Annotated in this window: 60 protein-coding genes and 1 tRNA gene; 35 read left to right on the forward strand and 26 right to left on the reverse strand. The window is 70.8% G+C overall.

Features of this window, described 5'->3' with window-relative positions; genetic code table 11:
* From ACIBVP_RS36975 to recN, 6 genes are all read left to right on the forward strand, one after another.
* A partial coding sequence (locus ACIBVP_RS36975) for a hypothetical protein (RefSeq protein ID WP_396111132.1) occupies window positions 1-1,935 on the forward strand: 1,935 nt, incomplete at its 5' end.
* Window positions 1,932-2,801: an HAD-IIA family hydrolase gene (locus ACIBVP_RS36980; protein WP_396111133.1), complete on the forward strand. Its 870-nt coding sequence runs from the start codon at window positions 1,932-1,934 to the stop codon at window positions 2,799-2,801. The genes ACIBVP_RS36975 and ACIBVP_RS36980, both read left to right, overlap by 4 nt.
* Before the next feature lie 4 nt (window positions 2,802-2,805).
* Complete coding sequence (locus ACIBVP_RS36985) at window positions 2,806-2,982, forward strand: hypothetical protein (RefSeq protein ID WP_396111134.1); 177 nt, start codon at window positions 2,806-2,808, stop codon at window positions 2,980-2,982.
* Window positions 2,983-2,985: 3 nt separating this feature from the next.
* The gene (locus ACIBVP_RS36990; RefSeq protein WP_396111135.1) at window positions 2,986-3,792 is read left to right on the forward strand and encodes a TlyA family RNA methyltransferase; all 807 of its coding nucleotides are present in this window, start codon (window positions 2,986-2,988) and stop codon (window positions 3,790-3,792) included.
* Window positions 3,789-4,682, forward strand: a complete 894-nt coding sequence (locus tag ACIBVP_RS36995; protein WP_396111136.1) for an NAD kinase — start codon at window positions 3,789-3,791, stop codon at window positions 4,680-4,682. Before ACIBVP_RS36990 ends, ACIBVP_RS36995 begins: the two co-directional genes overlap by 4 nt.
* Before the next feature lie 112 nt (window positions 4,683-4,794).
* Window positions 4,795-6,594, forward strand: coding sequence for a DNA repair protein RecN (recN, locus tag ACIBVP_RS37000; RefSeq protein WP_396111137.1), 1,800 nt, complete (start codon window positions 4,795-4,797; stop codon window positions 6,592-6,594).
* A gap of 10 nt (window positions 6,595-6,604) precedes the next feature.
* Here recN and ACIBVP_RS37005 read toward each other — a convergent pair whose 3' ends face one another.
* On the reverse strand, window positions 6,605-7,027 hold the full coding sequence (locus ACIBVP_RS37005; protein ID WP_396111138.1) for a hypothetical protein: 423 nt from the start codon (window positions 7,025-7,027) through the stop codon (window positions 6,605-6,607).
* A gap of 66 nt (window positions 7,028-7,093) precedes the next feature.
* On the opposite strand from ACIBVP_RS37005, the gene ACIBVP_RS37010 reads away from it, so the two are divergent.
* The 5 genes from ACIBVP_RS37010 (at window position 7,094) to ACIBVP_RS37030 (ending at window position 12,511) form a co-directional block, all read left to right on the forward strand.
* Complete coding sequence (locus ACIBVP_RS37010; protein ID WP_396111139.1) at window positions 7,094-7,699, forward strand: TetR/AcrR family transcriptional regulator; 606 nt, start codon at window positions 7,094-7,096, stop codon at window positions 7,697-7,699.
* 90 nt (window positions 7,700-7,789) lie between these two features.
* Complete coding sequence (steA, locus tag ACIBVP_RS37015; protein WP_396111140.1) at window positions 7,790-8,974, forward strand: putative cytokinetic ring protein SteA; 1,185 nt, start codon at window positions 7,790-7,792, stop codon at window positions 8,972-8,974.
* On the forward strand, window positions 8,971-9,912 hold the full coding sequence (locus tag ACIBVP_RS37020) for a copper transporter (RefSeq protein WP_396111141.1): 942 nt from the start codon (window positions 8,971-8,973) through the stop codon (window positions 9,910-9,912). Before steA ends, ACIBVP_RS37020 begins: the two co-directional genes overlap by 4 nt.
* A gap of 272 nt (window positions 9,913-10,184) precedes the next feature.
* Entirely contained in the window at window positions 10,185-11,888 is a 1,704-nt protein-coding gene (locus ACIBVP_RS37025; protein ID WP_396111142.1) for a CTP synthase, read from the forward strand.
* Entirely contained in the window at window positions 11,885-12,511 is a 627-nt protein-coding gene (locus ACIBVP_RS37030; RefSeq protein WP_396111143.1) for an NUDIX domain-containing protein, read from the forward strand. Before ACIBVP_RS37025 ends, ACIBVP_RS37030 begins: the two co-directional genes overlap by 4 nt.
* A gap of 41 nt (window positions 12,512-12,552) precedes the next feature.
* Here ACIBVP_RS37030 and ACIBVP_RS37035 read toward each other — a convergent pair whose 3' ends face one another.
* The 5 genes from ACIBVP_RS37035 to eat all read right to left on the reverse strand — a co-directional run bounded on the left by ACIBVP_RS37035 (window position 12,553) and on the right by eat (window position 16,400).
* A complete protein-coding gene (locus tag ACIBVP_RS37035; RefSeq protein ID WP_396111144.1) occupies window positions 12,553-12,789 on the reverse strand; it encodes a hypothetical protein in 237 nt (78 codons plus the stop codon).
* A complete protein-coding gene (locus ACIBVP_RS37040) occupies window positions 12,786-13,136 on the reverse strand; it encodes a hypothetical protein (RefSeq protein WP_396111145.1) in 351 nt (116 codons plus the stop codon). Before ACIBVP_RS37040 ends, ACIBVP_RS37035 begins: the two co-directional genes overlap by 4 nt.
* Entirely contained in the window at window positions 13,133-13,936 is an 804-nt protein-coding gene (locus tag ACIBVP_RS37045; protein WP_396111343.1) for a DUF692 domain-containing protein, read from the reverse strand. The genes ACIBVP_RS37040 and ACIBVP_RS37045 overlap by 4 nt, the downstream gene beginning before the upstream one ends.
* Complete coding sequence (locus ACIBVP_RS37050; RefSeq protein WP_396111146.1) at window positions 13,933-14,862, reverse strand: TIGR04222 domain-containing membrane protein; 930 nt, start codon at window positions 14,860-14,862, stop codon at window positions 13,933-13,935. The genes ACIBVP_RS37045 and ACIBVP_RS37050 overlap by 4 nt, the downstream gene beginning before the upstream one ends.
* Before the next feature lie 86 nt (window positions 14,863-14,948).
* Window positions 14,949-16,400: an ethanolamine permease gene (gene eat, locus ACIBVP_RS37055; RefSeq protein ID WP_396111147.1), complete on the reverse strand. Its 1,452-nt coding sequence runs from the start codon at window positions 16,398-16,400 to the stop codon at window positions 14,949-14,951.
* Between the two features lie 127 nt (window positions 16,401-16,527).
* On the opposite strand from eat, the gene ACIBVP_RS37060 reads away from it, so the two are divergent.
* From ACIBVP_RS37060 to ACIBVP_RS37080, 5 genes are read left to right on the forward strand one after another with little or no spacing between them, the layout of a single operon-like run.
* Entirely contained in the window at window positions 16,528-17,892 is a 1,365-nt protein-coding gene (locus ACIBVP_RS37060; RefSeq protein WP_396111148.1) for a glutamine synthetase family protein, read from the forward strand.
* On the forward strand, window positions 17,873-18,592 hold the full coding sequence (locus tag ACIBVP_RS37065) for a gamma-glutamyl-gamma-aminobutyrate hydrolase family protein (protein ID WP_396111149.1): 720 nt from the start codon (window positions 17,873-17,875) through the stop codon (window positions 18,590-18,592). Before ACIBVP_RS37060 ends, ACIBVP_RS37065 begins: the two co-directional genes overlap by 20 nt.
* Window positions 18,589-19,956: an aldehyde dehydrogenase family protein gene (locus ACIBVP_RS37070; protein ID WP_396111150.1), complete on the forward strand. Its 1,368-nt coding sequence runs from the start codon at window positions 18,589-18,591 to the stop codon at window positions 19,954-19,956. The genes ACIBVP_RS37065 and ACIBVP_RS37070 overlap by 4 nt, the downstream gene beginning before the upstream one ends.
* Window positions 19,957-20,721, forward strand: coding sequence for a 3-oxoacyl-ACP reductase (locus ACIBVP_RS37075; protein ID WP_396111151.1), 765 nt, complete (start codon window positions 19,957-19,959; stop codon window positions 20,719-20,721).
* Between the two features lie 9 nt (window positions 20,722-20,730).
* Complete coding sequence (locus tag ACIBVP_RS37080) at window positions 20,731-21,447, forward strand: FadR/GntR family transcriptional regulator (RefSeq protein ID WP_396111152.1); 717 nt, start codon at window positions 20,731-20,733, stop codon at window positions 21,445-21,447.
* A 16-nt stretch (window positions 21,448-21,463) separates the two neighbouring features.
* Here ACIBVP_RS37080 and ACIBVP_RS37085 read toward each other — a convergent pair whose 3' ends face one another.
* A complete protein-coding gene (locus ACIBVP_RS37085) occupies window positions 21,464-21,943 on the reverse strand; it encodes a DUF1707 domain-containing protein (protein WP_396111153.1) in 480 nt (159 codons plus the stop codon).
* A 115-nt stretch (window positions 21,944-22,058) separates the two neighbouring features.
* On the opposite strand from ACIBVP_RS37085, the gene ald reads away from it, so the two are divergent.
* Both ald and xerD read left to right on the forward strand, forming a co-directional pair.
* Window positions 22,059-23,153 carry an alanine dehydrogenase gene (gene ald / locus ACIBVP_RS37090; protein WP_396111344.1) on the forward strand — a complete coding sequence of 365 codons (1,095 nt, stop codon included), beginning with the start codon at window positions 22,059-22,061 and terminating at the stop codon, window positions 23,151-23,153.
* The gene (gene xerD, locus ACIBVP_RS37095; protein ID WP_396111345.1) at window positions 23,150-24,064 is read left to right on the forward strand and encodes a site-specific tyrosine recombinase XerD; all 915 of its coding nucleotides are present in this window, start codon (window positions 23,150-23,152) and stop codon (window positions 24,062-24,064) included. Before ald ends, xerD begins: the two co-directional genes overlap by 4 nt.
* Here xerD and ACIBVP_RS37100 read toward each other — a convergent pair.
* The 4 genes from ACIBVP_RS37100 to ACIBVP_RS37115 all read right to left on the reverse strand — a co-directional run bounded on the left by ACIBVP_RS37100 (window position 24,061) and on the right by ACIBVP_RS37115 (window position 26,156).
* The gene (locus ACIBVP_RS37100) at window positions 24,061-24,648 is read right to left on the reverse strand and encodes a GrpB family protein (RefSeq protein WP_396111154.1); all 588 of its coding nucleotides are present in this window, start codon (window positions 24,646-24,648) and stop codon (window positions 24,061-24,063) included. The two genes, xerD and ACIBVP_RS37100, sit on opposite strands and share 4 nt — an antisense overlap.
* Before the next feature lie 10 nt (window positions 24,649-24,658).
* Window positions 24,659-25,219 (reverse strand): YdcF family protein, encoded by a 561-nt coding sequence (locus ACIBVP_RS37105; RefSeq protein ID WP_396111155.1) that lies wholly within the window; start codon window positions 25,217-25,219, stop codon window positions 24,659-24,661.
* Window positions 25,220-25,317: 98 nt separating this feature from the next.
* Window positions 25,318-25,731, reverse strand: coding sequence for a hypothetical protein (locus tag ACIBVP_RS37110; RefSeq protein WP_396111156.1), 414 nt, complete (start codon window positions 25,729-25,731; stop codon window positions 25,318-25,320).
* Window positions 25,732-25,766: 35 nt separating this feature from the next.
* Window positions 25,767-26,156 (reverse strand): VOC family protein, encoded by a 390-nt coding sequence (locus ACIBVP_RS37115; RefSeq protein WP_396111157.1) that lies wholly within the window; start codon window positions 26,154-26,156, stop codon window positions 25,767-25,769.
* A 155-nt stretch (window positions 26,157-26,311) separates the two neighbouring features.
* Between ACIBVP_RS37115 and ACIBVP_RS37120 the strand changes: the two genes are divergently transcribed.
* The 6 genes from ACIBVP_RS37120 (at window position 26,312) to ACIBVP_RS37145 (ending at window position 31,116) form a co-directional block, all read left to right on the forward strand.
* On the forward strand, window positions 26,312-27,229 hold the full coding sequence (locus ACIBVP_RS37120; protein WP_396111158.1) for a ParA family protein: 918 nt from the start codon (window positions 26,312-26,314) through the stop codon (window positions 27,227-27,229).
* The gene (locus tag ACIBVP_RS37125; RefSeq protein ID WP_396111159.1) at window positions 27,226-27,576 is read left to right on the forward strand and encodes a hypothetical protein; all 351 of its coding nucleotides are present in this window, start codon (window positions 27,226-27,228) and stop codon (window positions 27,574-27,576) included. The genes ACIBVP_RS37120 and ACIBVP_RS37125 overlap by 4 nt, the downstream gene beginning before the upstream one ends.
* The gene (locus tag ACIBVP_RS37130; protein WP_396111160.1) at window positions 27,566-28,378 is read left to right on the forward strand and encodes a segregation and condensation protein A; all 813 of its coding nucleotides are present in this window, start codon (window positions 27,566-27,568) and stop codon (window positions 28,376-28,378) included. Before ACIBVP_RS37125 ends, ACIBVP_RS37130 begins: the two co-directional genes overlap by 11 nt.
* A gap of 125 nt (window positions 28,379-28,503) precedes the next feature.
* Window positions 28,504-29,271: an SMC-Scp complex subunit ScpB gene (scpB, locus tag ACIBVP_RS37135; RefSeq protein ID WP_396111161.1), complete on the forward strand. Its 768-nt coding sequence runs from the start codon at window positions 28,504-28,506 to the stop codon at window positions 29,269-29,271.
* Complete coding sequence (locus ACIBVP_RS37140; protein ID WP_396111162.1) at window positions 29,261-29,998, forward strand: pseudouridine synthase; 738 nt, start codon at window positions 29,261-29,263, stop codon at window positions 29,996-29,998. The genes scpB and ACIBVP_RS37140 overlap by 11 nt, the downstream gene beginning before the upstream one ends.
* Window positions 29,995-31,116, forward strand: a complete 1,122-nt coding sequence (locus ACIBVP_RS37145; protein ID WP_396111163.1) for a DUF1015 family protein — start codon at window positions 29,995-29,997, stop codon at window positions 31,114-31,116. The genes ACIBVP_RS37140 and ACIBVP_RS37145 overlap by 4 nt, the downstream gene beginning before the upstream one ends.
* A gap of 499 nt (window positions 31,117-31,615) precedes the next feature.
* On the opposite strand, the gene ACIBVP_RS37150 is transcribed toward ACIBVP_RS37145, so the two are convergent.
* On the reverse strand, window positions 31,616-32,794 hold the full coding sequence (locus ACIBVP_RS37150) for a cation:proton antiporter (protein WP_396111164.1): 1,179 nt from the start codon (window positions 32,792-32,794) through the stop codon (window positions 31,616-31,618).
* A 5-nt stretch (window positions 32,795-32,799) separates the two neighbouring features.
* Window positions 32,800-33,273, reverse strand: coding sequence for a cation:proton antiporter regulatory subunit (locus tag ACIBVP_RS37155; protein ID WP_396111165.1), 474 nt, complete (start codon window positions 33,271-33,273; stop codon window positions 32,800-32,802).
* A 96-nt stretch (window positions 33,274-33,369) separates the two neighbouring features.
* Here ACIBVP_RS37155 and ACIBVP_RS37160 point away from each other — a divergent pair, with 96 nt between their 5' ends.
* Window positions 33,370-34,728: a TrpB-like pyridoxal phosphate-dependent enzyme gene (locus ACIBVP_RS37160; protein WP_396111166.1), complete on the forward strand. Its 1,359-nt coding sequence runs from the start codon at window positions 33,370-33,372 to the stop codon at window positions 34,726-34,728.
* Window positions 34,729-34,779: 51 nt separating this feature from the next.
* On the opposite strand, the gene ACIBVP_RS37165 is transcribed toward ACIBVP_RS37160, so the two are convergent.
* From ACIBVP_RS37165 to ACIBVP_RS37205, 9 genes are all read right to left on the reverse strand, one after another.
* The gene (locus ACIBVP_RS37165) at window positions 34,780-35,265 is read right to left on the reverse strand and encodes a hypothetical protein (RefSeq protein WP_396111167.1); all 486 of its coding nucleotides are present in this window, start codon (window positions 35,263-35,265) and stop codon (window positions 34,780-34,782) included.
* Window positions 35,266-35,358: 93 nt separating this feature from the next.
* On the reverse strand, window positions 35,359-36,456 hold the full coding sequence (locus ACIBVP_RS37170; RefSeq protein WP_396111168.1) for an acyl-CoA dehydrogenase family protein: 1,098 nt from the start codon (window positions 36,454-36,456) through the stop codon (window positions 35,359-35,361).
* Complete coding sequence (locus tag ACIBVP_RS37175; protein ID WP_396111169.1) at window positions 36,453-36,854, reverse strand: RidA family protein; 402 nt, start codon at window positions 36,852-36,854, stop codon at window positions 36,453-36,455. The genes ACIBVP_RS37170 and ACIBVP_RS37175 overlap by 4 nt, the downstream gene beginning before the upstream one ends.
* Window positions 36,851-37,678 carry an enoyl-CoA hydratase family protein gene (locus ACIBVP_RS37180; protein ID WP_396111170.1) on the reverse strand — a complete coding sequence of 276 codons (828 nt, stop codon included), beginning with the start codon at window positions 37,676-37,678 and terminating at the stop codon, window positions 36,851-36,853. Before ACIBVP_RS37180 ends, ACIBVP_RS37175 begins: the two co-directional genes overlap by 4 nt.
* The gene (locus ACIBVP_RS37185; protein ID WP_396111171.1) at window positions 37,675-38,364 is read right to left on the reverse strand and encodes an SDR family NAD(P)-dependent oxidoreductase; all 690 of its coding nucleotides are present in this window, start codon (window positions 38,362-38,364) and stop codon (window positions 37,675-37,677) included. Before ACIBVP_RS37185 ends, ACIBVP_RS37180 begins: the two co-directional genes overlap by 4 nt.
* The gene (locus ACIBVP_RS37190; protein ID WP_396111172.1) at window positions 38,361-39,878 is read right to left on the reverse strand and encodes a benzoate-CoA ligase family protein; all 1,518 of its coding nucleotides are present in this window, start codon (window positions 39,876-39,878) and stop codon (window positions 38,361-38,363) included. The genes ACIBVP_RS37185 and ACIBVP_RS37190 overlap by 4 nt, the downstream gene beginning before the upstream one ends.
* Window positions 39,875-40,609 carry a creatininase family protein gene (locus tag ACIBVP_RS37195; protein ID WP_396111173.1) on the reverse strand — a complete coding sequence of 245 codons (735 nt, stop codon included), beginning with the start codon at window positions 40,607-40,609 and terminating at the stop codon, window positions 39,875-39,877. The genes ACIBVP_RS37190 and ACIBVP_RS37195 overlap by 4 nt, the downstream gene beginning before the upstream one ends.
* Complete coding sequence (locus tag ACIBVP_RS37200) at window positions 40,606-42,660, reverse strand: FAD-dependent monooxygenase (RefSeq protein WP_396111174.1); 2,055 nt, start codon at window positions 42,658-42,660, stop codon at window positions 40,606-40,608. Before ACIBVP_RS37200 ends, ACIBVP_RS37195 begins: the two co-directional genes overlap by 4 nt.
* Window positions 42,660-43,487: an LLM class flavin-dependent oxidoreductase gene (locus ACIBVP_RS37205; RefSeq protein ID WP_396111175.1), complete on the reverse strand. Its 828-nt coding sequence runs from the start codon at window positions 43,485-43,487 to the stop codon at window positions 42,660-42,662. The genes ACIBVP_RS37200 and ACIBVP_RS37205 overlap by 1 nt, the downstream gene beginning before the upstream one ends.
* A gap of 50 nt (window positions 43,488-43,537) precedes the next feature.
* On the opposite strand from ACIBVP_RS37205, the gene ACIBVP_RS37210 reads away from it, so the two are divergent.
* From ACIBVP_RS37210 to ACIBVP_RS37220, 3 genes are read left to right on the forward strand one after another with little or no spacing between them, the layout of a single operon-like run.
* Window positions 43,538-44,338 (forward strand): PaaX family transcriptional regulator C-terminal domain-containing protein, encoded by an 801-nt coding sequence (locus ACIBVP_RS37210; protein ID WP_396111176.1) that lies wholly within the window; start codon window positions 43,538-43,540, stop codon window positions 44,336-44,338.
* Window positions 44,335-45,141 (forward strand): tryptophan 2,3-dioxygenase, encoded by an 807-nt coding sequence (locus tag ACIBVP_RS37215; RefSeq protein ID WP_396111177.1) that lies wholly within the window; start codon window positions 44,335-44,337, stop codon window positions 45,139-45,141. Before ACIBVP_RS37210 ends, ACIBVP_RS37215 begins: the two co-directional genes overlap by 4 nt.
* Window positions 45,138-46,316, forward strand: a complete 1,179-nt coding sequence (locus ACIBVP_RS37220; protein WP_396111178.1) for a kynureninase — start codon at window positions 45,138-45,140, stop codon at window positions 46,314-46,316. Before ACIBVP_RS37215 ends, ACIBVP_RS37220 begins: the two co-directional genes overlap by 4 nt.
* On the opposite strand, the gene ACIBVP_RS37225 is transcribed toward ACIBVP_RS37220, so the two are convergent.
* Together ACIBVP_RS37225 and ACIBVP_RS37230 are read right to left on the reverse strand one after the other, a co-directional pair.
* Window positions 46,313-46,879 (reverse strand): snapalysin family zinc-dependent metalloprotease, encoded by a 567-nt coding sequence (locus tag ACIBVP_RS37225; RefSeq protein ID WP_396111179.1) that lies wholly within the window; start codon window positions 46,877-46,879, stop codon window positions 46,313-46,315. The genes ACIBVP_RS37220 and ACIBVP_RS37225 overlap by 4 nt on opposite strands.
* 69 nt (window positions 46,880-46,948) lie before the next feature.
* Window positions 46,949-47,500, reverse strand: a complete 552-nt coding sequence (locus tag ACIBVP_RS37230) for a snapalysin family zinc-dependent metalloprotease (RefSeq protein ID WP_396111180.1) — start codon at window positions 47,498-47,500, stop codon at window positions 46,949-46,951.
* Window positions 47,501-47,633: 133 nt separating this feature from the next.
* Here ACIBVP_RS37230 and cmk point away from each other — a divergent pair, with 133 nt between their 5' ends.
* From cmk to ACIBVP_RS37250, 4 genes are all read left to right on the forward strand, one after another.
* Complete coding sequence (gene cmk / locus ACIBVP_RS37235) at window positions 47,634-48,353, forward strand: (d)CMP kinase (RefSeq protein WP_396111181.1); 720 nt, start codon at window positions 47,634-47,636, stop codon at window positions 48,351-48,353.
* Between the two features lie 73 nt (window positions 48,354-48,426).
* Window positions 48,427-49,062, forward strand: a complete 636-nt coding sequence (locus ACIBVP_RS37240; RefSeq protein ID WP_396111182.1) for a lysophospholipid acyltransferase family protein — start codon at window positions 48,427-48,429, stop codon at window positions 49,060-49,062.
* On the forward strand, window positions 49,055-50,467 hold the full coding sequence (gene der / locus ACIBVP_RS37245; RefSeq protein WP_396111183.1) for a ribosome biogenesis GTPase Der: 1,413 nt from the start codon (window positions 49,055-49,057) through the stop codon (window positions 50,465-50,467). The genes ACIBVP_RS37240 and der overlap by 8 nt, the downstream gene beginning before the upstream one ends.
* Before the next feature lie 51 nt (window positions 50,468-50,518).
* A tRNA-Pro gene (locus ACIBVP_RS37250) sits at window positions 50,519-50,592 on the forward strand.
* 453 nt (window positions 50,593-51,045) lie between these two features.
* On the opposite strand, the gene ACIBVP_RS37255 is transcribed toward ACIBVP_RS37250, so the two are convergent.
* Window positions 51,046-52,287 carry a tyrosine-type recombinase/integrase gene (locus ACIBVP_RS37255; protein ID WP_396111184.1) on the reverse strand — a complete coding sequence of 414 codons (1,242 nt, stop codon included), beginning with the start codon at window positions 52,285-52,287 and terminating at the stop codon, window positions 51,046-51,048.
* A gap of 113 nt (window positions 52,288-52,400) precedes the next feature.
* The gene (locus ACIBVP_RS37260; protein WP_396111185.1) at window positions 52,401-52,703 is read right to left on the reverse strand and encodes a helix-turn-helix domain-containing protein; all 303 of its coding nucleotides are present in this window, start codon (window positions 52,701-52,703) and stop codon (window positions 52,401-52,403) included.
* Between the two features lie 1,073 nt (window positions 52,704-53,776).
* Here ACIBVP_RS37260 and ACIBVP_RS37265 point away from each other — a divergent pair.
* The 3 genes from ACIBVP_RS37265 to ACIBVP_RS37275 are packed head-to-tail and all read left to right on the forward strand — an operon-like array spanning window position 53,777 to window position 55,134.
* Window positions 53,777-54,154: an HAD-IC family P-type ATPase gene (locus ACIBVP_RS37265; RefSeq protein WP_396111186.1), complete on the forward strand. Its 378-nt coding sequence runs from the start codon at window positions 53,777-53,779 to the stop codon at window positions 54,152-54,154.
* Window positions 54,088-54,399, forward strand: coding sequence for a hypothetical protein (locus ACIBVP_RS37270; protein WP_396111187.1), 312 nt, complete (start codon window positions 54,088-54,090; stop codon window positions 54,397-54,399). The genes ACIBVP_RS37265 and ACIBVP_RS37270 overlap by 67 nt, the downstream gene beginning before the upstream one ends.
* Before the next feature lie 39 nt (window positions 54,400-54,438).
* Complete coding sequence (locus ACIBVP_RS37275; RefSeq protein ID WP_396111188.1) at window positions 54,439-55,134, forward strand: NPCBM/NEW2 domain-containing protein; 696 nt, start codon at window positions 54,439-54,441, stop codon at window positions 55,132-55,134.
* The last annotated feature ends 674 nt before the right edge of the window (window positions 55,135-55,808 follow it).

Raw genomic sequence — 55,808 nt, forward strand, 5'->3', positions numbered from 1 at the left:
GGTTTTCGCCAGGATCGAGGCAGCCGCGAGGACCGTGGTTTTCGTGAGGATCGCGGTGGGCGCGACGATCGTGGTTTCCGCCAGGACCGTGGCAGCCGCGAGGACCGTGGTTTCCGCCAGGATCGAGGCAGCCGCGAGGACCGTGGTTTCCGTGAGGATCGCGGTGGGCGCGACGATCGTGGTTTCCGCCAGGACCGTGGCAGCCGCGAGGACCGTGGTTTTCGCCAGGATCGAGGCAGCCGCGAGGACCGTGGTTTTCGTGAGGATCGCGGTGGGCGCGACGATCGTGGTTTCCGCCAGGACCGTGGCAGTCGCGAGGACCGTGGTTTCCGCCAGGACCGTGGCGGGCGAGAAGATCGCGGCTACGGTGACGACCGTGGGGGGCGCGAGAACCGCGGTTACCGTGAGGATCGCGGCAGTCGCGAGGGCCGTGGTTTCCGTGAGGATCGTGGCGGGCGCGAAGATCGTGGTTACCGCCAGGACCGTGGCGGGCACGACGACCGCGGTTACCGCGGGGAGCGGCGCTCGGATCGCAGCGACCAGGGCTCCCGGGGATACCGCCGGGAGGACCGTGACTCCCGCGACCGGCCGTTCCGCGACGACCGGAGCCCGGCCGCCGAGACGCCGCAGGCCGACACCCCGCAGGAACCGACCAGCGGGTTCGCTCGGCGCAACCACTACACGTCCACTCGCGGTGGCGATGGCCAGAACACCGGCTACCGCGCCCGCGAAGACGCGGCCTACGAGGACGTCACCGCGACGGACCCGGCTGACCAGCTCGACGAAACCGCAGCGGCCAGGGACGTGACCGCGACCGCCGAAGCCCCGGCGGCACCCGTCGACGACGCGGACGCCTCCGCCGAACCCGTCGGCGAAGCCGCGGCACCGGCGGCCGTCGATGACCAGGCCGCGTCCGATGAAACCAGCGGCGCCGCTCTGGCGGGACCCGCCGACGACGGCGAAGCCGCCGCTTCGGCATCCGTTGATGACCAGGCCGCCTCCGATGAAACCAGCGACGCCACGGCTTCGACGACCATCCCTGACCAGGCGGCCTCGGACGAATCCAGCGACGCGGCCCTGGCGGGGCCCGTCGACGTCAGCGACGCCACGGCTTCGGCATCCGTTGATGACCAGGCGACCTCCGATGAAACCAGCGACGTCAGCGACGCCATGGCTTCGGCGGCCGTCGATGACCAGGCCACCTCGGGCGAAACCAGCGACGCCGCTTCGGCCGTGCCCGCCGACGCCGGGCGAGCGGACCCTCGACGTCGCGACGGTGAGCCGGAGCTGCCGCCCGACATCGAGTACAGCGACCTCGACGCCGACGCTCGCCGTGAGCTGAAGAGTCTCGCCAAGTCCGTGGCCGAGCTTGTCGGCAAGCATCTGGTCGCGGCCGGGCTCCTCATCGACGAGGACCCCGAGCTGGCCCTCGCCCACGCGCGTTTCGCCAGGACGCGTGCGTCCCGGGTGGCGATCGTCCGGGAGGCGGCCGGTATCGCCGCATACCACGCGGGTGAGTGGGCCGAGGCGCTCGGTGAGTTCCGGGCGGTCCGCCGGATGACCGGGTCGCAGGCCCACCTCCCCGTGATGGTCGACTGTGAACGTGCGCTCGGCCGTCCCGAGCGTGCGCTCGAACTGGCCACCGAGGCGAAGGACCTGCCGCCGGAGGTGGCCGTCGAGCTGAAGATCGTCGCCGCCGGTGCTCGGCGGGATCTCGGGCAGGTCGACGCGGCGGTCGTCGCGCTCCAGGGGCCGGACCTCGACCCCAAGCGCCGCGACCCGTGGAGTGCCCGGCTGTTCTACGCCTACGCCGACAACCTCGAGGCCGCCGGCCGCACCGACGACGCGATCCGCTGGTTCCTCAACGCCGCCGAGGCCGACCTCGACGACGAGACCGACGCCGCCGAACGCGCCACCGCCTTGAGTGCCTCATGAGTCTGATCGACGACTACGACGCGCTCCTGCTCGACCTCGACGGCACCGTCTACCGAGGCGAGGAGGTGGTGCCCGGTGCGGACCGGGCCGTCGAGGCCGCGCACGCCGCGGGCACGAAGGTCCGCTTCGTCACCAACAACGCCTCGCGCGGGCCCGACGAGGTGGCAAGTCACCTGACCCGCATCGGGGTGCGGGCGGAGCCTGCCGAGGTCAGCACCAGCGCGCAGGCGGCCGCGGCCGTCCTCGCCGACAAGCTGCTTCCCGATACGACGGTATTGGTCGTCGGATCGGCGGCGCTGGTGCACGAGGTCGAGATCAAGGGCCTCACCGCCACCCGCACGCACAGCGACGCCGTACAGGCCGTCGTCCAGGGCCTCAGCAAGGACACCGGCTGGCACGACCTCGCCGAGGCGTGCGTCGCGATCCGCGGCGGTTCCCTGTGGGTCGCCTGCAACGTCGACCCGACGCTGCCGACCGAGCGCGGCCCCTTGCCCGGCAACGGTTCGATGGTCGCCGCGCTGCGCACGGCGACCGGCACCGAGCCGGTGATCGCGGGGAAGCCGGCCACCCCGCTGATGGACGAGGCACGCAGGTCAGCCGACGCGCGCAACCCGCTGGTCGTCGGTGACCGCCTGGACACCGACATCGCGGGTGCGGTGGCCGCGGGGATGGACTCGCTGCTGGTGCTGTCCGGTGTCTCGACCGCTCAGGAACTGCTCGACGCGCCGGAGAGCATGCGGCCGACCTACCTCGCCCACGACATCCTGGCGTGCACGGAGGACGGCGTGCGGATCGAGGGCGACGACTGGGCCACCGCCGTGCGCGACGCGCTCGCCCGCCTCGGCCTCGAGCATGAAGTAGCGTGACAGGGTGCAGTTCGACACCGACCAGACCGTCCGCGACGACACGGTCGACACGACCGACATCGACGAGGCGGTCGCCGGCACCGAGAATCTCGACGCCGTCCCGCTGACCGAGCACGTCGCCAGGTTCGACGCCGTGCACGTGGCGCTCAACGAGGCGCTGACCAGCATCGACACGGACTGACCGGTGCCCCGCAGGACTCGGCTCGACGCCGAGCTGGTGCGTCGTGGGCTCGCCCGCTCCCGTGAGCACGCCTCCCAGCTCATCGCCGACGGCCGCGTGACCGTGCGCGGCACCGTCGCCGCCAAACCCGCCACCGCTGTCGAGACCGACGCGCCCGTGGTGGTCCGCGACCTCGACAACGACCCCGACTGGGCGTCGCGCGGTGCGCACAAACTCGTCGGTGCGCTGGAGAAGTTCGCCGTCGCGGTCGACGGCCGTCGCTGTCTCGACGCGGGCGCGTCCACGGGCGGCTTCACCGACGTGCTGCTGCGCCGCGGTGCCCGCGAGGTCGTCGCCGCCGACGTCGGGCGCGGCCTGCTGGTGTGGCGGCTGCAGACCGACGACCGTGTGGTCGTGCTCGACAAGACCAACGTCCGCGCGCTGACGCCGGAGGCGACCGGGGGACCGGTCGACCTGGTCGTCGCCGACCTGTCGTTCATCTCGCTGCGGCTCGTGCTGCCCGCGTTGCTCGCGTGCACGAACGAGGACGCCGACCTGCTGCCGATGGTGAAACCGCAGTTCGAGGTGGGCAGGGACCGGCTCGGCTCCGGGGGCGTCGTCCGCGACCCCGCGTTGCGTGCCGAAGCCGTGCTGGACGTGCTGAAAGCTGCGGGAGAACTGGGTTTGCGCCCGCACGGTGTCGTCGCGAGCCCTCTTCCCGGCCCGTCCGGGAATGTCGAATACTTCGCATGGTTGCGTCGTGGCACACCCCTGGACGACCAGGCGGCGGCCGCGATGGTGGAGACCGCTGTCCTGGAGGGGCCGCAATGACCGCTCGTGAGGTGCTCCTCGTCGTCCACACCGGCAGGCTGGACACCCGCCGTGCCGCGGAGAAACTGGCAGGCTGGTTCGCCGACGCCGGAATCACCGTGCGTGTATTGGAACGCGAGGCGCCGGATCTCGACGCCGCCTGCTACCAGCGGGTCGTGCCGGTCAGCGCCAAGGCCGCGGAAGGCACGGAGCTGGTGTTCGTGCTCGGCGGCGACGGCACCCTGTTGCGCGCGGCCGAACTCGCCCGCCCCGCCGGGGTGCCGGTGCTCGCGGTCAACATGGGCCGGGTCGGCTTCCTCGCCGAGGCCGACTCAGACGTGCTCGAGGAGGCGGTGTCGCAGGTCATCGCGCAGCGCTACGAGGTCGTGGACCGGATGACCGTGGACGTCACGGCGTCGCTGGGGGACCGGGTGCTCGCGAAGACGTGGGCGCTCAACGAGGCCAGTGTCGAGAAGAGCAGCCGTGAGCGGATCCTGGACGTCCGGATAGAGGTCGACAACCGGCCCGTCTCGTCGTTCGGGTGCGACGGCGTGCTGTGCGCGACGCCGACCGGTTCCACCGCCTACGCGTTCTCCGCGGGCGGCCCCGTCGTGTGGCCGGACGTGCAGGCGCTGCTCGTGGTGCCCAGCAACGCGCACGCCATGTTCGCGCGGCCGCTCGTGGTCTCGCCGGACTCGCGGATCGCGGTCGAGGTGGACCCGTCCGGGCATCCCGCGGTGCTGTGCTGCGACGGTCGCCGTACGTTCGTATTGCCTCCTGGTGCGCGGGTGGAGGTGGTCGGCGGGGAGATCCCGGCGCGCCTCGTGAAGCTGCGCCAGGGCCCGTTCACCGACCGGCTCGTGGAGAAGTTCGAACTGCCGGTGCAGGGTTGGCGCAGTCCACGGGGCTGAGCGGAGCTTGCGGAGCGAACATCGTTTCCGAGCGGAGCTTGCGGAGCGAACATCGTCATGAATCGAACACACTTGCGGGTGGTGCGAGCTTTTGTCGGTGCGAGCCGATAAAGTGCGCGCTGTGTTGGCCGAGATGCGCATCGAGGGCCTCGGCGTGATCGACGAGGCCACCCTCGAACTAGATCCGGGTCTGACCGTGGTGACCGGTGAGACAGGTGCTGGCAAGACCATGGTCGTCACCGGGCTGCACCTGCTGTCCGGTGGCCGTGCCGAGGTGTCCAGAATCCGCAGCGGCGCGGGGAAGGCGGTGGTGGAGGGCCGGTTCGCCGCTCCGCCGGGCAGCGCCGCGGCGAAGGTCGCGAGCGAGGCCGGCGCCGAACCGGACGACGACGGCACGCTGATCGCGTTACGCACCCTGAACTCCGACGGGCGTTCGCGGGCGCACCTCGGCGGGCGGTCCGTGCCCGTCGGTGTGCTGTCGGAGCTGTCCGAGCAGCTCATCGCCGTGCACGGCCAGAACGACCAGCTGAAGCTCATGCGTCCGGCCGAGCAGCGGTCGGTGCTCGACCGGTTCGCGGGCGAGGAGCTGGCCGGTGCGCTGGCCGAGTACCGCGGCGTGCGCGAGGAGTGGGTGGGGGTCAGCGCGGAGCTGGCCGACCGCGGCGCCCGCTCGCGCGAGATGGCGCGCGAGGCGGAGATGCTCAAGCACGGCCTCGCGGAGATCGAGGCGGTGGCTCCGCAGCCGGGCGAGGACGACGAGCTGCAGGAGAAGGCGAAGCGGCTCGCGGACGCCGACCAGCTGCGCGAGTCGGCGACCGGCGCCGTGTACGCGGTGTCGGGTGCGCCTGAGGGGGATCCGGACGCGCCGGGTGCGCTCGGCCTGATCGGCGACGCGCGGCACCGGCTCGGTGGTTCGGAGGACCCGAGGCTGCGTGAGCTGGAGCCGAGGCTGGCGGAGGCCGAGGCGCTGCTGGTGGACGTCGGCACCGAGCTGAGCAGCTACCTGGACTCGCTGGACGCGGACCCGCGGGCGTTGGAGCAGGTGCTGGCGCGGCAGGCCGAGCTGAAGCAGCTGACCCGCAAGTACGCGGCGGACGTCAACGGCGTGCTGGAGTGGGCGAACACGGCAGCCCAGCAGCTGGCCGGCCTCGACACGTCCGAGGAGGCGCTGGGCGAGCTGGCCCGCCGGCGTGACGAGCTCGCCGCCCGGCTGGCCGACTGCGCGCAGCGCCTGACGGTGCTGCGCGTCGAGGCGGCCGACAAGCTGGCGCAGGCGGTGACGGTCGAGCTGGGCGGCCTGGCGATGGGCCAGGCCGCCATCGACGTCATCGTCAGCACGCGCTGGGCCGAGCCCGGCGACCCGCACGCGCTGCGGGTGGCGGGCGGCAAGGACAACGAGGCGCTCGTGCACGCGGGCCCCGAGGGCGTCGACGAGGTGGAGATCCGCCTGCGCGCCCACGACGCCGCCCAGGCGCTTCCGGTGCACAAGGCCGCGTCGGGCGGTGAGCTGTCCCGCGTGATGCTCGCGATCGAGGTGGTACTGGCCCACTCCGACCCTGTCCCCACCCTGGTCTTCGACGAGGTCGACGCCGGTGTCGGCGGTCGCGCCGCGGTCGAGATCGGCAGGCGGCTCGCCAGGTTGGCGGCGAGCCACCAGGTGATCGTGGTGACCCACCTGCCGCAGGTGGCGGCCTTCGCGGACCGGCACCTGGTGGTCGACAAGCAGGCCGCCGGTGGTGTGACCCGCAGTGACGTGCGCCGGGTGGACGAGCAGGACCGGGTGCGGGAGCTGGCGCGCATGCTCGCGGGCATGGACTCCACCGAGACCGGTCGCGCGCACGCCGAGGAACTGCTCGCGGTCGCCGACGCGGACAAGAAGGCCACCCGGGGGAAGGGACGCAAGAAGCGGTAGCCGGGGCGCCTCAGCTCGTCGTCAGCAGGCCCAGGCCCAGCGTCACCACACCCACGCCCAGTGACAGGGCGCCCAGCCACACGAGCCAGATGAGCTTGTTCGGCTTTGTCACCTCGCCGCGGCCCATCGACGAGAAGAAGAAGCCCGCCGAGATCAGTGCCGCCGCGGCCGGTGTGCCGGCTCTTGCCAGCCAGCCGAGCACGCCGTCCAGTGCCGCCGCGTCGGCCAGGACCAGCGTCACCAGGCCCAGCGTCACCAGCACGCCCGCGTGTGCGTGGCCCGCGCGGGCGAAGGACTTCTGGAACGGCGTCATCGCCACCTTGCCGCCCACGATCCGGGTCATGAACCAGCCGCCGAACTCGATGCCGACGATCGTCAGCAGCACGGCGCCCGCGATGTATCTGGACTCCGGGCTCAACACCAGGGTTTGCATGTCGTCCTCCCACGACGAATTTAGTAACGACGTTACGAAACAACGTTACGATACACTTGTCAAGCTATGGGACGACCGAAGATCCACGACGAGGCACTGCGGGGCCGCCTGATCGACCGGGCCGCCGCGCTCGTGTTCGACGACGGCGTCGACGCGCTGAACCTCCGGCGCCTGGCCACCGAAGCCGGGACCTCCACCTCCGCCGTCTACTCGCTCTTCGGCAACAAGGCCGGCCTGCTCGAAGGTCTCTACCTCGAGGCCGCGCGGCGGTTCGGGGCGCGGCTCGCCGAGGTCGAGGAGACCGCCGACGCCGTCGACGACATCGTGCGGCTCGGGATCGCCTACCGCGACTACGCCCTGCGCGAACCGCACCTCTACGCGATCATGTTCGACCGGCACTCGGCCGAGTTCGGCGACGACGCGCGGGGCGAGGCGGCCGCGACCATCGGCCCGCTCGTCGACGCCGTGCGGCGCGCGCAGGAGCGCGGCGCGCTGCGAAAAGTGACCCCTGAGCTGGTGGCCCTGTCATGCTGGGGCGTCGCGCACGGGCTCGTCTCGCTGGAGCTCGCCGGCTCGGTGCCGCCCGGGCTCGACGTCGCCGCGGGCTACGAAAACGCGCTCCGCGCGATGGTCGACGGGTGGCGCGAGTCCATCGTGCACAGTCCTCAATGATCATTCCAACCGGACAGCACTGCCCCAGCCGGGTGATTTTCCCGGCGTGGCGACCGGATTATCACGAGTCAATTTGTCACCATCAGTCCCATGAAGCTCACCGGTCTCCTCGCTCGATCGCACCAGGCTCGGCCCGGGGTCACCGGGATCGCGCGGGTCGACCGGCGAACGGGTGATCTGCTCCGCCGCATCGGACACGGCGACATCGTCATCCTCGACCAGGTCGACCTCGACCGCGCCACCGCGGACGCCCTGGTCGACGCCCAGGTCACGGGTGTCGTCAACGCGTCGCCGTCGATCTCCGGCCGCTTCCCGAACCTCGGCCCGGAGATCGTCGTCGGCGCCGGGATCGTGCTCATCGACGGCGTCGGGCCGGAGGTCCTGCGTGCCGTCAAGGAGGGCAGCAAGGTCCGGCTTCACGAAGGCGTCGTCCACATCGGCGACAAGGAGGTCGGGCGCGGGACCGAACAGTCCGTCGAAACGATCGCCGACCTCATGATCGAAGCCAAGGCCGGCATGTCCGCGCAGCTGGAGGCGTTCTCCGCCAACACGATCGAGTTCCTCCGGCGCGAACGGACCCTCATCCTCGACGGCGTCGGCGTGCCCGACGTGAACGCCAACATGCGCGACCGGCAGGTGCTCGTCGTCGCGCCCGGACGGGACCACGAGGAGGACCTCCGCCGCCTCAAGCGGTACATCGCCGAGCACCGGCCCGTGCTCATCGGCGTCGACGGGGGCGCGGACACACTGCACCACCTCGGGTATCGCCCGAACGTGATCGTGGGTGACCCGGACAGGTTGTCCACCGAGACGCTCCGCAGTGGTGCCGAGGTCGTCGTCCCGGCCCACATGGACGGTCACGCGCCGGGGCTGGAACGCGTGCAGGACCTGGGGATCGGCGCCGTCACCTTCCCGGCGTCGGGCAACCCCGAGGACCTAGCGCTGCTGCTCGCCGACACGCACGGCGCCGACCTCGTCGTCACCGTCGGGTTCCAGGCCACGCTGCACGAGTTCCTCGACCGCGGCCGCTCCGGCTCCAACCCGTCCACCTTCCTGACCAGGCTGAAGCTCGGCAGCAAGGTCGTCGACGGCAAGGCCGTCGCCACGCTCCACCGCAGCCGTGTCTCCATCGGCGCGGTGCTCCTGCTCGTGCTCGCCGCGCTCGCCGCGGTCGCCGTCGGCGTGGCCGTGTCCGGGGTCGGCGACGCGTACCTCGACTGGGTCGTCAACACCTGGCACACCATCACGAACTGGGTTGGGGGAATCTTCTCGTGATCTCGTTGCGGTACCACGTCATCTCCATCGCCGCCGTCTTCCTCGCGCTCGCCGTGGGCGTGGTGCTCGGCTCGACGACCCTGTCGCGGTCGTTGCTCTCCGGGCTGAACAACGAGAACGAGGACCTGGCCGCCCAGGTCAACGACCTGCAGAACGAGCGGAACGCGCAGAACGCGCGCCTCGCCGACGCCGACGCGTTCGCCGCGTCCGTCGGGCCCATGGCCCTCCAGGGCCAGCTCGCGCGGCGCACCGTCGTGCTCGTCACGACCGCCGACGCGCGGCCGGAGGACCGCGACGCGCTGAAGACGTTGATCACCAACGCGGGCGCGACCGTCACCGGTGAGCTGCAGCTGACCGAGTCGTTCAGCGATCCCCGGCACGCCGACCAGCTCAAGGACATCGTGGTGCGGCTGCTGCCCGCGGGTGTGCGACTGCCGACGGCGTCCGACCCGGGCACGCTCGCGGGCGGTCTGCTCGGTCCGCTTCTGTTGATCAGCAAGGAGAACAACAAGCCGCAGGCGTCCGCGGACGAGACCGCCGCCGCGCTGTCCGGGCTCACCGAGGGCGGGTTCGTCAAGGCGAGCCAAGGACTTCAGCCCGCGCAACTGGCCGTTGTTCTCACCGGCGGTGCCGCGTCGGGTGACGGTGCGGGGGACCGGGCCGCGACGATCGCGCGGTTCGCCACACAGGTCGACCGTTCCGGCGCGGGTGCTGTGCTGGCGGGTGGCGCGGGTTCGGCTGAAGGCACCGGTCCGGTGGGCGTCGTGCGTGCCGACACCGCGGCGACCAGTATTTTGTCCACTGTGGACAATGTGGACAGTTCGGCTGGCCGGGTGGTGGCGGTGCTCGCGTTGCGTGAACAACTGGAGGGGGAGGCGGGGCGCTACGGCAACGCCGGCAACGCCGAACGCACCTCGCCGGGCGCTCCGGCGGAGTAGTCCGCTTCGGGTTACGTGGTGGTGTCCTCGCCCGGCGGGTCGTCGTTGTGGGCTTGCGCCCGGCTTGTGCACGGGGCTGGACTTCTCCGTGAGCACTGGGTGACGCTCTGTGAGTATGTGCTTGTCGGGGGTGTACCCGGTGTGTCGGGTTCGGATCGTCGGAGCAGGTGATACGGTGAAACCCCGTGGAGAGTCAGGCGGGGAGCCCCGCTGCGAACGGTATCGCCAGTAACGGATATGGACCGAAGGCAACGCCACGGGGGGCGTCCCTGGTGCAACATTCACGCACGACCAAGTACGTGTTCGTCACCGGTGGGGTCGCCTCGTCGCTCGGCAAGGGGCTGACGGCCTCTAGCCTCGGTCAGCTGCTCACGTCCCGTGGGTTGTGGGTCACGATGCAGAAGCTCGATCCGTACCTCAACGTGGACCCCGGGACGATGAACCCGTTCCAGCACGGCGAGGTGTTCGTCACCGAGGACGGCGCGGAGACCGACCTCGACGTGGGGCACTACGAGCGGTTCCTCGACCGCGACCTCGCCGGCGCGGCCAACGTCACCACCGGGCAGGTCTACTCGACGGTCATCGCCAAGGAGCGGCGTGGCGAGTACCTCGGCGACACCGTGCAGGTCATCCCGCACATCACCGACGAGATCAAGGCCCGCATCCGTGCCATGGCCGAGCCCGGCGAGGACGGCAACGCGCCCGACGTGATCATCACCGAGATCGGCGGCACCGTCGGTGACATCGAGTCGCTGCCGTTCCTGGAGGCCGCGCGGCAGGTCCGCCACGACGTGGGCCGCGACAACTGCTTCTTCCTGCACGTCTCCCTGGTGCCCTACCTGGCGCCGTCCGGTGAGCTGAAGACCAAGCCGACGCAGCACTCCGTCGCCGCGCTGCGCAACATCGGCATCCAGCCCGACGCGGTCGTCTGCCGCGCCGACCGCGAGATCCCGAGCGGGCTCAAGCGCAAGATCGCGCTGATGTGCGACGTCGACATCGACGCGGTGGTCGCCGCGCCGGACGCGCCGTCGATCTACGACATCCCGAAGGTCCTGCACACCGAGGGGCTCGACGCCTACGTCGTCCGCAGGCTGGGACTGCCGTTCCGGGACGTGGACTGGACCGTGTGGGGTGACCTGCTCACCCGCGTCCACGATCCCAAGGAGACGGTGCGGATCGCGATCGTCGGCAAGTACGTCGACCTGCCCGACGCGTACCTGTCGGTCACCGAAGCCCTGCGTGCCGGTGGGTTCGCGCACCGCGCCAAGGTCGACATCCGGTGGGTCGCCTCCGACGAGTGCGAGACCCCGGCGGGCGCCGCGGCAGCACTGTCCGGGCTGGACGGCGTGCTGATCCCCGGTGGGTTCGGCGTGCGTGGCATCGAAGGCAAGATCGGCGCCATCGAGTACGCGCGGGTCAACAAGATCCCGCTGCTCGGCCTGTGCCTCGGCCTGCAGTGCATGGTGATCGAGACCGCGCGGCACCTCGCGAACATCGCGGGCGCCAACTCGTCGGAGTTCGACGAGACCACCAAGCACCCCGTGATCTCCACGATGGCCGACCAGGAGGACGTCGTCGCGGGGGAGCGGGACATGGGCGGCACCATGCGGCTGGGCGCGTACCCGGCGAAGCTGACCGCCGGTTCGGTCGTCGCGAAGGCCTACGGCACCCGCGACGTCTCCGAGCGGCACCGTCACCGCTACGAGGTCAACAACGCCTACCGCGACAAGCTGTCCAAGGCGGGCCTCGTGTTCTCGGGTCTCTCGCCGGACGGGCACCTCGTGGAGTACGTCGAGTTGTCGGCCGACGTGCACCCGTTCTTCGTCGGCACGCAGGCGCACCCGGAACTGAAGAGCCGCCCGACGCGTCCGCACCCGCTGTTCGCCGGTTTCGTGCGCGCCGCGCTGGCACGCAAGGCCGCCGAGCGACTGCCGGTCGAGCTGCCCGAGCCGTCCAGCGCGGGAGCGCGTTCGTGACCGAACCCGGTCGGCACGAGTTCACCGTACTGTCCACTGAGGATGTCTACATCGGACGAATCATCGCGTTGCGCGTCGACGAGGTCGCCATGCCCGGCGGGTCGCACGCCAGGCGCGAGGTCGTCGAACACCACGGCGCGGTGTCGATCGTCGCACTGGACGACGATGACCAGGTGACGTTGATCCACCAGTACCGGCACCCGCTCGGCAGGCGGATCTGGGAGCTGCCCGCCGGGCTGATCGACCACCTCGGCGAGGACCCGCTCGAGTCGGCCAAGCGCGAGCTGGTCGAGGAGGTCGGCCTCGCCGCCGAGCACTGGTCGGTGCTGGTCGACGTCGCCGCGTCGCCGGGGTTCACCGACGAGGTCATCCGCGTCTTCCTCGCCACCGGCCTCACGGTCGTGGACCGCGAGCTGCTCGGCGACGAGGAGGCCGACCTGGTGGTGCGCAAGGTGCCGCTCGCGGAGGCGGTCCGGATGGCGCTCGCCGGCGAGATCGTGAACGGTGCGTCGGTGAGCGGGATCCTCGCCGCGCAGGCGGTCCGGACCTCGGGCGCCGCGCCGCGCCCGACGGACGCGCCGTGGGAGGACCTGCCGACCCGCTTCCCGTCCCGCCCGTCCTAGTCCGGAGGTGGCCCACGACCGCGTGGGCCACCTCGGCGTGGTCACAGCTGGATGGGCCGGTAGCTCAGAGCGCGATCGACCACTTCCTCGGCCGTGGGTTCGTGGTCGAACTCCATGTGCGAGTAGAAGATCAGGTTGGCCGCGTTCGGATCGGGCACACCGTCGAGGAACTCGTCCAGGTCGCGGTCCAGGTCGTCGCCCGACGCGTACTCGCCGGACAACAGCCGGCGAACGACGTCCACCAGACGCGCTCTGACGTCGTCGGACGCGTCGCTCATCGACGGCTTCCGCGTGAGGGACGGAACCAGCGGCGGGTCCGGGGCGCCTCGAGGTGCCCTTCCGCGTACAGCCAGGTCTCGAAGCGGTCGAGGTCGGCGCGGAACGACGTGCCGACCTGCTTCGGGTGACCGAGCGACCACGTGTCGAACAGCGCCCGGTACCGCTCGCCGAGCCGTTCCGCCAGGTCGGGACGCACCTGTGCCGCGACCGACCGGCGTTTCGCGCGCAGTGCCCTGGCCTCGGCCTCGACCCGGTGCCCGTCGAACCCGGTGGGCACCGGACCACCGGCCAGCAACGCGCGCACCAGCTCCTGCTGCCGCGCGGCCAGCTCGCCCCGCGGCGTCACCGTGCCGACTCGACGACGGCGCGAATGGCGGCCAGCTCGGCGGCCAGGTCGGCGTCCGGCGGGTAGTCGTCGTCGCGTTCCAGCAGCACGCCGGGCGGTTCGACGCGGGCACACAGCGCGGCGAGGGTGTCCAGCACCTCCTTCGGCACCGCGTGCGCGTGCGTGTCGTGGTAGAGCCCGTCGTGCGTGACCCCGCCCGCGACGTGTACGTACGCCAGCCGCGCCAGCGGCAGCTCGTCGAGGAACACCTCCGGCGCGGTGCCGAGGTTGACCGCGTTCGCGTGCAGGTTCGCCACGTCGATCAGCAGCAGGCAGTCGGTGCGCTCGACCAGTTCGGCGAGGAACTGGCCCTCGGTCAGGTCGCTGTCCGGCCAGTCCAGCAGGGCGGCGATGTTCTCCAGCGCCAACGGCACCGGCAACTCGGCCTGCGCCTGCTTCACGTTGTCCACCAGCACGTCCAGCGCCTCCCGCGTACGCGGTACGGGCAGCAGGTGGCCGGAGTCGAGCCCGCCCGCGCGGGTGAACGCCACGTGCTCGCTGACCAGCGGCGCCCCCACCGCCTCCGCCACCGCCGCCAGGTGCGCGACGCGTGTGCGGTCCAGCGGTTCGGCGCCGCCGAGCGACAGGGACACCGCGTGCGCGACCACCGGCGTCCCGCGTGCGCGCAGTAGGGCCAGCGACTCGGGCAGCGGGTCGGGGTGGACGTTCTCCGCCAGCACCTCGACGAAGTCGACCCCGGGCAGCCGCTCCACCGTCAGGTCGATCTCCGGCCGCCACCCGATCCCGATGCCCAGGTTCACGACGAACCGCCGCCGCAGCCCCCGCCGCCGCACGAGGAACCGCAGGACGACGACGAGCTGCTGCAGGAGGACGACGGCGAGCTGGCGCTGCACGAGTAGCCAGCCGTGCTGGAGCCGCTCGCGGCGTGGTGGAACGAGTTGAACGAGCCTGCGGACGAGTAGCTCCACACCGCGCCCGCGGCGACCGCGGTGACGACCAGTGCCTTCGCGACCTCCTTGTCCGGGTAGGCGCTCATGCCCCGCACCGCCACCTCCTCCAGCGGGTCGTTCGTGCCGCCGCGCATCAGCTCGGTCACGACGCGGTCGCCGTGCACCGTCCTGGCCTTGGGCGGGGCGATGGTCCGGATGGTCAGCATGCTGATCGCGATGAGCGTGACGATGAGCAGCCCGATCAGGTAGCCGACCGGCAGGTGGTTCGCGATTCCGTTGGCACAGCGGACCACGCCGACGGCGAGCAGCACGTACAGCACGACCTGCCCGAGCCGTCGTGCCCGGATCGCGCGGCTCGGCGCGACGAGCAGGCCGCGCCGGACCAGCGAGTCGCCGATCGCGGTCAGCGCCGAAGCGGTGGTGGTCCTGGCGGTCACGGCACGGAGCGTTCTCGGGCTGGTCAGCGTGCCGAGCACCGCGTCGTCGAGCGGATGACCTGTTCGTCGCCTCTCCGACGCGTCGCTCAGGTTCCCGCGCCGGTCGACCCGGACGGCACCGGCGTCGACGAGCCGGGCGACGGCCACCTCGACCGCCCGCTGCGGCCCGCCAGAGAGGAAGCCCAGTTCCTCGGCGGCCAGCGGCCCCGGTGGCTCGGCCGACCGCGGCCTGCGTACCGCCATGCGCCGCCAGATCGCGAACGCGACGCCCGCGACCAGGGCCGCGCTGTACAGCCAGAGGAACTCCGGTCCCGACAGTCCCCACGGATGCATACCCATCGCCCCCTCGCGCGCGTGTGCGGACATCGTCCCTGTTCGACGTCACGCATGGGGCGGGATGCGCGGGGCCGTGGCCGTCCCGTTACTCAGTCGGCCAGCTCGGACTCGGCGGCCTTGATCGCCGCGAACTCCTCCTCCGGGGCGTTCGCCACGAGGTGGTGGCGGCTGTAGAAGTAGAAGTACGCCAGCGCCACCACGAGGATGCCCGCCGTGATGGCGGCGGCCACCTCGTCGACGAAGAACGTCGCCACCACCGCGGCCACCGCCAGCACCGCCGCGATCCCGGTGGTCACCACGCCACCCGGGGTGCGGTACGGGCGCGCCATGTCGGGCTCGCGGAACCTCAGCACGATGTGCGACACGTTCAGGAGCACGTAGGACACCGTCGCGCCGAAGACCGCGATGTTGATCAGCAACGCGCCGTCCATGGTGATCGACGCGAGGAGGAAGCCGATCGTGCCGGGGACGACGAGCGCCAGCACCGGGGTCTTGCGGCGGCCGGTTCGGGACAGCCACCTCGGCAGGTAGCCCGCCCGCGACAGCGCGAACAGCTGCCGCGAGTACGCGTAGATGATCGAGAAGAAGCTCGCGACCAACCCGGCGAGGCCGACGTAGTTCACGAACTGGGCAAGGAAGTTGTCGCCGCCGTAGGCCGCGCGGATCGCGTCCGGGAGCGGGTTGTCCGAGCCGGAGATCGTGTTCGAGCCCGCCGCGCCCGGGGCGACCAGCAGCATCAGCGCCGCGAACACCAGCAGCGCCGCCATCGCGGCGATGATGCCGCGTGGCAGGTCGCGCTTGGGGTCGCTCGCCTCCTCCGCCGCCAGCGGCACGCCCTCGACCGCCAGGAAGAACCAGATGCCGTACACGAACGCGGCCAGCACCCCTGCCACGCCGAACGGCAGGAACGTGCTCGCGCCCGCCGCGTCGGTCATCGGGATGTCGAACAGCTTGTCGGCGTCGAACTTGCCGATCATGCCGACGACGAACACGACCAGTGCGATCACGGCGACGGCGGTGATCACGAACATCATCCGCAGCGCCTCGCCGACGCCCCAGATGTGGACGCCGATGAAGATCAGGTAGCACACCAGGAAGACCGGCCAGCCGCTCGTCAGTCCGAACAGGCCCAGCGCCTCGACGTAGCCGCCGATGAACACCGCGATGGCCGCGGGCGCGATCGCGTACTCGATGAGGATCGCCGTGCCGGTCGCGAAGCCGCCGGTCGGGCCGAGCGCGCGGCGGGCGAAGCCGTAGCCCGCGCCCGCGACGGGCATCGCCGACGCCATCTCGGCCAGGCCGAACACCATGCACGTGTACATCACGGCCATGAGGACGGTCGCGATCAGCAGGCCGCCCCAGCCGCCCTCGGCGAGCCCGAAGTTCCAGCCCGCGAAGTCGCCGGAGATCACGTACGCCACGCCGAGGCCCGCGAGGAGCACCCAGCCCGCCGCGCCCTTGCGGAGCTGGCGCTGTTCGAGGTAGTCGGACGAGACGGTCTGGTACTCGACGGCGCTGTGCGACCTCGACGACTTCGACACGGATGCTCCCTCGGGTTCAATGGGCCAGCATCAGTCCTTTGGATTTCCCCTGAGCGTGATGGGGGTTACAGTGCTGTGTCAAGACTTCATTGGACAATGGGTCGCAACTGATCCTTTGGAGGGGCTCATGGGGCACCGCGACGGGATGCTCACGCTCGACCGGCTCCGCGTGCTGGTCGAGAACGGCACGATCGACACCGTCCTCGTCGCGTTCGCCGACATGCAGGGCCGCCTGCAGGGCAAACGTTGTGCCGCCGAGTACTTCCTGAACGAGGTCGTCCCGCACGCGACCGAGGCGTGCAACTACCTGCTGGCCGTCGACGTCGAGATGAACACCGTCGACGGCTACCGCATGTCCTCGTGGGACACCGGCTACGGCGACTTCGTCATGCGCCCCGACCTCGACACGCTGCGGCTCGTGCCCTGGCACGACGGCACCGCGATGGTGCTCGCCGACGTCGAGTGGGTCGAGGGCGGGCCGGTCGCCGCCTCGCCCCGGCAGGTGCTGCGCCGTCAGCTCGACCGGCTCGCCGAGCGCGACCTCGTCGCCTACGTGGGCACCGAGCTGGAGTTCATCGTCTTCGAGGACAGCTACGAGCAGGCGTGGACCTCCGGCTACCGGAACCTGACGCCCGGCAACCAGTACAACGTGGACTACTCGATGCTCGGTACCGGCAGGGTGGAGCCGCTGCTGCGTGACATCCGCAACGGCATGTCCGGCGCCGGCATGTACGTCGAGTCCGCGAAGGGCGAGTGCAACCCCGGCCAGCACGAGATCGCGTTCCGGTACGACACCGCGCTGACCACGTGCGACAACCACAGCATCTACAAGACCGGCGCCAAGGAGATCGCGGCGCGGCACGGCAAGAGCCTCACGTTCATGGCCAAGTACAACGAGCGCGAGGGCAACTCCTGCCACATCCACATCAGCCTGCGCGGCACCGACGGGTCCACCGTGCTCGCGGGCGACGGCGAACACGGCTTCTCCCGGTTGATGGAGCGGTTCCTCGCCGGGCAGCAGGCGGCGCTGCGCGAGCTGACGTACTTCTTCGCGCCGAACATCAACTCCTACAAGCGGTTCGCGGCGGGCAGCTTCGCGCCGACGACCGTCGCGTGGGGTGTGGACAACCGGACGTGCGCGCTGCGCGTGGTCGGTCACGGCGAGTCGTTACGCGTCGAGAACCGGGTACCGGGCGGGGACGTGAACCCCTACCTGGCGGTGGCCGCGCTGATCGCGGCGGGGCTGCACGGCATCGAGAACGAGCTGCCGCTCGAACCCGCGTTGACCGGCAACGCCTACGGTGTCGACAAACCGCGGGTGCCCTCGACCCTTCGCGACGCGGCCGAGCTGCTCGCGGAGAGCAAGCTCGCGCGCACCGCGTTCGGTGACGACGTGGTCGACCACTACCTCAACAACGCGCGGGTCGAGCAGGCCGCGTACGACGCCGCCGTGACGGACTGGGAGCGTATTCGTGGCTTCGAACGCCTCTAGCCCGCCGGTCATCGGCATCACGACCTACCTGGAGCAGACGAAGTTCGGGTTGTGGGACACGCAGGCGGCCGTGCTCGCGCGCGGCTACCTCGACGGTGTGGTGAACGGCGGGGGCGTGCCCGTGCTGCTGCCGCCCGCCGGTGCCGTCAGCGCCGACCTGCTGTCACGTGTGGACGGTCTGATCGTCGCCGGTGGCGCGGACATCGATCCCGTGCACTACGGCGCGCAGCGCGCACCGGAGACCGGGCCCGCGCGGCCGGACCGCGACCACAGCGAGCACGTGCTGATCGAGGCCGCGCTCGCCAACGGGGTGCCGCTGCTCGCCGTGTGCCGGGGCATGCAGCTGCTGAACGTCGTCCTCGGCGGCACGCTGCACCAGCACACCCCGGACGTGGTCGCCACCGACGACCACCTGCCGACGCCCGGCGTGTTCGGCACGGTGTCGGTGAAGGTGTTGCCGGACAGCAGGTTGTCCCGGATCATCGGGTCCGATGTGGACGTCCACTGCCACCACCACCAGTCGGTCGACAGCCTCGGCGCCGGGCTGGTCTCGGTGGCATGGGCCGGGGACGGGACCGTCGAGGCGGTCGAGCTGGCCGAGCCGGACTTCGTGCTCGGCGTGCAGTGGCACCCGGAGGAGAACGGGGCCGACAGCAGGCTTTTCCAGGCGCTCGTGAGCGCCGCCAAGGAGAACGGATGAGCACCACCGAAGTGATCAACCCGGCCACCGAGGCGGTGGTCACCCACGTCGAGCTGGTGTCCGCCGACGAGGCCGACGCCGCGATCGGGCGGGCCCACCGGGCGCTGCCCGCGTGGCGGGACGTCGCACCGGCCGACCGCGCGCGGCTGCTGCGCCGGTTCGCCGACGCCGTCGACGCCGACCGCGAGCACCTCGCGCGGCTGGAGGTCGAGAACTCCGGCCACACCATCGGCAACGCGCGGTGGGAGGCGGGCAACGTCCGCGACGTCCTGAACTACTACTCGGCCGCGCCGGAACGCTTGTTCGGCAAGCAGATCCCGGTGCCGGGCGGGGTGAACGTCACGTTCGCCGAGCCGCTGGGCGTGGTCGGCGTGATCGTGCCGTGGAACTTCCCGATGCCGATCGCGGGCTGGGGCTTCGCACCCGCGCTCGCCGCGGGCAACACGGTTGTGCTCAAACCGGCCGAGCTGACCCCGCTGACCGCGCTGCGGCTCGGTGAGCTGGCCCGCGAGGCCGGGATCCCCGAGGACGTGTTCCAGGTGCTGCCCGGCAAGGGCTCCGTCGTCGGGCAGCGGTTCGTCGACAACCCGTTGGTGCGCAAGGTGGTCTTCACCGGCTCCACCGAGGTCGGCAAGCAGGTCATGGCGGGGTGCGCCGTGCAGGTCAAGCGGGTGACGCTGGAACTCGGCGGCAAGAACGCCAACATCGTGTTCGCCGACGCCGACCTGGAGAAGGCGGCCGCGACCGCGCCGTACGGGGTGTTCGACAACGCGGGCCAGGACTGTTGTGCCCGGTCGCGGATCCTCGTGCAGCGCAGTGTGTTCGAGAAGTTCATGGCGCTGCTGGAGCCCGCGGTGCAGGGCGTCGTCGTCGGCGACCCTGGTGACGAGAAGACCGAGATGGGGCCGCTGATCTCCGCCGCGCACCGGTCGACGGTGCGGTCCTATGTGGACGACACGACGACCGTCGCGTTCCGCGGCAGCGCGCCGGAGGGACCTGGCTTCTGGTTCCCGCCGACCGTGGTGCTGCCGCGTGCGGGCACCGACCGGACCGTGGTCGACGAGGTGTTCGGGCCGGTCGTCACCGTGCAGACCTTCGCCGACGAGGCCGAGGCGATCCGGATGGCCAACGACACCGAGTACGGCCTGTCCGGGTCGATCTGGACGGAGAACCTCGGCCGCGCCATGCGTGTCGCGCGCGGGGTCGAGGCGGGGAACCTGTCGGTCAACTCGCACTCGTCGGTGCGGTACTGGACGCCGTTCGGCGGCGTCAAGCAGTCGGGGCTCGGGCGGGAGCTGGGGCCGGACGCCCTGGACGCCTTCACCGAGACCAAGAACGTGTTCATCTCGACAGAGGGAGACTGAGTGAATCGCTTGCAGGACCGGGTCGCCGTGATCACGGGGGCGGCCAGCGGCATCGGGCTCGCCTCCGCAAAGCGGTTCGCCGACGAGGGCGCCGTGGTGGTCGGCGTCGACCTGAACACCGATGCCATCGAGACGCTCGCCAAGGAGACCGGCGGCGCCGCGATCACCTGCGACGTCACCGACGAACGCGCCGTCGAAGCCCTGTTCGCGCAGGTCGTCGCGGACCACGGCCGCGTGGACGTCGCGTTCAACAACGCGGGCATCTCGCCGCCGGAGGACGACTCGATCCTCGACACCGGCATCGAGGCGTGGGAACGGGTGCAGAAGGTCAACCTGACGTCGGTGTACCTCTGCTGCAAGTACGCCCTGCCGCACATGCGGGCACAGGGCAGGGGCTCGATCATCAACACCGCGTCGTTCGTCGCGGTGATGGGCGCGGCCACCTCGCAGATCTCCTACTCCGCCTCGAAGGGCGGCGTGCTGTCGATGACCCGCGAGCTCGGCGTGCAGTTCGCGCGCGAGGGCATCCGCGTCAACGCGCTGTGCCCGGGACCGGTGAACACGCCCCTGCTGCGGGAGCTGTTCGCCGCCGACCCCGAGCGGGCGCAGCGGCGGCTGGTGCACGTGCCGATGGGCCGGTTCGCGGAACCGTCGGAGATCGCCGCCGCCGCGGCGTTCCTCGCCAGTGACGACTCGTCCTTCATGACCGCGTCGACGTTCCTCGTGGACGGCGGGATCTCGGGCGCGTACGTCACGCCGCTGTAGGTGGTGGGGGTGGCCGTCCACGAAGGTGTCACCGCGGCGCTGTTCCGTCCCGTGCGGACACGCAACGCCTTCGAGGAGACGGTGGAACGGCTGCTGCAGGCGATCCGGCTCGGCGTGGCCGCGCCGGGGGAGAAGCTGCCGTCCGAACGGGAGCTGGCGGCCCGCCTCGGCGTCAGCAGGGTGACGCTGCGGGACGCGATCCGTGCGATCGCCGACGCGGGTTACGTGGAGTCCCGGCGCGGCCGCTACGGCGGCACGTTCGTCGCCGCCACGCTCCCGACCCCGCCGCCGCGGCCCGCGCCGGGCGGTGACCTGGAGGACGTGCTGACGTTGCGGCGGGTGCTGGAGAGCGGCGCGGCGGAGGCGGCGGCCGTGCGTGCGCTCACGCAGGCGGAACGCCAGCACCTGACGGCGGCGCTGCTCGACGTGTCGGACGCGGACCTCGGCGACGGGGAGTACCGCCGCCGAGACTCCCGGCTGCACCTGGCGATCGCCGAGGTCACCGCGTCACCGTCGCTGACCACCGCGGTGGCCGACGTGCGGTCCCGGGTCAACGAGCTGCTGGACGCGATCCCGTTGCTGGCGGTCAACATCGAGCACTCCGAGGCCCAGCACCGCTCCATTGTGGACGCGATACTGGCCGGTGACCCCGTCGCGGCACGGCAGGCCATGGACGAGCACCTCGACGGCACCGCCGCGTTGCTGCGGGGGTTCCTGTGCGGGTAGGGCCCCGTGGGGCTGGTTACATCCGCAGTTCGCGGCCGTCGATGTCCCTGCCGCCCCGCGTGAGGATGATGATCCCGTCGATGATGCTCCAGATGACGCCGACGCCGATGAAGCTCGTCAACAGCTGCGCCAGCCCGATGCTCGTGTGGCCGGTGTAGAACCGGCCGATCCCGAACGGCAGCATGATCTGGATCAGTCCGGCGGCCACGCGGTACCGGTCGGACTCGTGCGGTGACACCGGCGGTGGCGCGGCCTGGTACGGCGCCGGCGGTGCCGCCACGTACGGCACCGGTGGCGCCATGAACGCCGGGAACGGTGCGGGCAGGTCCTTGAACAGCGGCTTGAGGTCACCTCGGGTGCGGGCCGCCAGCGCGGCGGACGTCCGCTCCTCGTACTCCTCGAGCGCCAGCCTGCCCTCGGACATGTGCTCGCCGAGAATCCTGACCGCGTCCTCGCGCTCCGCGGTGCCGATGCGGAGTTCGTCGCTGTCGGTCACGTCTTCCACAGTACGTCAGGCGCGCCACTCGGGACGCGACCGGCGACGGCGCTAGGCTCCGCCTCGACAGGGGCGGACAATGGCGTCCGGCCGATCCGTCGTGGAGGTGTCGCGGGTGCTGGTCGGAGTGCCTCGTGAGGTGAAGAACCACGAGTACCGGGTGGCGATCACGCCCGCCGGGGTCGTGGAGCTGGTGCACCGCGGGCACGACGTGCTGGTCGAGGCGGGGGCCGGCGAGGGCTCGTCGCTGCCCGACGCCGACTACCAGGCCGCGGGCGCGCGGATCGTGCCGGCGGCCGACGACGTGTGGGCCGCCGACCTCGTGCTGAAGGTCAAGGAGCCGGTGCGGGAGGAGTTCCCCCGGCTGCGGCGCGACCAGATCCTGTTCACCTACCTGCACCTCGCCGCCAACGAGGAGTGCACGAGGGCGCTGGTCGACGCGGGCACCACCGCCATCGCCTACGAGACCGTCCGCGGCCCGGACGGCTCGCTGCCGCTGCTCGCGCCGATGAGCGAGGTCGCGGGCCGGATGGCGCCACAGGTGGGCGCGCACTGCCTCGAACGCGCGCAGGGTGGCCGTGGGGTGCTGCTGGGCGGGGTGTCCGGGGTGCCTGCGGGCAAGGTCGCCGTGATCGGCGCCGGTGTCGCGGGCATGAGCGCCGCCACGGTCGCGGTCGGCATGCAGGCCGAGGTCGTCGTCCTCGACACGAACGTGCACCGCCTGCGGCAGATCGACTTCACCTACCGCGGCCACCTGCAGACCATCGCCAGCAACGCCTACGAGATCGACAGGGCGTGCCGGTGGGCCGACCTCGTGATCGGCGCGGTCCTCGTGCCCGGCGCGAAGACGCCCAAGCTGGTGAGCAACGACCTGGTCGCGCGGATGCGGCCGGGGTCCGTGCTCGTCGACATCGCCATCGACCAGGGCGGCTGCTTCGCCGACTCCCGGCCGACCACGCATGCCGACCCCACCTACACGGTGCACCGGTCGGTGTTCTACTGCGTCGCGAACATGCCGGGCGCGGTGCCGAACACGTCGACGTGGGCGCTCACCAACGTGACGCTGCCGTACGCGGTGTCGTTGGCGGACAAGGGAACCGACGCACTCGACGACCCCGTGCTGGCCGCCGGGCTGAACGTCGCGGACGGCAAGGTCATGCTGGCCGAGGTCGCGGCCGCGCACGGGATGCCGTTCGGAGGTGCGGACTGAACGCGGCTGTCACCGACGCGATCACCGCGTACCTCGACCACCTCGCCGTCGAACGCGGCACCTCGCGCAACACGCTGGACGGGTACACCCGCGACCTGCGGCGGTACGAACGGCACCTGGCGGCGCTGGGCGTGCCCGCGCTGGGCGCGGTCAGCGAGGCGCACGTGTCGGCGTTCCTCGCGGTGCTGCGCGAGGGCTCCGACGACCACCCGCCGCTCGCCGCGTCGTCGGCAGCGCGGGCGCTGGTCGCCGTGCGGGGACTGCACAAGTTCGCGGTGCGCGAGGGCATCGTGGACCTGGACCCGGCCCGCGCGGTGAAGCCGCCCGCCGCGCCGCGCCGCCTGCCCAAGGCGTTGCCGATCGACGACGTGCTGCGGCTGCTGGAGGCGCCCGCGCCGGACGCGTTGCGGGACCGTGCGCTGCTGGAGGTCCTGTACTCGACCGGCGCCCGGATCTCCGAGGCGGTCGGCCTCGACCTCGACGACATCGACGCGGGGGAGCGGACGGTGCTGCTGGACGGCAAGGGCGGCAAGCAGCGCCTGGTGCCGATCGGCCGTCCCGCGCTGGACGCGCTGGACGCCTACCTCGTGCGGGCCCGCCCCACGCTGGCGGCGGCGGGCCGTGGCACCCCGGCGGTGTTCCTGAACGTCCGCGGCGGCAGGCTGTCGCGGCAGAGCGCGTGGCAGACGCTGAAGGTGGCGGCGGAACGCGCGGGCCTGACGGCCACCGTGTCACCGCACACGCTGCGCCACTCGTTCGCGACGCACCTGCTCGAGGGCGGCGCGGACGTCCGGGTGGTGCAGGAGCTGCTCGGCCACGCGTCCGTGACCACGACGCAGATCTACACGCTCGTCACGGTCACCACCCTGCGCGAGGTGTACGCGACGGCGCACCCGAGAGCACGCGGTTAGCTCATGCCCGCGGCGCGGAACAGCCGGTCGTAGATCTCGCGGACGACCGGTTCCTTGCGGGCGTTGTAGTCCATCACGTGCCCGCCGCCGGGGATCGCCGCGCGTTTCGCCTGCTCGTAGCGGTCGCGGTCGTCGGGGTGGGTGCGCAGCCAGTCGCGGAACATGCGGTGCCGGATGGCCTCGGGACAGTCCGGGCCGAACACGTGCAGGTTCACGCGCGGGTCGGCGAGCCGCAGGCACCGGTGCTCGTGCCACCACGGTTCGCGGACGGTGAGGACGTAGCCGAGGTGTTCGAGGGCGGGGACGTACCGGTCCTCGTCGCGCGGGTCGGCGACGGTGAGGTCGATGTCGATGACGTCCTTGGCCGCGAGCCCTGCCACGGCGGTGGAGCCGACGTGCTCGACGTCCAGGGCGGTGTCACCGAGCGTGTCCCGGATCGTGGTCGCGAGGCGCTGGTACCGGCGTGGCCAGTCCGCGTCGTAGGGCACGATCACGACCGTCTCGGGTGGTGGCGGGCCCTGGACCCACGGGTTGTCGTCGGGGCTGTTGTCGTGGTGCGCGGTGATCTCCTCGTGCGTGGGCATTCGCCCCAAGCTACGCGAGCCGCCGCAGGTTCCGCAGGCCCATGACGGCGAGCGCGGGCTTGACGAGCAGCCATTCGCCGAGCCGGTAGTCCCGCCCCCGGACCAGCCGCGCCGCGAGGTCGGGTCGCTGCCGCCACAGGTACAACCGCGCCTTCTCCGCGTGCAGCGAGTGCGAGACGATCTTGATCCGGTCGGCGCCCTCGATGAACGGGATGACGTTCGTGACGTTCTGCCAGGTGCTGCGGCTCTCGTCGTCGACGGCCAGCGGCCCGCGGTACCCGCGGACGTCGCGGGCGTAGGCGGCCATCAGCTCCGCCTCGGAGCGCCCGCCTGCGACGGCACCGCCGCTGAGCACGAGCAGCGCGGACCCGTCGATGGACCGCAGCCCGGCCCGCACCCGCCACCGGTTCACGACGTTGGCCCGCGCGCCACGGTTCCGGTACCCGAGCACGACGACGGCCTCACGGGTCCCACTCGGCGCGCCACCGAGCCTGCGCCGCGACGCACGCCAGTGCACGACCTCGCCCCACCCCAGAACGGCCAGCGCCACGGCCCACGGCCCCACCTTCACGTCCGCACGCTAACTGTGGACAACCCCGCCCCGGAACCCCCGGACTGTCGGTGCCCGGTGAGAGGATGGAACCCGGGGGCCGGAGGCCGCCCTCGGGCTCACCCGGCGGCGAGAGCGTCGGCGAGACTCACCGCGGGACAGCCGAGGATCTCGGTCAGCGCCCGCTGCTGGCGCTCGCTCAAGGCCGCGACGAAGACCGCGATGTCGGCATCCGCGCAGGCCGCCGCCACCTCACGAACCTTCCCCGAGCTCAGCAACGTCCGGGAGGACAGCGGCAGGTCCATCTTCCCGGCCCCGCCGTCCGACACACCGCGCCGCTGCACGAACCGTCCGACGACCCGCGCACCCCGCGCGGTGAGCGCACCCGCCGCGGCGTCCATGCGCTCCGCGAAGTCCTTCGTCCTCGCGGAGAAGTAGCCCACCAGCACGACGTCGGCGCCCGCGAGCCGTACCGGGGGAACGGACCACCGCGCAGGCTCCCGGCGCCGGTCACCTCGTCGGCGCTGATACACGACCCGGACGTTAGCCGGAACGTCGTGCCGCCGGCTCAGTCCATCTGGAAGAGCGTCAGCTGCAGTCCCGCCGGGCCCTCGACCCGTGCGTTCGTCGACCTGAACGGCGTCGGGGTCGGCTCCGCGAGCACCTCACCGCCCGCCTCCCGCAGCGCCGCGGTGCCGCCGTGCACGTCGTCGACCTCGAACGCCACCCGGATGTGCCCGGCGACGCGGCGGCCCACCTCGACCTGGTCGATGTACTCGGCGGTGGCCGGTTCGGCCAGTTCGAGCGTGGCCGCGCCGGCGTCCAGGATCATCACCCGGCCGCCGTTCTGCGGCGGAACGGACTCCCGTTCCGCCATGCCGAGCACGTCACGGTAGAAACGCACCGCCGTGTCGTAGTCGTCCGCGGTGACGACGAGGCGGAGCTGGCGAACGGTCATGGGGCCTCCTCGAAGGTCGTTCCGCCATCCCGAACACACAGGTCAGCTCAAAGATTCCAGATACTGCGACCTGGTACGGCGAGCCTCTTTGCCGAGGCTGGGCGGCAATCTCTAAGCTTCCCCGCACAGCGCGGACGACAAGGAGCTAGGTCGATATGTCGACATTGCACCCCTCGGACCAGGAGCTCAGCCTCGCACCGAGGGCGGCCTCCGACGAGGAGGAGGTTCTCGAGGAGAGCCCCAACGGTGCCGCAGGCGGTGGTCGCCCGAAGCGCCACATCCCGGAGCCGCCGCTGCTCAACGGCCACGGTCCCGCCAAGGTCATCGCGCTGTGCAACCAGAAGGGTGGCGTCGGCAAGACCACCTCGACCATAAACCTCGGTGCCGCGCTGACCGAGTACGGCCGTCGGGTGCTCATCGTCGACTTCGACCCGCAGGGCGCGCTGTCCGTGGGCCTCGGCATGCCCGCCCACTTACTAGAGAAGACGATCTACAACGTCATCATCGAGCGGTCCATCGGCATCCAGGACGCGATCATGCGCACCAGTGTCGACAACCTGGACCTGCTGCCCAGCAACATCGACCTGTCCGCGGCCGAGGTGCAGCTCGTGGCCGAGGTCGGCCGTGAGCACACGCTGGTGCGCGCGCTGCGGCCGGTCATCGACGAGTACGACTACATCCTCATCGACTGCCAGCCCTCGCTCGGCCTGCTGACCGTGAACGCGCTCGCCGCGGCCGACGGGGTGCTGATCCCGCTGGAGTGCGAGTACTTCTCGATGCGTGGCGTCGCGCTGCTCACCGACACCATCGAGAAGGTCCGCGAGCGGCTGAACCCGAAGCTGGAGATCACGGGCATCCTGCCCACCATGTACGACCCGCGCACGGTGCACTCGCGCGAGGTCATGGGCCGGGTCGTCGAGCGCTTCGGCGACATCGTGTTCGACGCCGTGATCAACCGCACCGTCCGCTTCCCGGAAACCACGGTGGCCGGCGCGCCGATCACCGTGTGGGCGCCGCGCTCGGCCGGCGCGAAGGCGTACCGCCTGCTGGCCCGAGAGGTGATCGCCAGGTGACGCGCCGGCCTTCGTTGCCGGGCGCCGATGAGCTGTTCAGACCGACAGGGCACGCGGACGGTGTGCTCCCGCTGAGGTTCGAGCAGGGTCGGGTGCCGCACGCCCCGCCACAGGGGCAGGCACGGCGGGGTACGCCCAGGCAGAAGCACACCTCGAAGATCACCGTCTACGTGTCGGACGAGGAACTGCTCGCGCTCGAGCACGTGCGGCTCGCGTTGCGGGCAGGCCACGGCCTCGCCGTCGACCGCGGCCGGATCGTCCGCGAGGCGATCGCCGTCATGCTCGCCGACTTCGAGGACCGTGGCGAGGAGTCGGTGCTGGTCCGCCGACTGCGTCATGACGACTGAACCTGCGCCCCCGCCGCGGTTCACGGTCAGACTGTCGAACTTCGAGGGGCCGTTCGACCTGCTGCTGCAGCTGATCTCGCAGCACGAGCTCGACGTCACCGAGGTCGCGCTCCACCGGGTGACGGACGACTTCATCGCGCACCTCCAGCAGGCGGGCGACGACTGGAACCTCGACGAGACCACCGAGTTCCTCGTCGTCGCCGCGACGTTGCTCGACCTGAAGGCGGCGCGTCTCCTGCCGGCAGGAGACGTCGACGACGAGGACGACCTGGCGCTCCTGGAGGCTCGCGACCTGCTGTTCGCCAGGTTGCTGCAGTACCGGGCGTACAAGCAGGTGGCCGCGCTGTTCGCGGAGCTGGAGGCCGGTGCCCTGCGGCGTTACCCCAGGTCGGTGGCGCTGGAGGACCGTTTCCAGTCGCTGCTCCCCGAGGTGATGCTCGGCGTGACATCCGGCCGCTTCGCCGAGCTGGCCGCGGCCGTCTTCCGCCCGAAACCCCCGCCGACCGTGTCCATCGACCACCTGCACATGGGCAAGGTGTCGGTCCGCGAGCACGTCGGCATCCTGAGGGTGAAACTGGCATCAGCGGGCCGGGCGACGTTCGCCGACCTGGTCGCCGACTGCGAGCACAGCATCGAGGTCGTCGCGCGGTTCTTGGGCCTGCTCGACCTCTACAAGGAGAACGTGATCCTGTTCCACCAGGAGGAAGCGCTCTCGGAACTGACCGTCGAGTGGACGGGTGGCACGGCCGAGGAAGCCCAGGCCGCCGCCCCCACCACCGGCGACGAGGAGGAGTACGGGTGAGCGACCAGCACCCACACACGACCCCACCGGACGCGGAGCCCCTCCCGGAGCCCCCGCCGGTCGCCGACGGTGACGTCGAGTCGCCGCTGCCTCCGGACGCTGAGCCGCTTCCGGAGAGTGGTCCGGTGGCTGAGCCTCTGATCGAGTCGGTGCAGGAGGAGTCCACGGCTCCCGCCGACACGGAGGAGACCCCCGCGGTCACGGACGCCGGTGTCGCTGCCGATGAGGCGGCCGACGCCGCGGAATCCGCCGAGGTCGCGGCACCCGCCCCGTCGGCAGACCTCGCCGACCCGGCAGCCGCGGTGGTCACCGGCGAACCAGCCGACGAGGACATCGAAGAAGGCCCCGTCCCGCTCGGCGACGACGAACTCGACGCCGCGCTCGAAGCGCTTCTGCTGGTCGTGGACTCGCCCGTCGAGGAGGAAGCCCTCGCCAGTGCGCTCGACACCACGCCGCTCCGCGTGGCCGAGCACCTGCGCCTCCTATCGAACAGGTACACCGACCAGGACCGGGGCATCGACCTGCGGCGCGCGGGTGGCGGCTGGCGGTTCTACACCCGCGACCGCTACGCCCCGTACGTCGAGCGGCTCCTCCTCGACGGGCAGCGCGCGAAGCTGACCAGGGCCGCGCTCGAGACGCTCGCCGTCATCGCCTACCGTCAGCCGGTGACCCGGGCCAGGGTCGCCGCCGTCCGCGGCGTCAACTGCGACGGCGTCATCCGCACCTTGCTCGCCCGCGGGCTGGTGGAGGAGACCGGCACGGACCAGGAGACCGGCGGTCACCTCTACCGCACCACCGAACTGTTCCTCGAGCGCCTCGGCCTGTCCTCCCTGGAGGACCTGCCGCCGATCGCGCCGCTGCTTCCGGAGGTCGACTCCATCGATGAACTCTGAACAGGACGGCGTGCGCCTGCAGAAAGTGCTGTCCCGCGCAGGCGTCGCCTCCCGCCGCGCCGCCGAGGACCTCATCGCGCAGGGCCGGGTCAAGGTCGACGGTGCCGTCGTCACCGAGTTCGGGCGGCGCGTCGACCCGGACACGGCCGTCATCCACGTCGACGACGTGCGGGTCGTGGTCCGCGAAGGGCTCGTCTACCTGGCCTTCAACAAGCCGCGCGGCGTGCACACGACCATGTCCGACGACCGCGGCAGGCCGTGCGTCGGCGACTACGTCCGCGAACGCGACGAGCGGCTCTTCCACGTCGGCCGCCTCGACGCCGAGACCGAGGGCCTGCTGCTGCTCACCAACGACGGCGACCTCGCGCACCGGCTGATGCACCCGTCGTTCGTCGTCAGCAAGACCTACCTCGCCGAGGTGCCCGGCCCGGTGCCGCGCAACATCGGCCGCCAGCTCCGCGACGGCATCGAACTGGACGACGGGCCCGCGCGGGTCGACGCGTTCCGGGTCGTCGACACCAGCGGCGGCCGCGCCATGGTCGAGGTCGTGCTGCACGAGGGCCGCAACCACATCGTCCGCAGGCTGCTGGCGGCCGTGGACCTGCCGGTGCGCAAGCTCGTCCGCACCCAGATCGGCGACGTCCACCTCGGCAACCAACGGTCCGGGTCGCTGCGCGCGCTGACCCGCCAGGAGGTCGGCTCGCTGTTCGCCGCCGTCGACCTGTGAGGTGGGTGCGGCCGGTCGCGCGCGGCTGGGTCGTCCGCGGCGAGGTGCCCGGCCCGGACGTCGACGAGTTCGCCGAACCGGAACGGGTCGTCGCCGCGCTCGCCGAACCCGGTGCCGCGACCCGCACCCTGCTCGCCGTCCAGCATCCACATCGGACACCGGAGGCGATCGCCGCCGGACGCGGGTTGGTGGAGTCGTTGCCCGCGGCGAGGAACACGCTCGCGTACCTGCGGCACACCGCGTACCGCGAGGTGCGCGACGTGGTCGCGCCGTACGAAGTGGACGGTCCGGACGGCACGTCGTGCGGCGTCCTCTGCATAGTCGACCCCGCCGCGGTCGACGCGGGCCGGGTCCGGCACAGCGAGGAGGTCTACCCGGAGATCGTCGACGAGCGGGCCGCGGTCCTCGCCGGCCTCGGCTGCGCCACGAGCGCCGCGATGCTCGTCCCGGTCGGTGACCGCGACGAGCTGACCGCGCGGGTCCGCGCCCACACGGCGCACCACGCGCCCGACGTGTCCACAGTGGATTCGCGGGGTCGGCGTCATCGCCTGTGGCTGAGCACCGACACGTCACTGTTGGACGTGGTGGAAGCGCAGCCACTCATGGTCGCCGACGGCAACCACCGGGTCGCGGCGGCACGTACCGGCGGGCTGTTGGCGCTGGTGACGGCCGGTCCGGCGTTGCGGATCGGTGCGTTCCACCGCGTGTTGACGGGCACGGGGCTGACCGCGGGCGACCTGGTGCGGGCGTGGCGTGCGGCGGGTCTGACGGTGCGCGAGGTCGAGGCGGCCGCGCCGCCTGCCGAACCGGGCACGGCCGTGGTTCGTTGCCCGGATGCGACGCTGGTCGTGGAGTTGCCGCACGGTCTGGACCACGCGGTGGTGGAGGAGACCTTGCTGGCGGGGGCGCTGCGGCTGGATCCGGAAAGTGCGCGGGTGCATCCACTGCCTGCCGGGCGCACTCCGCCGGTGGTGGCGGAGGCGATCATCGAGTTGGCGCCGGTGCCGTTGGCGACGGTGCTGGCCGAGCATGCCGCGGGGCGTCGCATGCCGCGCAAGAGCACGTACTTCACGCCGAAACCGCGAAGTGGCCTGTTGTTGGCGGACTTGACCGGCTGACACTGTGCTGCGGTGCCCTCCGGGGGGCCTCGCCGGACTGGCAGATCTCGGGGAGGGGGTGCTTTTTGTTGGCCCCTTGACCCGGTGTGATCGGGCTTCGCCAGGTCGACGGGAGGGCAGGCAGGCCGTCTTTGTGGGCTGCGCCGGGCCGGTGCCGCCGCGAAAGGCGCGTTACCGGCGTCCAGTGCTGTGAAAGCGCCCTTCACAGCACGGCACCCGGCAGATGCGGGCCCGACCGGCCGCGCTCGTCGCAGGTCGGAACAACCAGGGCACCACCGGTGGATCCGGGCTCAACGTCCCGAAAGACGCCCTCCGGACGTCAGCGCACCATCCCCAACCGTCCACCAAGCCTCTGACCTGCGAAAACGCGCCACCCAGTACGTAACCTCAAGCCCTACCCATTCCCGGGGGCCACCCGCCATGCCAGTCTACTGGGTGGGGGTGACAAACGCAGGGTTGTCGATCTTGGTTGTGGACAACCGGGGGACCTGTGGACAACTCAGGCGGTGGCTGGGCGTAGGCGGGTGATCGCCAGGCGGGCGACGGGCTCGACGAAGCGCGCGGCCAGGGGGCCGAGGATCGCCATGATCAGGACGTACGCGGTCGCCAGCGCGGCCAGTTGGGAGTCCACCGCGCCCGCCGACACCGCCAGGCCCGCGATCACGATCGAGAACTCGCCCCGTGCCACCAGCGCGGCACCCGCTCTCGCGCGGCCCATGCGTGCGATGCCCTGTCGTTTCGCCGCCCACCAGCCCGTCAGCAGCTTCGTGATGGTCGTCACAGCGGCCAGTGCCAGTGCGACGCCCAGCACCGGTGGGATCGTCGACGGCACGGTGTTCAGGCCGAACACGACGAAGAAGATCGCCGCGAAGAGGTCGCGCAGCGGCTCCAGCATGCGGGTCGCGTTCTCCGCCGTCGACCCCGAGATCGCGATGCCCAGCAGGAACGCGCCGACCGCCGCCGACACCTGCAGTTGCGACGCGAGGCCCGCCACCAGCAGCGCCGCACCCAGCACACGCAGCAGGAACACCTCGGGGTCCGGGCTGTCCACGATCGCCGACACGTACCGGCCGAACCGCAGTGCGAGCACCAGCACCACCGTCACCACGGCCAGCGAGATACCGATGGCGGTCAGGCCGCCGAGCAGCGTGGCGCCCGCCAGCACCGCCGTCAGGATCGGCAGGTACATGGCCATCGCGAGGTCCTCGAACACCAGGATCGACAGGATCACAGGTGTTTCGCGGTTACCGAGTCTGCCCAGGTCACCGAGCACTTTCGCGACGATGCCGGACGACGAGATGTACGTGACGCCCGCCATCGCCAGCGCGCCGACCGGGCCCCAGCCCAGCAGCAGCGCGACCGCGACGCCCGGCGCCGCGTTCAGCACGATGTCGACGAGACCCGCGAACCACGACCGTTTCAGGCCGGTCACGAGTTCCGCCGCCGAGTACTCCAGGCCCAGCAGGAGCAGCAGGAGGATCACGCCGATCTCGCTCGCGAGCGACGTGAACTCCTCGATGCCCTCGAGCGGGATGATCCCGCCGCTGCCGAACGCGAGGCCGCCGAGCAGGTAGAACGGGATCGGCGAGATGCCGATCTTCCATGCGATCCTGCCGAGCACACCCAGGCCGAAGAAGATCGCGCCGAGTTCGATCAGCGCGATTGCGGTCGAGTGCATCCGCGTTACCCGTGGGCCAGGACTTCGGCCGCCTTGGCGAGCCCTTCCTTGGTGCCGACAGTGATCAGCGCGTCGCCGCCGCCCAGCATGAAGTCGGGGCGCGGCGACGGGTGGACCGTGCCCGCCCGGACCACGGCCACGACCGACACCGCGGTCCGCGTGCGCAACGCCGTGTCGCCGAGTGTGCGCCCGTCGTAGGGGGAACCCGGCAGGAGCGGCAGCTGTTTGGTGTGCACACCGTCCAACTCGTCCTGCAGCTGCGCCACGAGTTGCGGCGCGCCGAGCAGGCTCGCGAGCGTCCCTGCCTCGTCGGGGGTGAGCGGGATCGACGCCGTGCACGTGTCGGGGTCGTCCACACGCGACACGATCAGCTCGGAACGGCCGTCCCGGTAAGTGATCACGCCGATCCGGCGTCCACCACGCGAGAGGAAGTCCTGACGCGTTCCGATTCCTGGCAGCGGAGTCACCTCGACGTTCACCACGACAGGTTAACGTCCCGGATTGCGTCTTTCTTCCCCCGCCTCCTGGACCTAGGTTGGTGTCGGTCTCGATCAACCGACGTACCGGAGGCTCCCATGGCCGGCCGAACCAAGTTCATCCTCGACGAGTCAGACATGCCGACGGCCTGGTACAACATCGTGCCCGACCTGCCGGCGCCGCCCCCGCCGCCGCTGCACCCCGGCACCGGCGAGCCGGTCGGCCCCGAGGACCTCGCACCGCTGTTCCCGCAGGCGCTCATCGAGCAGGAGGTGAGCACGGAGCGTTACATCCCGATCCCGGAAGGGGTGCAGGAGGTGTACCGGTTGTGGCGGCCGTCGCCGCTGTTCCGGGCGCACCGGCTGGAGAAGGCGCTCGGCACACCGGCCCGCATCTACTACAAGTACGAGGGCGTCAGCCCGGTCGGCTCGCACAAGCCGAACACGGCGGTGCCGCAGGCGTACTACAACGCGCAGGAGGGCGTCAGCCTGCTGACGACCGAGACCGGTGCCGGGCAGTGGGGCAGCGCGCTCGCGTTCGCCTGCGCCCAGTTCGGGCTGGAGTGCGAGGTGTGGCAGGTCCGCGCGTCGTACGACCAGAAGCCGTACCGCAAGATGATGATGGAGACGTTCGGGGCGACCGTCCACCCGAGCCCGTCGGAGCTGACCGAGGCGGGCAAGGCGATCCTCGCCGCGCACCCCGACTCGACGGGCAGCCTCGGCATCGCCATCAGCGAGGCCGTCGAGAAGGCGGCGGCGAACCCGGCGGCCAGGTACGCGCTGGGCAGCGTGCTCAACCACGTGCTGCTGCACCAGACGATCATCGGTGAGGAGGCGCTGCGCCAGTTCGAGATGGCCGGCGACACCCCGGACGTGATCGTCGGCTGCGCCGGTGGCGGCTCGAACCTCGGCGGGCTCGTGTTCCCGTTCCTGCGGGAGAAGCTGGCGGGCAACATCTCGCCGGAGATCAGGGCGGTCGAGCCCGCGGCGTGCCCGTCCCTCACGCGCGGTAAGTACGCCTACGACTTCGGTGACACCGCTGGGCTGACGCCGCTGCTGAAGATGCACACGCTCGGCCACGACTTCATCCCGGACCCGATCCACGCCGGTGGGCTGCGGTACCACGGGATGTCGCCGCTGCTGTCGCACATCGTGGAGCTGGGCCTGGTCGACGCCGTGGCGATCGGCCAGAACGAGTGCTTCGCGGCCGGTGTGCGGTTCGCGCGTGCCGAGGGCATCATCCCGTCGCCGGAGCCGACGCACGCGCTGGCCGAGTGTGTGCGGGAAGCGTTGCGCTGCAAGGAAACCGGTGAGGAGAAGGTGATCCTGACCGCGCTGTGCGGCCACGCGCACCTCGACCTGCCCGCGTACGCGAACTACCTGGCGGGCGGCATGGTCGACCGCGAGCTGACCGACGAGGAGCTGACGGCCGCGCTGGAAACCCTGCCGGTGCGGTAGGCGGGTGGCCCGGGCCGAGCCGTCGTGGCTCGGCCCGGCCCGGTCACGTCCTCAGCCGCACAGGTACCAGTCGCCGGTCCAGCCGACGCTGACGTAGCCCGTGGGCGGATAGTAGTTCTGGCACCAGTACGTGCCATTCGTCGACGCGAAGACCGGGACCATGCGGAAACCGTCCGGCTGTTCGTAGGGCAGGTTGTAGATGAAGTCGGCGTGGCCGCCACCGGGCATCCGCTTCCAGCCGCCCGAGTTCGGCCAGGCGTGCCAGATCGTGCGGTCGGTCGCGATGCCGAAGCACTCGTCGCTGCTGGTCTGCCAGTCGACGACCATGACGTGGGTGCCGGTCATGAACGTGCCGTAGTAGCCCCAGCAGCTGACCCTGCCGTTGTCGGGCACGGGGGTCATGCGGGTGGGGGGTGTGGCTGTCGTGCCGTAGGTGCCATCGATCCCCGCGGGTGCCGCGGCGGCCTGTGCGGTGGTGAACAGGGTGCCGAGGAGTGCCAGCAGCACGACGGCGATCTTCAGGTGTTTTCGGTACATGTGGTCCCCAGTGGCTCGATGGTCCCGGATCGGGGAACCTTATCGGCGCCACAAGGGGTTTCCGCATGTCAGAAGCACAACGCGCGCACAGGCTCAGCGGTACAGGTGGCGCGCGATGATCTCCCGCTGGATCTCGCTGGCGCCCTCGTAGATGCGCGGCGCCCGCACCTCGCGGTACAGGTGCTCCAGCAGGTGACCTTCCTCCAGCGCGCGGGCACCGTGGACCTGGATCGCCACGTCCACCGCGTGCTGGGCGGACTCCGTCGCGAAGAGCTTCGCCATCGCCGAGAGGTGGCCGGTGCGTTCGGCACCCGAGTCGTACGCGGCCGCCGCGTCGTGGACCAGCAGGCGGGCTGCCTGCAGCCGCGTCGCCACGTCGGCCAACTGGTGTGACACCCCTTGGAAGTCGCGCAGAGGTTTGCGGAACGCTTCGCGCTCGGCTGTGTGCGCCACCGCCGCGTCCAGAGCGGCCTGCCCCATGCCCACCGCGAACGCGCCCACGCTCGGGCGGAACATGTCGAGCGTCCGCATCGCCACCCGCCAGCCACCGTCCACCTCGCCCAGCACCGACTCGGCGGGCACGTACACGTCCGCGAAGTGCAGGCGGCCGATCGGGTGTGGGGACACCAGACGTTGACGGGTTCCGGTGAGGCCCGGCGCGTCACCCGGGACCGCGAACGCCGTGATACCCCGGGCGCCGTTGTCGCTCGTGCGCGCGAACACCGAGTACACGTCCGCGTCGGGGGCGTTGGAGATGAACACCTTCTCGCCGGTCAGGCGGAAGCCGTCGCCGTCGCGGACCGCCCGCGACGACAGCGACGCCGCGTCCGAGCCCGCGTCCGGTTCGGTCAGCGCGAAGCCCACGGCCGCGGTGCCCGCGGTGATGCGTGGCATCCACGTGTCCACAACGGACTCCCGGCCCGCCAGAAGGATCGGGTACGCGCCGAGGCCCTGCAGCGCGAACGCCGTCTCCGCTTCGGTGTTGTGGCGGGCCAGCGCCTCACGGATCACGCACAGGTCCATCGCGGACGTACGCGGGAACAACCTGCTCAGCAGGCCGTGTTCCGCCAGCGCTGTCAGCAGCGGCCGGTTGATCCGGCCCGGTTCTCCGTGTCCGGGAAGGGACGCCGCCACCTTCTCGGTGTGGTCGCGCAGCTCCTCGTGGGCGGGGGAGAGGTGGGTGTACGTCATGGGATCACCGCCGTGCCCACCAGCTCGATCTTCGCCGCCTCGTCGAACAGCTCCGCCACGCCCAGCAGCGCGACCGCCGGGTAGTGGCGGCCGAAGTGCTTGCGCCACAACGGTCCCAGCTCCTTGAGCGCCGCGCGGTACTCGCCGACGACCGTCGTGTAGATGACCAGCGAGACCAGGTGGTCGGGGGTGCCGCCCGCCGCCGCCAGCGCCGCGACCACGTTGCCCGCGGCCTGGTCGAACTGTTCCGCCATCGTCGAACCCACGATCGCGCCGTCCGGCCCCTGCGCCGTCTGGCCACCCAGGTACACGGTGCGGCCCGGCGCGGCCACCACCGCGTGCGCGAACCCGACCGGCTCGGCGAGGCCGGGGGCGGTGACGACCTCGTGCGCGCTCATCGGCCGGTCCACTGTGGACTCCGTCCGGCCGACCACGCCGCGTAGAACTCCGCGTGGTCGTCGCTCTTCATCAGCAGCGCCTGCGTCATGGCCTCCAGCTCGATGCTGCTGCCGAGATCCATGTCCAGCTCACGTGTCAGCAGCACCTTCGTCGTCGAGTACGCCAGCGCCGGGCCGTCCGCCAGCCGCCGCGCCAGCGCGGTCGCCTCCCGCGCGAGCGTGTCGTCCGGCACGACCTTCGTCGCCAGGCCGATGCGGTCCGCGTGCGCCGCGTCGATCTTGTCGCCCAGGATCAGCAGCTCCGTCGCCCGGCCGAGACCGACGAGCCGGGGGAGCAGGTACGCCGAACCCATGTCCGCGCCCGCCAGGCCCACCTTCGTGAACAGGAACGCGAACTTCGCCGACTCCGCGAGCAGCCGGAAGTCGCTGGCCAGCGCGATCACCGAGCCCGCGCCCGCGGCGACGCCGTTGACCGCGGCGATCACCGGCAGCGGGCACTCCCGCAGCGCCTTCACCACCGCACCGGTCATGCGGGTGAACTCCAGCAGCTGCGCGGCCTCCATCTTCTGCAACTCGCCGATGATCTCCTCGACGTCGCCGCCGGAGCAGAACCCGCGGCCCTCGCCGGTGAGGACGACCACGCGCGCGTCACCGCGGTGTGGCAGCTCGGCGAGCAGGTCACGCAGGTCCGCGTACACGTCGAAGGTGAGCGCGTTCAGTTTGTCGGGCCGGTTCAGCGTGACCGTCGCGACCCCCTCTGCCACCGACAGGTCGAAGTGCTTCCACTCCTGTGTGAACCCAGGCGATGCCCGGAACGGACTCATGCCTGTACACCTCCTCCGTCCAGGACGATCGTCTGACCGTTGATCGCGGCCGCCTCCGGTGCGGCGAGGAACATGACCGCGTACGCGACCTCCTCCGGCTCCAGCAGCCGCCCGAGCGGTGACATGCCCGCCACGATCCGTTCGCTGTCCTCTTCGGACCGGCCGGTGGTCGCGGCGATGCGCCGCACCGTCGTGGTCGTCATGTCCGTGCGCACGAACGTCGGGCACACCGCGTTCGAGGTCACGCCGGTGCCCGCCACCTCCGCGGCCACCGCGCGCATCAGCCCGACCGCCGCGTGCTTCGAAGCCGTGTAGGCCGACGTGTACTTCTGCCCGGCGAGACCGGCCGTCGACGCGACGGTCACGATCCGGCCGGAGTTCCGTTCCCGCATGCCGGGCAGCACCGTTCGCGTGCACAGGAACGCGCCGGTCGCGTTGACGTCCAGCTGGGAGCGCCAGTCGTCCACAGTGGTCTTCGCGAGCGGCGCGCTCGACGCCATACCGGCGTTGTTGACCAGCACGTTCACCTCGCCGAGCGAGCCGAACACCTCGGCGACCGCGGCCTCGTCGGTGACGTCGCAGTCGGCGCGGCCCAGCGCGACGACCCGGTCGCCGAGGTCGGTGAAGCGTTTGGCGATCGCGGCGCCGATGCCACGCGTGCCACCCGTGACCACGACGAGCCTCATGAGAGCGCCTTCAGCGCGCGCCGGTCGAGCTTGCCGTTCGTGGTGCGCGGCAGGGAGGTCACGAACACGATGTCCTGTGGGCACTTGTGCCCGGCGAGCCGCTCCCGGACGTAGGCCTTCAGCGCGTCGGCGGACGGGGTGGCGCCTTCGCGCAGCACGACGTACGCGCGTGGCTTCGTGAGACCGTCCACGTCGAACCCCACTACCCCGCACTCGAGGACGTCCTCGTGGCCGATGAGGCAGTGCTCGATCTCGCTCGGGGCAACCCAGATCCCGCCGGACTTCAACAGGTCGTCGGCGCGGCCGTGGTAGTAGAAGAACCCGTCGCCGTCCCGGCTGAACAGGTCTCCTGTGTGGACGGTGTCGCCGCGGTAGGTCGCCGCCGACTTCTCCGCGTCCCCGAAGTACTCCAGCGCGACCGTGCCGCCGCTGACCTCCAGGACACCGACCTCGCCGTCCGGCACCGCCGCGCCCGCGTCGTCCACGACCCGCGCGGAGTACCCCGGCACGACCTGCCCGCAGCTGCCCTGCCGCGCCGCGCCCGGCCGGTTGGAGATGTAGATGTGGTACGCCTCCGACGAGCCGATCCCGTCGACCACCTCGACGCCGAACGCCTCGTCCCACTTGCGGTGCAGCTCCGCGGGCAGCGCCTCGCCCGCCGACGTGCACAACCTGACGGATGTCAGGTCCTGGTCGGCCGCCGACGGGTGGGCGACCATCGCGCTCATCATCGTCGGCACGTTCACGAGGATCGTCGGCCGGAACCGGGCGATCAGTTCGAAGATCTTCTCGGCGGTGGTCCGCTCGGGGAACGCGATCCCGGCGCCGCCGACACCGAACGGGTACAGCGCGGTCAGGTCACGGGCGTAGCCGAAGAACAGCTTCGGCACGGGCAGCACGATGTCGTCCTCGCGGATGCCCAGCACGTCGAGCGCGTAGCGCTCGTGGCTGACGATCGGGCTCGCCGCGGTGTGCACGCACGCCTTCGGCGCGCCGGTGCTGCCGGTCGTGAACTTCCAGATCGCGATGTCGTCGCGGGTGGTGTCGGCGGTCGCGAGCGTGTCGGGCGCCTGGGCGACGAGGGTCGCGAAGTCGTGTTCGCCGGGCCGCGGGTCGGACCCGCCGACCACCAGTACCTGACGGTCGTCAACCCCGGCCTCGCGCAGCCGGTCCAGCGTGACCGGGTCCGCGATCACCACCGACGCGCCGGTGTAGTCGAGGAAGTAGCGGTAGTCCTTGGCCTGCAGGAACGTGTACACCTCGGCGGTGACCGCGCCGATCTTCTGCGCCGCGTACCAGGTGGCGACGAACTCGACGCCGTCCGACAGCGCGAGCAGCACCCGCTCACCGCGCCGCGCCCCCAGTTCGAGGAGCACGTTGCCGACCCGGTTCACCAGTGCCGCCAGCTCCGCGTACGTGGTGGCACCGTCCGGTGTGTACAGCGCGACTCGTTCCGACCTGCCGAGCGTCAGGTTGCGGTCGACGAAGTGGTCGGCGACGTTGAACAGGGTCATGCCACCCCCCGAATGGTCTCCACCAGCAGGTCCGTGAGCGTGTCGAACGTGGACTGCCCCTCCGCGACCGACGCGCCGGCCGGGTCGCCGCAGTAGGCGCGGTCCATGCCCATCGCGACGAAGTCCGCCTTCCCCTCGGCCATCGCGGCCGGCAGGTCGACGGGGACGGGCGGCAGCGTCGCCGCCGTGTCGGTGTCGACCAGGTCAGGGCGGTCCGCGAGCACGAGCGACGTCTCGTACCGGCCCGCGTGGCAGGAGCCGGACCGGAACTCCTCGGTCAGCCGTGCCGCGTTGTGCCTGCGCACGAGGTCGAGGTAGGTGACCCCGGCCTCGGCCGCGGCCTTCCGCAGCGTGGTCACGTGCGCGGGTTCGAAGTGGTTGTTGACCACCACGATCCGCGTGAACCCCTGCGCCACCAGCGCCCCGCACACCTCGGTGACCAGCGCGTGCAGCGTCGACTCCGACACCGTCACCGCGCCCGGGAACGCCGCCCCCATCCTGGTGACCCCGTAGTTGAGCGTCGGCAGCACCAGGACCCGCACGTCCGGGTCACCTGACAGCCGTTCGGCAGCCCGCCCGCACATGCCCGCGGAGATGACCTCGTCCGTGCCGAGCGGCCCGTGCGGGCCGTGCGGCTCGACGGCGCCGACCGGCAGCAGCAGCACCGGCGTACGCGTACCTGACAGCAGTTCGGCCACCTGCGGCGAGGTGAGGTCGGCGAACGCGGTCACGGCTGCTCCAGCGGGCTCGGGGCCGGTTCGAAGAGGCACAGGTCGGCGCGCCCGGCGCCGACGACCGTGTTCACCTCGTCCGGGGTGGTGAGGTACCCGCCGACCAGTGTCGGCACTCCGGCCTCGTTGCGCACCCGGTCGGACAGCGTGGTCAGGTGGCCGCGCCGGTACTCGGGCCGCGAGGTCGCGGTCGTGTGCCCGGCCCGCACGTGGACCAGGTCGACGCCGTGGTCGGCGAGGGCGCGTGCGTACGCGATGCCCTGCTCGACGGTCGTGCCGCCGCGCGCGAGGTCGGTGACCGTGAGCCGGGCCGCGAGCAGCCCCGGCCACACCGCGCGCACCGCGTCCACGACGGACAGCGGGTACCGCAGCGGCTCGGCGCCGTACTCGTCGGACCGCCGGTTGGTCAGCGGCGACAGGAAGCTCGCGAGGAGGTGACCGTCGGCGAGGTCCAGTTCGAGCACGTCGAACCCGGCGTCGCGCGCCCGCTCCGCGGCCGAGGTGAAGTCGGACCTGACACGTGTCAGGTCCGCGTCGGACGCCTCGGCGGGCACCGCGCTGAACGGGGTGTACGGCAGGGGAGACGCCGACAGCAGCGGCCACCCGTCCCGCAGCGGCACGTCCACACCGCCGTCCGCCCGCGTCGCGCCCCGGCGTCCCGCGTGGCCCAGCCGGACCCCGGCGAGCGCACCCGCGTCGTGGACCTCCTTCACCGCCGCCGCCCACGCGTCGTCGAGCAACGGGGTCGCGGGCGAGACCCGGCCGTTCTCGGCGACCGCCACGAACCCGGTCAGCACCAGCCCCGCGCCCGCCCGTGCCGCCTCCGCGAGGTCCGGCGCGCTCCGCACCACGCGGTTGCGCATGGTCAGCCCACCCAGGTTCAGCGGTGCGAACATCGGCGGCGGCGCCACCGCGCCGGGCACGAGCGGTGCCCCGGAAGCGTGTGCGGAGAACCAGGAATCCAGGACACGCATGAACGCCGGGTCCCGCTGCGTCAGGTTCGCGTGGCTGATCCGGCCGCTGCGCGTCAGCAGGTTCGCCGCGAACTGGATCGGCGCGAGCTTCAGGTGGTTGCGCACCCGCCCGAAGTAGGCCGCGCTGTCCCCGGCGGCTTGCTGGAACCGCTCCACCACGGGCTGGCGCTCCAGCTCGTAGTCCACGAGCGCGGCCTCCACATCGGACGGATGACGCACGAACGCGTTAGCCAGCGCGATCGCGTCCTCCATCGCGAGCTTCGTGCCCGACCCGATCGAGAAGTGCGCGGTGTGCGCCGAGTCACCGATGAGCACCAGGTTCCCCCGGTGCCAGGTCTCGTTGCGCACCAACGGGAAGTCCAGCCAGATCGACTTGTTGGACATCAGCCGGTGCGACCCCAGCTCCTCGGCGAACAACGCCTGGCAGAACGCCATGCTGTCCTCTTCGGACATCCGGTCCAGCCCCGCGCGCCGCCACGTCGGCTCGGTCGTCTCCACGATCCACGTGCTCGTGTGCTCGTCGAACGGGTACGCGTGCACCTGGAACAGCCCGTGCTCCGTGTCCTTGAACACGAACGTGAACGCGTCGAGCACGAGGTCCGTGCCGAACCACACGTACTTGCAGCCCTGCGGCGTCGACGTGGTGCCGAAGTCCGCGCCACGCCGCAGCGTGCTGTTCGCGCCGTCGGCGGCCACGACCAGGTCCGCGGACTCGGCCGACGCCACCTCGGTGCCGAACTCCAGCGACACGCCCAGCTCGCGGCACCGGTTCTGCAGGATCGCCAGCAGGTGCGTCCGCTTGATCGCCGAGAACGTGTGGCCCGACGACCGCAGCACCTCGCCCCGGTAGTGGATGTCGATCGACGTCCAGCGCGCGAACGAGTCGGTGATCTCCAGGTAGGTGGCGTAGTCCGCGTCCCGCAGCGCGCCGAGAGTCTCCTCGGAGAACACCACGCCCCAGCCGAACGTCGCGTCCGGCGCGTTGCGTTCCACGACCGACACGTCGTGCCCGGCCTTGCGCAGCAGGACCGCCAGGTACAGCCCCGACGGCCCACCACCCACGACCGAGACACGCATCAGGACACCGCCTCGGCCAGCCGGTCCAGGTCGTCGAGCGACGCGACGGTCGGGTAGAGGATCAGTTCGTCGCAGCCCTCCGCCTCGTAGCCGCGCACGAAGTCCCGCACGGCCCGGGCGGACGTCAGGTTCCCGGCCGCGATCTTCTCCGCGAACGGGCCGGTGAACGCGTAGTAGTCCTTCAGGTAGTCGCAGCCACGATCCGGGTCACCGAACGCGAAGTACCCCTGGCCCCACAACTGCGGCTCACCCGGCCGCTCCAGGTCCCGCCACGCCGCCCGCGCCCGGTTGGCCGCCGACCCGAACGCACGGGGCGGGCCGCCGCCGTGCGCGTACCCGTCGGCATACCTGGCCATCCGCGCGAGCGCGGCTCCGGACGACCCGCCCACGAGCAACCTGACGGGTGTTCGGTAAGGGCCGACGCCGGAGGTGTCCAGCTGTCCACGCAGGTAGGCGAGCTGCTCGGAGAGCCTGGCGCCGCGGGCCTTGTGGTTCGCCCCCGCTGCCACGTAGTCGTCGCGCCGCGCCCCCACGCCCACACCGAGCGTGAACCGCCCGTCTGACAGCGCATCCACCGAGAGCGCCTGCTTGGCGAGCATGGCGGGGGAGCGGAGGGGGCCGATGGCGATGTTGGTGGCCACCCCGATCCGGGACGTGACCGCCGCGGCCGCCGACAGCGCGGCGAACGGCTCGACGCTGTCGTAGACGAGGCGGTCGAGCACGCCGAGCGTGCTGAACGGGCCGGCCTCGGCACGGCGCGCCCACTCGACGAGCACCTCGCCCGAGATGCCCGGAATCGTGTTCGGAAGCCCGACGCCGACCTTCACCCACGACACATTACGGTTGACCCCGCTGAAGCGTCAACTATGCTCGCGGCATGACCTTCTCGCCTGCTCCGCAGGACCTGGTGCTGACGCTGCTCGGCGCGCACCACGTCCCCCGCGAGCACGGCACGGTCTGGTCCGGCGGCCTGGTCAGGCTGCTCGCCGAGTTCGGCTTCACCGAGGGCGCGGCCCGCGTCGCGCTGAACCGCCTCGTCGCGCGCGACCTCCTGGCGCCGACCAAGAACGGCAGGCACGTGCACTACGCGCTCACGCCCCGCACACTCACCGTTCTCGCCGAGGGCGACCAGCGCATCTTCACCCTCGGTGAACGACCGCGCACCGAGACGACCTGGACCGTGCTGTGGCACTCGATCCCCGAGGACCGCAGGCTCGCCCGCACCCGGCTGGTCAGCAGGCTGCGGTTCCTCGGCTTCGGCTCGGTGCAGGACGGCACGTGGCTCGCGCCGCACGACCGCGAGAAGGAGTTGGCCGCCCTGCTCGCGGAACTGGAGGTCGCCGAGCACGCCGGGGTGATGCTCGGCAGGCCCGCGACCGCCGTCGACTTCGGTGTGTTCGTCACCCGGGTGTGGGACCTCGACGAGCTCTCCGCGCGGTACCGTGACTTCGTCGAGCACTTCCGCGACCACGAGGTCGAGGACGACCGCGCGGCACTGTTGCTGCGCACCAGGCTGGTGCACACGTTCCGCGAGTTCCCGACCCTCGACCCGGAGCTGCCGGCGGACCTGGTCCCCGCACCCGAGTGCCGGGCCGAGGCCCTGCGCCTGTTCCACGACCTGTACCCGGCGCTGGCCCCCGCGGCGCAGCGCCACTTCGACGAGGTGACCGCGCCATGACCGAACCAGTCCCAGGTGGACAGTCCGCAGCACTGACCTACACGTCGTACCTGGCGCTCGACGAGATCCTCGGCGCGCAGCGTCCCCGGTCCGACGAGCACGACGAGATGCTGTTCATCGTCATCCACCAGGTGTACGAGCTGTGGTTCAAACAGATCCTGCACGAGCTGGGGCACCTGCAGCGCTGCCTGGAGAAGGGCGACACGCCGCACTCCGTGCGCGCGCTGCGTCGCACCCTCACGATCCTCAAGGTCGTGGTCGCCCAGATCGACGTGCTGGAAACCATGACACCGCGGCAGTTCACCAGCTTCCGTGAACGGCTCGACGCGTCGAGCGGGTTCCAGTCCTACCAGTTCCGCGAGCTGGAGGCCGTGCTCGGGCGGCGGGACAAGCGGATGCTCTCGCCCTACGACAAGGACTCCGAGTCGTACGCACGCGTCGCCCTGGCCATGTCCCGGCCCGCGGTGTTCGACTCGTTCCTGCACTACCTGGCGGGCGCCGGCTACGACCTGCCCGACGCGGCGCTGAACCGCGACGTCGGGACACAGTGGACCGAGTCGGAGGACGTGCAGCGCGTCCTCGTGCAGGTGTACGCGGACGACTCCGGACCGTCCACAGTGGCTGACCTGCTCGTCGACCTCGACGAGGGCCTGCAGGAATGGCGGTACCGGCACGTGAAGATGGTCGAGCGGACGATCGGTGGCAAGGCGGGCACCGGCGGGTCGGCGGGTGCCGCGTACCTGCGCACCACCTTGTTCCACGCCGTGTTCCCGGACCTGTGGGCCGTGCGGAGCCAGCTGTGACCACACTGGACTCACTGCGTGCCACGCCCAACGCACTGTCCGTCCACTACGGACGGTTCGAGGTCGACAAGCGGCTGCTGCTGACCGGGCACTCGCACCAGGCGTGGCCCGACGTCGCGCTGCACGGCCAGATCGAGGCGTTCACGGACGCGTCGGCCGCGGTGGACGCCAAGTGGGACCTGGCGTTCGCGAAGGCCGAGCGGCTGCGGCAGGCGTACCGCGACCTGCTCGGCGACAGCGACGGGGCCATCGCGCTGGGCGCCAACACCCACGAGCTGGTCGTCCGGTTCCTGTCCAGCCTGGACCTGCGGACCCGGCCGCGGCTCGTCACCACCGACGGCGAGTTCCACACGCTGCGCCGCCAGCTCGCCCGGCTCGGCGAGGAGGGCATCGAGGTCGTGCGGGTCGCGGCGGCCCCGGCGGACACGCTGGCGGAACGCCTCGCCGCCGAGGTCGACGACCGCACCGCCGCGGTGCTCGTGTCGGCGGTGCTGTTCGAGACCGCACGGATCGTGCCGCGGCTCGACGGCGTCGCCGCCGCGTGCCGGTACCGAGGCGTGGAACTGCTCGTCGACGCCTACCACGCGCTCGGCGTCGCCCCGTTCTCCCCGCACGGCCTGGAGTCCGCGTGGGTCACCGGTGGCGGCTACAAGTACCTGCAGCTGGGCGAGGGCAACTGCTTCCTGCGGCTGCCGCCGCACGCCCAGGAGCTGCGGCCCGTCATCACCGGCTGGTTCGCGGAGTTCGAGGACCTGGCGGCGAAGACGTCCGGGCTCGTGGGCTACGCGTCCGGCGGCGACCGGTTCGCGGGCTCCACGTACGACCCGACGAGCCACTACCGGGCCGCCGCCGTGCTCGACTTCTTCGCGGCACAGGAGCTGACGCCCGCGTTCCTGCGCGCGGTCTCGTTGCACCAGAACGGGTTGCTCGCGTCGCTGTTCGACGACCTGGACGCGGACCCGGCCGTGATCACCCGTGACCGGTCCGCGCCACGCGAGGCGTTCGGTGGGTTCCTCGCGCTGACGGCACCGAACGCGGGGGAGTTGCAGAAGAAGCTCGCCGAACGCGGCGTGCTCACCGACAGCAGGGGCGACAAGCTCCGGCTCGGGCCCGCGCCATACCTGTCGGACTCGCAGCTCACGGCCGCGATCGCCACGCTCGGCGAGGTGCTCTAGTCGATCACTACCTTGCCGGTGCCCCCGGCCGCGGCGAACCAGCCCGAGTACAGCCACTGCACCCGGCTGATCTCGGTCGAGTTCGGGTACGGGTTCGTGCACGACACACCCGCGGAGCTGCCCGACATCAGGCTCGAGCACGGCCCGGGCTTGCGGTCCGGCAGCCCGAGGATGTGCCCGAACTCGTGGGAGGCGATCCGGACTACGTTGTAGCCCTGGTACACGGCCTGGCGGCCCATCCACACCGTGCCGCTCCCGCCGGGACGCACCGGGCCCAGCGTGGCGCGCGGCCAGCCGTCGTCGGCGATGACCTGCACGTCCGCGCGGGTGCCCGCCGCGGCCTTGACGATCCTGACGTTGGTGACGCTCGCGTTCCAGATCGCGACGCCCTGGGTGACGGCGTTCGCGAACTCGCCGGCGCGGGCGTCGCTGTAGGTGATGGTGACGACCGCGGCGTGGACGCCGTCGTCGCCGCTGGCGGCCGCCTGCGGGGCGGCGCCGGCGACCAGCGCCGCGGTCATGGAAACGGTGGCAAGCAACCCCAGCAGTGCTCTTCGGAACACGGTTACCTCCAGTTATCGCAGGGTAACTGCAGGTTAACGCTCGCTTGCCGGTGTGTCAGGGGTCACCAGTTACCGTTCAACGAGCACGGTTCCCTTGTGCGGTGCGGAAATCCGGCCGCCCGCGTAGTTCGCCTCGACCGCCGCGATCTCCTCGGCGTTCGGGTTCACGTTGTCGCAGTCCACGCCGCCGGTGCTGCCGGACATCAGGCTCTCGCACGGACCCGGCTTCATGTCGGGCAACCCGAGGATGTGTCCGAGCTCGTGCGACGCGATCCGCACCTGGTTGTAGCCCTCGTGCACGGCCTGCCTGCCGTACCAGACCATGCCGCCACCCTCACCCGGGAAGAACGGCCCGAGCGTGGCCTGCGGCCAGCCGTCGTTCGCGACGATGGTGATGTCGGCCGCCACGCCGGGCGCGGCCTTCTCGATCCGCACGTTGCTGACGTGCGTGTTCCACACCTCGGCCCCCGCCGCGACCGCGTCGACGAACTCGGCGGCCTGGCTGTCGTCGTAGGTGAGGACCACGACAGCGGTGCTGACCTCGGCGGATGCCTGTGGTGCGGCCACCCCGACCAGTCCGAGCAAGACCACCGCCACCCCGAGGACGGTTCGCCGGAACATGTGCCCACCTCCTTGGTTGACTGATCCGGACGCTAGGGGCGCGGATCGGGGCTTGCGACCGGCTGATCGTCGTGAACAGTTGCCACCTGGCAGAATGAAGGTGGAGTGAACTGACCTCGAGGAGGCAAGCGCGGTGCAACTGGGCGAACTGCGTGGCGTGATCGCGCTGGACGGCCCGTCGGGGACCGGCAAGTCAACGGTGGCCCGTCGCCTCGCCGACGCACTCGGGGCGGGGTACCTGGACACGGGCGCGATGTACCGCGCCGTGACGCTGGCCGTGCTGCGGTCCGGCGTCGCCACTGACGACGAGGAGGCGGTGCTGAGCATCGCCGAGCACGTCGACCTCAGGGTCAGCGCCGACCCGAACCACCAGGAGACGCTGCTCGGCGGCGAGAACGTCGGCGTGGAGATCCGCGGCCAGGCCGTGACGCTCGCCGTGTCGGCCGTCTCCGCGGTCGCGGGGGTGCGGGCGCTGCTCGTCGCACGGCAGATGCGGATCATCGACGAGGTCTGCGAGGAGCGCGGCGGGATCGTCGTGGAGGGCCGCGACATCGGCACGGTCGTCGCGCCGGACGCCGCGCTGAAGGTGTACCTGACCGCGTCCGCCGAGGCGCGCGCGCTGCGCAGGTCGTTGCAGGACAAGGCATCCGGCCGCGAGGTGTCGGTCGACGACACCCGCAAGGACGTCGACCGCCGCGACCGCCTCGACTCCGGCCGCGTCACGTCACCGATGCAGCCCGCGGACGACGCCGTGTGGCTCGACAGCACCGACCTCGACCTGCAGGGCGTGCTGGACGAGATCATGGCGCTGGTGGACGAGCGGGACCTGCGTGGGGTGGCTGCCGGCTGGTGAGCGGAGCTTGCGGAGCGAACCATTCAACACAGGGCGACCGCGAGCGGCTCGACCGAGCCTGCGAGGGGGAGTCGTGAGCACGCTTCCCCCCGGGGCGGTCCCGTGGGTGCACGATTTCGGGCGCTGGCTGGCCACGTGGTTGCACCGGCCGCTCTTCCGGATCCGGATCCACCACCGGTCCCGCGTGCCCGCGACCGGGCCGGTCGTGCTGGTGGCCAACCACAGCTCGTTCGTCGAGCCGCAGGTGCTGTTCGGAATGGTGCGCAGGCGCGCGGTGTTCCTGGTGAAGGCGGAGCTGTCGCGCGGCGTCGCCGGGCACGCGTTCCGGTGGATCGGCCAGATCATGGTGCGCCGCGGGGCGGCCGACCGCGGGCCGCTGATGCAGGCCGTTTCGGTGCTGCGCGCCGGTGGGCTGGTCGGCATTTTCCCCGAGGGCACAAGGGGAACCGGTGACGTGGCCCACGCGGAGCAGGGCGCGGCGTGGCTCGTGCGGATGACCGGCGCGGTCGTCCTGCCGGTCGCCACGCGCGGTACGTACCGGCCGCCCGGCACGCGGCGCAGGTTCCGGCCTAAGCTGGACGTTCTGGTAGGGGAGCCGTTCCGGCTGTCCGTCCAGCGTGGACGCACGGGCCTCGTCGCCGCGACGGAGGATATTCGCAAGCACCTGGCCGACCTGGTGCGTGAACTGGATGAGCAACGCAATGACTGAGCTGGATGGCACCTGGTCCGAGGAGTCCGACTGGACCACCGTGGACGAGGAGTTCGGCCACCCCGATGACACCGGCGGCGAGCCGCCGCAGCCCGTACTCGCCGTGGTCGGCCGCCCGAACGTGGGCAAGTCGACCCTGGTCAACCGCATCCTGGGCCGCCGGGAAGCAGTCGTACAGGACAAACCGGGCGTGACCCGCGACCGCGTCGCCTACGACGCCCTCTGGAACGGCCGCAAGTTCACCGTCGTGGACACCGGCGGCTGGGACCCCAAGGCGGACGGCCTGCAGGCGTCGGTCACCGCGCAGGCGGAACTGGCCATGCGCACCGCCGACGCGGTACTGCTGGTGGTGGACGCCTCGGTAGGCGCGACAACGACGGACGAGGCGGCCGCGAGAGTCCTCCGCCGCTCCGACAAGCCGGTACTACTGGCCGCGAACAAGGTCGACGACGAACGCCTGCTCGCCGACGTGGCGTCCCTGTGGTCCCTGGGCCTCGGTGAGCCGTTCCCGGTCAGCGCCCTGCACGGCCGCAACTCCGGCGACCTGCTGGATGCGGTACTCCACGCCCTCCCCACGACCCCCCGCGAGTCCTTCGGCGCAACCCGAGGCCCCCGCCGCGTGGCGCTCGTGGGAAAGCCGAACGTGGGCAAGTCGAGCCTCCTGAACCGCCTGGTAGGCGAGGAACGAGCGGTCGTAGACGCCGTAGCGGGCACCACGGTCGACCCGGTGGACTCCCTGGTGGAGCTCGACGGCGAGGTCTGGCGCTTCGTGGACACCGCCGGCCTGCGCAAACGGGTCAAGACGGCCAGCGGCATGGAGTACTACGCGTCCCTGCGGACGCGGGCCGCCATCGAAGCCGCCGAGGTCGCCATCGTGCTGCTGGACGCGTCGGAACCCATCTCGGAGCAGGACCTGCGCGTGCTGACCATGGTCGTCGACGCCGGCCGTGCCTGCGTCCTGGCGTTCAACAAGTGGGACCTGGTGGACGAGGACCGTCGCCACCAACTGACGAGAGAGCTCGAACGCGGCCTGGTCCGCGTCCCGTGGGCGGAACGCATCAACGTGTCCGCGCTCACCGGCCGGTCGGTCCGCAAACTCGCCCCGGCCCTGCGCACGGCCCTGGAGTCGTGGGACCAGCGCGTGCCCACCGGCAGGCTCAACTCGTGGCTGTCGGACCTGATCGCCGCCACCCCGCCGCCCGTACGAGGCGGCAAGCAGCCCAGGGTGCTGTTCGCCACGCAGGCACAGACGAGGCCCCCGACGCTGGTGCTGTTCACGACCGGTTTCCTGGAGGCGGGCTACCGCCGCTTCATCGAACGACGGTTCCGCGAGGAGTTCGGTTTCACGGGTTCCCCCATCCGCCTCTCGGTCCGAGTGCGAGAGAAGCGCCCCCGTAAGAACTGACCGGAGGCGTACGCTAGGCTGATCGCGCACCTCCTGAAGGGGAGATGCGACCGGGCTGTGGCGCAGTTTGGTAGCGCACTTGACTGGGGGTCAAGGGGTCGCAGGTTCAAATCCTGTCAGCCCGACGGTCGCGATAGGCCCGCTGGTTCTGGATGAAAGTCCAGGTCAGCGGGCCTTTTTGCTGCCCTGGTATCGATCTTGCTGGACTGTCTACTTAGGTCTGAATGGAGATCAACAAGGGCAAGAAGGAGAAAATAAGGAGACGATCATGGTCTGGCTTTGACCAACGGCCATGTGGGGTCGCCTTACAGGTTCTCCTCCGCCATCCGTACCCAGCAGGCGTTATCCGTGGTCAATCGCTGCTGGGGTGGGTCCGTTTGCGGCCGGTTGGTGGTGGTTGCGCGCGGCTGTCGGCGGCGTGGGCGGGTTGATGGCTGGTGTGGACGGCTGGGGTGCGGTCTGGCCGGTTGATTGCGGCAGATCGCGTGCGAAAGACGGCGTGTCGGTGGGGATGCCGGAGCCGAGGAACGGCCAGCCACCTCCGTAGGGGAGGTGGCCGGCCGTGTGCTGGGGTGGTGTCAGGCGGTCAGGTCGATCGCGGGGACGGTCGCGGCGGGGAGTGCGAGTCGGGTGAGCCGTTCGGCGCTGTGTTCGGCGCTTGGTGTGGTGGTGTTGCCGGTGAGGGTGTGGAGTGCGGTGGTCCACCGGTGTTGGAGGGCGTTGATGAGGCGGGTTTCGACTTCGGGTGCGACGTGGGAGTAGATGTGCTCGATTTTGTCGGGGATGCGGTGTCCGAGTCGTCGGGCTTGGGCGATGTCGGGGATGCCGTCGGCGATGAGCCAGGTTTTGTGGCTGTGCCGGAATCCGTGGAAGACGAGTCCGGGCAGGACGGGGTGGACGCGGGTGCGGGGCCGGGTTCGGTGGTGGTTGCCGTCGGTGGCGGGTCGCATGGCGCGGCGGGCGAAGTTCGACCTGCGGAGTAGCTCCCCGTCGGCGGTGACGAACACATGCGGATGGCCGTGCCTGTCGAGATGAGTACGGAGCAACTCGACCAGGAAGGGCGGGAGGGTGATGGTGCGGGCGGACTCGGCGGTCTTGGGTGGTCCGAGTTCGAGCCGCCCGTTGACTTCGTGCAGGGCTCCGGTGTGGCGGTCGATGACGATGGTGGCGTCGTTGAGGTGGGTGTTGTGGCGGCGGAGTCCGGCGAGTTCGCCCCAGCGGGCGCCGGTCCAGGCGGCGGTGATCATCAGCACGGCGGCCCAGTCCCCGACCAGTGCGGCGGCTTGGGCGGCGACGCCGAGGGCTTGTTCGGGGGTGGCCCAGACGCGTTCGGTGCGGACCTCGTGCCGACGTTTCCCGCGGCGGCGGGGTTGGATGGGGTTGGCGGCGATGAGGTGTTCGTCGGTGGCGTCGGCCAGCATCATCGACATGACCTTGACGATCGTGACGACGGTGGCCTGTGCGTAGCCCTCGGCGCGGAGTTTCTTGCCCCAGGTGTGCACGGCCAGCCCGGAGATCGCGTCCAACCGGGTGGTGCCCCAGCGGGCGAGGATGTGGTTGCGGACGAGGCTGCGGTACTGGGCCTCGGTGGTCGCGGCCACGTCGAGCGCGTCGAACCAGGTGATCGACCACTCCGCCAGCGTCAGTTTCCCGCCGTCGGGGTCGAGGAACTGGCCGCGCCGCTGGTCGGCTTCGATCTCGTCTGCTTTGTTCTCCGCCGCGGTTTTCGAGGTGAATCCGGAGATGGTGCCGAAACCGCCGTCGTCTTTCGGGTAGCGCACCCGCCACAAATTCTTCCCGCTCTTCTCAACAAAAGCCATGAGTGAACACCCCCTGGTGTGGTTAGGATTTGACGGACACATGGACGCTCCATGTTCGTCAAATGTCAAGCGACATGAATAGCCGCGCTATGCGGAGAGATATTTAGATCGACTCACTGAGGGTTTGAGATGTATTTGGGTGTGCCACCCTCGGCGATCGTCTCGATGTCGGCGCGGGAGAACCGCAGGTGCTTGCCGACGAACCGGCATGGCACCGCCCGTGCCGCGGCTTTGCGTCGCAACCACGACGGGCGCACCTGCAACAGTGACGCCGCCTGCTCGGCGGTGTAGAGCAGGGGTTCGCCGGACATCGCGTTGTGAGCAGTGCCGGTCGAGTGGGCGAACGGTGTCGCGAGCTCCTCGGACGTGCCGCTTTGCAGGGGCCGGGTGATGCCGCGTCGCGACTGCCGGGCCACGCCGCGACCAGCGAGCCCGCCTCCGTTGATGGCGGTGTGGCCGGGTGATGTCGACGTGGCGAAGTCTGGTTCCGGCTGCTGAGCGGCATGCTCGGACGATCGATAGTGGGTGCGGCGGCGTTGTGCTGGATGTCCACGGCGGACACGGTCTGGGTGGGCCATCGATGTCTCCAAGGATGCTCGACGAAGCGGTGACACCCCTGAACTCCGAAAAACAGGCCCGTTGGGGACACGACGCACCCAAATTTTCCACGTGCAGACTCGCGATGACCCCTACCGTGTCAAAGAGGCGTCGGTGTTTGCTACCGGTGCCGGTGTCCTGGTGACGCGGCCCACCACGCGCGATGGCAGAACTGGCGGACACAATCTACGACGATCGCGTGCCTGGCGTCGGCTCGTGCTTGAGGGCGGCGTTCATCGGGGCACTGGGGCAGATCCCCACATGAGTGTGCGTTCGAGTCCCCGGGGCGGCTCGCGCAGGATGCACACGGATTGCGGATCCGTCCAGTACGTCCAACCGGCTCGTCCGAGCAGAGCCCATCTAGTGGGGAAGCCGCTGGTCATTGAGGCGCGGGTGCCGTTGGTCATGGAGCGACGGAAGCGGGTTGCGCGATGATCTCCTTCACGTCGGCGCACGAAGCCGTACCTGGTCGCCTGCTCGCATCCCTGGCAGGCATGCGAGCAGGCCATCAGGGAGCTGACCAGCGGGTTTGCAATAGAGTTGCGATGGTCGAGAGTAGCTTGCGATTGGACGACCTCGATGGTGGCTGCGCCGCTCCGCCGCGCCCGCCGACCTGCCTGCGGTCGGCGGTCGCTGGCGGCACGCACACCGGTACCGGATCGACGACCTCCACATCCGCTGGCCGTCCCGCACCCGCTCGCCACGGCGATCGTCCGTGCCGCCCGCCGTCGGGAGCTGGACCTGCCCGCCGCGGACGAGTTCGCCGCGCAGCCCGGTCGTGGCGTGTCCGCACGTATCGCTGGCCACCTGCTGCGGGTCGATTCCCCTGCGTTGCTCCCGAAGGGAACCTGGTGGTGGATTCCTTGCAGGAGAGGGGTTTCACCGCTGTGGTGTGCTGCGCGATCACGAACTCGCCGGGGTCCTCGCCATCAGCGACGTCGTGCGTGTCGAGGCCGCCCCTGCCGTCGCCGCGGTGACCCGGCTGACCGGGGCCGAGCCTGTGCTGCTCACCGGCGACAACGCCGCCACCGCTCGCCAGGTCGCCGCTCAGGTCGGGATCACCGACGTCCGTGCCGGGTTGCTGCCGGACGACAAGGTCACCGCGGTGCGCGATCTCGAGGCGGCCGGGCAGCGGGTGGCCGTGGTCGGCGACGGCATCAACGACGCACCCCCCCGCTCGCCGCTGCCCACGCCGGGATCGCCATGGGCGGTGCGGGCTCCGACCTCACCCTGCACACCACGGACGCGATCGTCGTCCGCAACGACCTGACAACCGTCCCGGCCGCAATCGCGCTGTCGCGACGCGCCCGCCGCGTGGTGACCGCCAACCTGGTTATCGCGGGCGCGTTCATCACCGGCCTGGTGCTATGGGACCTGTTCGTCACCCTCCCGCTGCCACTGGGCGTGGCGGGCCACGAAGGCTCCACGGTCATCGTTGGCCTCAACGGCCTCCGCCTGCTGCGCGAAGCCGCCTGGCACCAGGCACAGGAGCGGGCCGACGTGACGCCGCGATAAGCACACACAAGCCAACCGGACCTGAGTCACACTGGATGTGTGGCAGGACAGGGAAACGGATGGATCGGTCTCGGTCGCGCGGCCGACATCGTGGGCATACTCGCGTTTTTCGGGATCACGGCCGGCACGGTGCTGGCTCTCCTCGGCGGTGACGACACGCCGGGGACCGGTTCGTCCGCGCCGTCAGTCACCACTACGGAACGGACGGTGCCGACTGAGGAGAGTACGTCGACGACAGCCGAGACACCGGTGATCACCCCTTCCGATGTACCGTCCGCTCGCCGAACGTTGTTGTCGGAGCTGACGCGGGTGGAGGGCAGCAACGACATCGACCTGGACTTCACCGACGTCACGATCCAGGGTGACACCTACGAGAACAGTCTCCACTACCACTGCAGCCTCTACTGCAACGGAGACTCACCCGCGACGTTCGAGGTTGACCTGGGTGGCAAGTACTCGATGTTCACCGCCTTCGCCGGCATCACGGCAAGCGGTGCGGATGCTCCGACGAAGATCGAGATCGATGTCGACGGCGTGCTCGCCAAAACCTACGAGGTGCGGGTCGGACAGCCCGCAGAAGTGGAAGTCCCCGTCGCGGGCGCACAGCGGCTCAGAATCAGCATGTACGCACCAGCACCGCTGCCTTCACCTATCCAGGCGGGTGCCGACGCCGCGGGAGGAGTGAGCCACGTGTTCCCGGACGTGGCCCTGGGCAAGCCGACACTCCTGCCCTGACCGAGCATCACCAGCAAAGGTCAGGGCGGCTTGTTCGGCTGGCAACCAACGGTCGCAGCCCAGGCTTACGTGGGTCAGAGCGCAGGGCTTCGTCGACGGTGTGACGCCGGCGAAGCACCTGGACGGCGCGAGCGATCTCGATCGGGGCCGGATCACCGGCGGGTTGGCGTCGACGTAACCGGCGTCGCCGTTGTGCACCCAGTCGTCGCCCAGCGTCGCGGCGATGGCGTCGGGTCAGCACCAGTACTCCACCGCGGGGTGGCTCTAATGAGCAACTAGAGATCAGCTGCTCATGGCGGCGCTCTCCCGATCCGGGCAATTGCACTGTTGATCTTTGTCCCGCTACTCCGTCGTCGCCGAGCGCCCTTGGAGCACCCATCACGTGTCCGTGGACGATCAGGACGATCGAGGAAGCGATCAGAAACGACAAAACCGCAGGTCAGCGGTAATGCTGACCTGCGGTCTTGGTCGTACGCCGCCAGGACTCGAACCCCGAACCCGCTGGTTAAGAGCCAGCGGATTGCCGTGCTGCCCGGTGTCGCGAACTATCGCCGCAGGTTCGAATCACCGGCAGGGCACTACACAGAAGGATGTCGCTCTGACCAGGGCATTCGTCCTGGTCGCCTGGTGATCGAGGGCAGCTTTCGTCTGGACGACCCGGGCGGTGGCCCTGA

Source organism: Actinophytocola sp. NPDC049390, assembly GCF_044466355.1.
Lineage (GTDB): Bacteria > Actinomycetota > Actinomycetes > Mycobacteriales > Pseudonocardiaceae > Actinophytocola.

Coding starts and splice junctions, on each gene's coding strand:
- ACIBVP_RS36980 (WP_396111133.1), top strand. CDS start 1,932: ATGAGTCTGATCGACGACTACGACGCGCTCCTGCTCGACCTCGACGGC.
- ACIBVP_RS36995 (WP_396111136.1), top strand. CDS start 3,789: ATGACCGCTCGTGAGGTGCTCCTCGTCGTCCACACCGGCAGGCTGGAC.
- ACIBVP_RS37005 (WP_396111138.1), bottom strand. CDS start 7,027: ATGCAAACCCTGGTGTTGAGCCCGGAGTCCAGATACATCGCGGGCGCC.
- ACIBVP_RS37010 (WP_396111139.1), top strand. CDS start 7,094: ATGGGACGACCGAAGATCCACGACGAGGCACTGCGGGGCCGCCTGATC.
- steA (WP_396111140.1), top strand. CDS start 7,790: ATGAAGCTCACCGGTCTCCTCGCTCGATCGCACCAGGCTCGGCCCGGG.
- ACIBVP_RS37035 (WP_396111144.1), bottom strand. CDS start 12,789: ATGAGCGACGCGTCCGACGACGTCAGAGCGCGTCTGGTGGACGTCGTT.
- ACIBVP_RS37050 (WP_396111146.1), bottom strand. CDS start 14,862: ATGGGTATGCATCCGTGGGGACTGTCGGGACCGGAGTTCCTCTGGCTG.
- ACIBVP_RS37060 (WP_396111148.1), top strand. CDS start 16,528: ATGGGGCACCGCGACGGGATGCTCACGCTCGACCGGCTCCGCGTGCTG.
- ACIBVP_RS37070 (WP_396111150.1), top strand. CDS start 18,589: ATGAGCACCACCGAAGTGATCAACCCGGCCACCGAGGCGGTGGTCACC.
- ACIBVP_RS37100 (WP_396111154.1), bottom strand. CDS start 24,648: ATGCCCACGCACGAGGAGATCACCGCGCACCACGACAACAGCCCCGAC.
- ACIBVP_RS37115 (WP_396111157.1), bottom strand. CDS start 26,156: ATGACCGTTCGCCAGCTCCGCCTCGTCGTCACCGCGGACGACTACGAC.
- ACIBVP_RS37120 (WP_396111158.1), top strand. CDS start 26,312: ATGTCGACATTGCACCCCTCGGACCAGGAGCTCAGCCTCGCACCGAGG.
- ACIBVP_RS37130 (WP_396111160.1), top strand. CDS start 27,566: ATGACGACTGAACCTGCGCCCCCGCCGCGGTTCACGGTCAGACTGTCG.
- ACIBVP_RS37140 (WP_396111162.1), top strand. CDS start 29,261: ATGAACTCTGAACAGGACGGCGTGCGCCTGCAGAAAGTGCTGTCCCGC.
- ACIBVP_RS37150 (WP_396111164.1), bottom strand. CDS start 32,794: ATGCACTCGACCGCAATCGCGCTGATCGAACTCGGCGCGATCTTCTTC.
- ACIBVP_RS37160 (WP_396111166.1), top strand. CDS start 33,370: ATGGCCGGCCGAACCAAGTTCATCCTCGACGAGTCAGACATGCCGACG.
- ACIBVP_RS37165 (WP_396111167.1), bottom strand. CDS start 35,265: ATGTACCGAAAACACCTGAAGATCGCCGTCGTGCTGCTGGCACTCCTC.
- ACIBVP_RS37170 (WP_396111168.1), bottom strand. CDS start 36,456: ATGACGTACACCCACCTCTCCCCCGCCCACGAGGAGCTGCGCGACCAC.
- ACIBVP_RS37175 (WP_396111169.1), bottom strand. CDS start 36,854: ATGAGCGCGCACGAGGTCGTCACCGCCCCCGGCCTCGCCGAGCCGGTC.
- ACIBVP_RS37180 (WP_396111170.1), bottom strand. CDS start 37,678: ATGAGTCCGTTCCGGGCATCGCCTGGGTTCACACAGGAGTGGAAGCAC.
- ACIBVP_RS37185 (WP_396111171.1), bottom strand. CDS start 38,364: ATGAGGCTCGTCGTGGTCACGGGTGGCACGCGTGGCATCGGCGCCGCG.
- ACIBVP_RS37190 (WP_396111172.1), bottom strand. CDS start 39,878: ATGACCCTGTTCAACGTCGCCGACCACTTCGTCGACCGCAACCTGACG.
- ACIBVP_RS37200 (WP_396111174.1), bottom strand. CDS start 42,660: ATGCGTGTCTCGGTCGTGGGTGGTGGGCCGTCGGGGCTGTACCTGGCG.
- ACIBVP_RS37210 (WP_396111176.1), top strand. CDS start 43,538: ATGACCTTCTCGCCTGCTCCGCAGGACCTGGTGCTGACGCTGCTCGGC.
- ACIBVP_RS37215 (WP_396111177.1), top strand. CDS start 44,335: ATGACCGAACCAGTCCCAGGTGGACAGTCCGCAGCACTGACCTACACG.
- ACIBVP_RS37230 (WP_396111180.1), bottom strand. CDS start 47,500: ATGTTCCGGCGAACCGTCCTCGGGGTGGCGGTGGTCTTGCTCGGACTG.
- der (WP_396111183.1), top strand. CDS start 49,055: ATGACTGAGCTGGATGGCACCTGGTCCGAGGAGTCCGACTGGACCACC.
- ACIBVP_RS37255 (WP_396111184.1), bottom strand. CDS start 52,287: ATGGCTTTTGTTGAGAAGAGCGGGAAGAATTTGTGGCGGGTGCGCTAC.
- ACIBVP_RS37270 (WP_396111187.1), top strand. CDS start 54,088: ATGGGCGGTGCGGGCTCCGACCTCACCCTGCACACCACGGACGCGATC.